Source organism: Mesorhizobium sp. M1322, from assembly GCF_040318085.1.
Lineage (GTDB): Bacteria > Pseudomonadota > Alphaproteobacteria > Rhizobiales > Rhizobiaceae > Mesorhizobium.
On record NZ_JAMYLP010000021.1, the window covers coordinates 1 to 55,752 of the forward strand.

At 61.9% G+C, this 55,752-nt stretch carries 57 protein-coding genes, 1 tRNA gene and 3 pseudogenes (1 of these 61 only partly in view); 31 read left to right on the top strand and 30 right to left on the bottom strand.

Annotated elements, in window-relative coordinates; genetic code table 11:
* Positions 1-213 precede the first annotated feature (213 nt).
* Positions 214-687, top strand: coding sequence for a L,D-transpeptidase (locus NKH12_RS10750; protein ID WP_352953086.1), 474 nt, complete (start codon positions 214-216; stop codon positions 685-687).
* A gap of 90 nt (positions 688-777) precedes the next feature.
* On the opposite strand, the gene NKH12_RS10755 is transcribed toward NKH12_RS10750, so the two are convergent.
* Positions 778-3,861: an efflux RND transporter permease subunit gene (locus NKH12_RS10755; RefSeq protein WP_352953087.1), complete on the bottom strand. Its 3,084-nt coding sequence runs from the start codon at positions 3,859-3,861 to the stop codon at positions 778-780.
* The gene (locus NKH12_RS10760) at positions 3,858-5,120 is read right to left on the bottom strand and encodes an efflux RND transporter periplasmic adaptor subunit (RefSeq protein WP_502910774.1); all 1,263 of its coding nucleotides are present in this window, start codon (positions 5,118-5,120) and stop codon (positions 3,858-3,860) included. The genes NKH12_RS10755 and NKH12_RS10760 overlap by 4 nt, the downstream gene beginning before the upstream one ends.
* A gap of 151 nt (positions 5,121-5,271) precedes the next feature.
* Between NKH12_RS10760 and NKH12_RS10765 the strand changes: the two genes are divergently transcribed.
* Positions 5,272-5,808: a TetR/AcrR family transcriptional regulator gene (locus tag NKH12_RS10765; protein ID WP_352953088.1), complete on the top strand. Its 537-nt coding sequence runs from the start codon at positions 5,272-5,274 to the stop codon at positions 5,806-5,808.
* Positions 5,809-6,022: 214 nt separating this feature from the next.
* Entirely contained in the window at positions 6,023-6,292 is a 270-nt protein-coding gene (locus NKH12_RS10770; protein ID WP_352953089.1) for a hypothetical protein, read from the top strand.
* A gap of 128 nt (positions 6,293-6,420) precedes the next feature.
* Here NKH12_RS10770 and NKH12_RS10775 read toward each other — a convergent pair whose 3' ends face one another.
* From NKH12_RS10775 to NKH12_RS10800, 6 genes and pseudogenes are all read right to left on the bottom strand, one after another.
* Positions 6,421-7,386, bottom strand: coding sequence for an ROK family protein (locus NKH12_RS10775; RefSeq protein ID WP_352953090.1), 966 nt, complete (start codon positions 7,384-7,386; stop codon positions 6,421-6,423).
* Positions 7,386-8,108, bottom strand: coding sequence for a ribulose-phosphate 3-epimerase (locus NKH12_RS10780; RefSeq protein WP_352953091.1), 723 nt, complete (start codon positions 8,106-8,108; stop codon positions 7,386-7,388). The genes NKH12_RS10775 and NKH12_RS10780 overlap by 1 nt, the downstream gene beginning before the upstream one ends.
* Positions 8,105-8,938, bottom strand: a complete 834-nt coding sequence (locus tag NKH12_RS10785) for an alpha/beta fold hydrolase (protein WP_352953092.1) — start codon at positions 8,936-8,938, stop codon at positions 8,105-8,107. The genes NKH12_RS10780 and NKH12_RS10785 overlap by 4 nt, the downstream gene beginning before the upstream one ends.
* Positions 8,938-9,756 carry a sugar phosphate isomerase/epimerase family protein gene (locus tag NKH12_RS10790; RefSeq protein ID WP_352953153.1) on the bottom strand — a complete coding sequence of 273 codons (819 nt, stop codon included), beginning with the start codon at positions 9,754-9,756 and terminating at the stop codon, positions 8,938-8,940. The genes NKH12_RS10785 and NKH12_RS10790 overlap by 1 nt, the downstream gene beginning before the upstream one ends.
* On the bottom strand, positions 9,756-10,832 hold the full coding sequence (locus NKH12_RS10795; RefSeq protein ID WP_352953093.1) for a Gfo/Idh/MocA family protein: 1,077 nt from the start codon (positions 10,830-10,832) through the stop codon (positions 9,756-9,758). Before NKH12_RS10795 ends, NKH12_RS10790 begins: the two co-directional genes overlap by 1 nt.
* A gap of 10 nt (positions 10,833-10,842) precedes the next feature.
* Positions 10,843-11,614 (bottom strand): annotated as a pseudogene (locus NKH12_RS10800) (sugar phosphate isomerase/epimerase family protein).
* Positions 11,615-11,922: 308 nt separating this feature from the next.
* On the opposite strand from NKH12_RS10800, the gene NKH12_RS10805 reads away from it, so the two are divergent.
* Both NKH12_RS10805 and NKH12_RS10810 read left to right on the top strand, forming a co-directional pair.
* Positions 11,923-13,071, top strand: coding sequence for a Gfo/Idh/MocA family protein (locus NKH12_RS10805; RefSeq protein ID WP_352953094.1), 1,149 nt, complete (start codon positions 11,923-11,925; stop codon positions 13,069-13,071).
* Between the two features lie 18 nt (positions 13,072-13,089).
* Positions 13,090-14,067 carry an alpha/beta hydrolase gene (locus NKH12_RS10810; protein ID WP_352953095.1) on the top strand — a complete coding sequence of 326 codons (978 nt, stop codon included), beginning with the start codon at positions 13,090-13,092 and terminating at the stop codon, positions 14,065-14,067.
* On the opposite strand, the gene NKH12_RS10815 is transcribed toward NKH12_RS10810, so the two are convergent.
* Positions 14,055-15,077: a LacI family DNA-binding transcriptional regulator gene (locus NKH12_RS10815; protein WP_502910775.1), complete on the bottom strand. Its 1,023-nt coding sequence runs from the start codon at positions 15,075-15,077 to the stop codon at positions 14,055-14,057. The genes NKH12_RS10810 and NKH12_RS10815 overlap by 13 nt on opposite strands.
* 244 nt (positions 15,078-15,321) lie before the next feature.
* Between NKH12_RS10815 and NKH12_RS10820 the strand changes: the two genes are divergently transcribed.
* The 8 genes from NKH12_RS10820 (at position 15,322) to NKH12_RS10855 (ending at position 23,558) form a co-directional block, all read left to right on the top strand.
* Positions 15,322-16,266, top strand: a complete 945-nt coding sequence (locus tag NKH12_RS10820; protein ID WP_352953097.1) for a sugar kinase — start codon at positions 15,322-15,324, stop codon at positions 16,264-16,266.
* Entirely contained in the window at positions 16,263-17,549 is a 1,287-nt protein-coding gene (locus tag NKH12_RS10825) for a D-tagatose-bisphosphate aldolase, class II, non-catalytic subunit (protein ID WP_352953098.1), read from the top strand. The genes NKH12_RS10820 and NKH12_RS10825 overlap by 4 nt, the downstream gene beginning before the upstream one ends.
* A 111-nt stretch (positions 17,550-17,660) precedes the next feature.
* A complete protein-coding gene (locus NKH12_RS10830; protein ID WP_352953099.1) occupies positions 17,661-18,545 on the top strand; it encodes a dihydrodipicolinate synthase family protein in 885 nt (294 codons plus the stop codon).
* Between the two features lie 22 nt (positions 18,546-18,567).
* Complete coding sequence (locus tag NKH12_RS10835; protein ID WP_352953100.1) at positions 18,568-19,227, top strand: GntR family transcriptional regulator; 660 nt, start codon at positions 18,568-18,570, stop codon at positions 19,225-19,227.
* Positions 19,228-19,291: 64 nt separating this feature from the next.
* Complete coding sequence (locus tag NKH12_RS10840) at positions 19,292-20,629, top strand: extracellular solute-binding protein (RefSeq protein ID WP_352953101.1); 1,338 nt, start codon at positions 19,292-19,294, stop codon at positions 20,627-20,629.
* Positions 20,629-21,633, top strand: a complete 1,005-nt coding sequence (locus NKH12_RS10845) for a carbohydrate ABC transporter permease (RefSeq protein WP_352953102.1) — start codon at positions 20,629-20,631, stop codon at positions 21,631-21,633. Before NKH12_RS10840 ends, NKH12_RS10845 begins: the two co-directional genes overlap by 1 nt.
* Positions 21,634-22,455 (top strand): carbohydrate ABC transporter permease, encoded by an 822-nt coding sequence (locus NKH12_RS10850; RefSeq protein ID WP_023797160.1) that lies wholly within the window; start codon positions 21,634-21,636, stop codon positions 22,453-22,455. It abuts the gene before it with no gap.
* A gap of 44 nt (positions 22,456-22,499) precedes the next feature.
* Positions 22,500-23,558: an ABC transporter ATP-binding protein gene (locus NKH12_RS10855; RefSeq protein WP_352953103.1), complete on the top strand. Its 1,059-nt coding sequence runs from the start codon at positions 22,500-22,502 to the stop codon at positions 23,556-23,558.
* A 318-nt stretch (positions 23,559-23,876) separates the two neighbouring features.
* Here the strand turns inward: NKH12_RS10855 and NKH12_RS10860 are convergent, their stop codons facing one another.
* Together NKH12_RS10860 and NKH12_RS10865 are read right to left on the bottom strand one after the other, a co-directional pair.
* Positions 23,877-24,515: a ribbon-helix-helix domain-containing protein gene (locus NKH12_RS10860; protein ID WP_352953104.1), complete on the bottom strand. Its 639-nt coding sequence runs from the start codon at positions 24,513-24,515 to the stop codon at positions 23,877-23,879.
* Positions 24,505-24,714, bottom strand: a pseudogene (locus NKH12_RS10865) (beta-barrel domain-containing protein); the annotation flags it as partial. The pseudogene NKH12_RS10865 and the gene NKH12_RS10860, both read right to left, overlap by 11 nt.
* Before the next feature lie 162 nt (positions 24,715-24,876).
* Here NKH12_RS10865 and NKH12_RS10870 point away from each other — a divergent pair.
* Complete coding sequence (locus tag NKH12_RS10870) at positions 24,877-25,596, top strand: hypothetical protein (RefSeq protein WP_352953105.1); 720 nt, start codon at positions 24,877-24,879, stop codon at positions 25,594-25,596.
* A 95-nt stretch (positions 25,597-25,691) separates the two neighbouring features.
* Here the strand turns inward: NKH12_RS10870 and NKH12_RS10875 are convergent, their stop codons facing one another.
* From NKH12_RS10875 to NKH12_RS10925, 11 genes are all read right to left on the bottom strand, one after another.
* On the bottom strand, positions 25,692-26,279 hold the full coding sequence (locus NKH12_RS10875) for a hypothetical protein (protein ID WP_352953106.1): 588 nt from the start codon (positions 26,277-26,279) through the stop codon (positions 25,692-25,694).
* Positions 26,276-26,866, bottom strand: a complete 591-nt coding sequence (locus NKH12_RS10880; RefSeq protein WP_352953107.1) for a L,D-transpeptidase — start codon at positions 26,864-26,866, stop codon at positions 26,276-26,278. Before NKH12_RS10880 ends, NKH12_RS10875 begins: the two co-directional genes overlap by 4 nt.
* Positions 26,850-28,013, bottom strand: a complete 1,164-nt coding sequence (locus tag NKH12_RS10885) for a CpaE/TadZ family protein (RefSeq protein WP_352953108.1) — start codon at positions 28,011-28,013, stop codon at positions 26,850-26,852. The genes NKH12_RS10880 and NKH12_RS10885 overlap by 17 nt, the downstream gene beginning before the upstream one ends.
* Positions 28,010-28,645 carry a TadE/TadG family type IV pilus assembly protein gene (locus NKH12_RS10890; protein ID WP_352953109.1) on the bottom strand — a complete coding sequence of 212 codons (636 nt, stop codon included), beginning with the start codon at positions 28,643-28,645 and terminating at the stop codon, positions 28,010-28,012. The genes NKH12_RS10885 and NKH12_RS10890 overlap by 4 nt, the downstream gene beginning before the upstream one ends.
* A 2-nt stretch (positions 28,646-28,647) precedes the next feature.
* On the bottom strand, positions 28,648-29,193 hold the full coding sequence (locus NKH12_RS10895) for a TadE/TadG family type IV pilus assembly protein (protein WP_352953110.1): 546 nt from the start codon (positions 29,191-29,193) through the stop codon (positions 28,648-28,650).
* Between the two features lie 5 nt (positions 29,194-29,198).
* The gene (locus NKH12_RS10900; RefSeq protein WP_352953111.1) at positions 29,199-30,749 is read right to left on the bottom strand and encodes a TadE/TadG family type IV pilus assembly protein; all 1,551 of its coding nucleotides are present in this window, start codon (positions 30,747-30,749) and stop codon (positions 29,199-29,201) included.
* A complete protein-coding gene (locus tag NKH12_RS10905) occupies positions 30,727-31,008 on the bottom strand; it encodes a hypothetical protein (RefSeq protein WP_352953112.1) in 282 nt (93 codons plus the stop codon). The genes NKH12_RS10900 and NKH12_RS10905 overlap by 23 nt, the downstream gene beginning before the upstream one ends.
* Complete coding sequence (locus NKH12_RS10910; protein ID WP_352953113.1) at positions 30,995-32,440, bottom strand: type II and III secretion system protein family protein; 1,446 nt, start codon at positions 32,438-32,440, stop codon at positions 30,995-30,997. The genes NKH12_RS10905 and NKH12_RS10910 overlap by 14 nt, the downstream gene beginning before the upstream one ends.
* Positions 32,441-32,484: 44 nt before the next feature.
* On the bottom strand, positions 32,485-33,525 hold the full coding sequence (cpaB, locus tag NKH12_RS10915; RefSeq protein ID WP_352953114.1) for a Flp pilus assembly protein CpaB: 1,041 nt from the start codon (positions 33,523-33,525) through the stop codon (positions 32,485-32,487).
* Between the two features lie 97 nt (positions 33,526-33,622).
* Complete coding sequence (locus NKH12_RS10920) at positions 33,623-33,796, bottom strand: Flp family type IVb pilin (RefSeq protein ID WP_352953115.1); 174 nt, start codon at positions 33,794-33,796, stop codon at positions 33,623-33,625.
* A gap of 141 nt (positions 33,797-33,937) precedes the next feature.
* Positions 33,938-34,111 carry a Flp family type IVb pilin gene (locus tag NKH12_RS10925; protein ID WP_352953116.1) on the bottom strand — a complete coding sequence of 58 codons (174 nt, stop codon included), beginning with the start codon at positions 34,109-34,111 and terminating at the stop codon, positions 33,938-33,940.
* Between the two features lie 531 nt (positions 34,112-34,642).
* Here NKH12_RS10925 and NKH12_RS10930 point away from each other — a divergent pair.
* From NKH12_RS10930 to NKH12_RS10965, 8 genes are all read left to right on the top strand, one after another.
* Positions 34,643-36,031, top strand: a complete 1,389-nt coding sequence (locus NKH12_RS10930) for a TadA family conjugal transfer-associated ATPase (protein WP_352953117.1) — start codon at positions 34,643-34,645, stop codon at positions 36,029-36,031.
* Positions 36,031-37,002, top strand: a complete 972-nt coding sequence (locus NKH12_RS10935; protein ID WP_352953118.1) for a type II secretion system F family protein — start codon at positions 36,031-36,033, stop codon at positions 37,000-37,002. Before NKH12_RS10930 ends, NKH12_RS10935 begins: the two co-directional genes overlap by 1 nt.
* A gap of 18 nt (positions 37,003-37,020) precedes the next feature.
* Positions 37,021-37,971: a type II secretion system F family protein gene (locus NKH12_RS10940; protein WP_352953154.1), complete on the top strand. Its 951-nt coding sequence runs from the start codon at positions 37,021-37,023 to the stop codon at positions 37,969-37,971.
* Positions 37,972-38,044: 73 nt separating this feature from the next.
* On the top strand, positions 38,045-38,590 hold the full coding sequence (locus NKH12_RS10945; RefSeq protein WP_502910776.1) for a tetratricopeptide repeat protein: 546 nt from the start codon (positions 38,045-38,047) through the stop codon (positions 38,588-38,590).
* Between the two features lie 8 nt (positions 38,591-38,598).
* Positions 38,599-39,123 (top strand): prepilin peptidase, encoded by a 525-nt coding sequence (locus NKH12_RS10950; RefSeq protein ID WP_352953120.1) that lies wholly within the window; start codon positions 38,599-38,601, stop codon positions 39,121-39,123.
* A 105-nt stretch (positions 39,124-39,228) separates the two neighbouring features.
* Positions 39,229-40,026 carry a sterol desaturase family protein gene (locus NKH12_RS10955; RefSeq protein ID WP_352953121.1) on the top strand — a complete coding sequence of 266 codons (798 nt, stop codon included), beginning with the start codon at positions 39,229-39,231 and terminating at the stop codon, positions 40,024-40,026.
* Between the two features lie 19 nt (positions 40,027-40,045).
* Complete coding sequence (locus tag NKH12_RS10960) at positions 40,046-40,687, top strand: methyltransferase family protein (protein WP_352953122.1); 642 nt, start codon at positions 40,046-40,048, stop codon at positions 40,685-40,687.
* 19 nt (positions 40,688-40,706) lie between these two features.
* A complete protein-coding gene (locus NKH12_RS10965; protein WP_352953123.1) occupies positions 40,707-41,738 on the top strand; it encodes a phosphatase PAP2 family protein in 1,032 nt (343 codons plus the stop codon).
* Between the two features lie 181 nt (positions 41,739-41,919).
* Here NKH12_RS10965 and NKH12_RS10970 read toward each other — a convergent pair.
* A tRNA-Arg gene (locus NKH12_RS10970) sits at positions 41,920-41,996 on the bottom strand.
* 150 nt (positions 41,997-42,146) lie between these two features.
* On the opposite strand from NKH12_RS10970, the gene NKH12_RS10975 reads away from it, so the two are divergent.
* Entirely contained in the window at positions 42,147-42,446 is a 300-nt protein-coding gene (locus NKH12_RS10975; protein WP_352953124.1) for a hypothetical protein, read from the top strand.
* Between the two features lie 149 nt (positions 42,447-42,595).
* Here the strand turns inward: NKH12_RS10975 and NKH12_RS10980 are convergent, their stop codons facing one another.
* Complete coding sequence (locus NKH12_RS10980) at positions 42,596-43,759, bottom strand: M20 aminoacylase family protein (RefSeq protein ID WP_352953125.1); 1,164 nt, start codon at positions 43,757-43,759, stop codon at positions 42,596-42,598.
* Between the two features lie 230 nt (positions 43,760-43,989).
* Here NKH12_RS10980 and NKH12_RS10985 point away from each other — a divergent pair, with 230 nt between their 5' ends.
* The gene (locus tag NKH12_RS10985) at positions 43,990-45,153 is read left to right on the top strand and encodes a D-alanyl-D-alanine carboxypeptidase family protein (RefSeq protein WP_352953126.1); all 1,164 of its coding nucleotides are present in this window, start codon (positions 43,990-43,992) and stop codon (positions 45,151-45,153) included.
* Between the two features lie 4 nt (positions 45,154-45,157).
* Complete coding sequence (locus NKH12_RS10990; protein ID WP_352953127.1) at positions 45,158-46,258, top strand: CobW family GTP-binding protein; 1,101 nt, start codon at positions 45,158-45,160, stop codon at positions 46,256-46,258.
* A 173-nt stretch (positions 46,259-46,431) separates the two neighbouring features.
* On the opposite strand, the gene NKH12_RS10995 is transcribed toward NKH12_RS10990, so the two are convergent.
* From NKH12_RS10995 to NKH12_RS11015, 5 genes are all read right to left on the bottom strand, one after another.
* Positions 46,432-46,713, bottom strand: coding sequence for a sulfurtransferase TusA family protein (locus tag NKH12_RS10995; RefSeq protein WP_352953128.1), 282 nt, complete (start codon positions 46,711-46,713; stop codon positions 46,432-46,434).
* Between the two features lie 5 nt (positions 46,714-46,718).
* Positions 46,719-48,011 (bottom strand): L,D-transpeptidase family protein, encoded by a 1,293-nt coding sequence (locus tag NKH12_RS11000; RefSeq protein WP_352953129.1) that lies wholly within the window; start codon positions 48,009-48,011, stop codon positions 46,719-46,721.
* A gap of 308 nt (positions 48,012-48,319) precedes the next feature.
* Positions 48,320-49,270, bottom strand: a complete 951-nt coding sequence (locus NKH12_RS11005) for an acetyl-CoA carboxylase carboxyltransferase subunit alpha (RefSeq protein WP_352953130.1) — start codon at positions 49,268-49,270, stop codon at positions 48,320-48,322.
* Positions 49,271-49,369: 99 nt separating this feature from the next.
* Complete coding sequence (locus tag NKH12_RS11010) at positions 49,370-50,287, bottom strand: site-specific tyrosine recombinase XerD (protein WP_352953131.1); 918 nt, start codon at positions 50,285-50,287, stop codon at positions 49,370-49,372.
* A 29-nt stretch (positions 50,288-50,316) separates the two neighbouring features.
* Positions 50,317-50,469 (bottom strand): histidine kinase, encoded by a 153-nt coding sequence (locus tag NKH12_RS11015; protein WP_095493454.1) that lies wholly within the window; start codon positions 50,467-50,469, stop codon positions 50,317-50,319.
* 275 nt (positions 50,470-50,744) lie between these two features.
* Here NKH12_RS11015 and NKH12_RS11020 point away from each other — a divergent pair, with 275 nt between their 5' ends.
* The 4 genes and pseudogenes from NKH12_RS11020 to NKH12_RS11035 form a co-directional block, all read left to right on the top strand.
* Complete coding sequence (locus tag NKH12_RS11020) at positions 50,745-51,350, top strand: shikimate kinase (protein ID WP_352953132.1); 606 nt, start codon at positions 50,745-50,747, stop codon at positions 51,348-51,350.
* Positions 51,347-52,567 (top strand): 3-dehydroquinate synthase, encoded by a 1,221-nt coding sequence (aroB, locus tag NKH12_RS11025; protein WP_352953133.1) that lies wholly within the window; start codon positions 51,347-51,349, stop codon positions 52,565-52,567. The genes NKH12_RS11020 and aroB overlap by 4 nt, the downstream gene beginning before the upstream one ends.
* On the top strand, positions 52,564-53,457 hold the full coding sequence (locus tag NKH12_RS11030) for an HlyC/CorC family transporter (RefSeq protein ID WP_352953134.1): 894 nt from the start codon (positions 52,564-52,566) through the stop codon (positions 53,455-53,457). The genes aroB and NKH12_RS11030 overlap by 4 nt, the downstream gene beginning before the upstream one ends.
* A gap of 372 nt (positions 53,458-53,829) precedes the next feature.
* A pseudogene (locus NKH12_RS11035) lies at positions 53,830-54,333 on the top strand (alpha/beta hydrolase); the annotation flags it as partial.
* A 147-nt stretch (positions 54,334-54,480) separates the two neighbouring features.
* Here NKH12_RS11035 and NKH12_RS11040 read toward each other — a convergent pair.
* A complete protein-coding gene (locus tag NKH12_RS11040) occupies positions 54,481-54,783 on the bottom strand; it encodes a BolA family protein (protein WP_287329165.1) in 303 nt (100 codons plus the stop codon).
* A 191-nt stretch (positions 54,784-54,974) separates the two neighbouring features.
* Here NKH12_RS11040 and NKH12_RS11045 point away from each other — a divergent pair, with 191 nt between their 5' ends.
* Together NKH12_RS11045 and cobS are read left to right on the top strand one after the other, a co-directional pair.
* Positions 54,975-55,604 (top strand): J domain-containing protein, encoded by a 630-nt coding sequence (locus NKH12_RS11045; protein ID WP_036262308.1) that lies wholly within the window; start codon positions 54,975-54,977, stop codon positions 55,602-55,604.
* A 122-nt stretch (positions 55,605-55,726) separates the two neighbouring features.
* Positions 55,727-55,752: the start of a cobaltochelatase subunit CobS gene (gene cobS, locus NKH12_RS11050; protein WP_352953135.1), read on the top strand. It continues 961 nt past the right edge of the window; 26 of the gene's 987 nt are visible here — the first part of the coding sequence; it begins with the start codon at positions 55,727-55,729; its stop codon lies off the right edge, out of view.

The window sequence follows — 55,752 nt, forward strand, 5'->3', positions numbered from 1 at the left end:
CAATCGGCGATATCTGCAATCTGTTCTCGCCAGTTGAATGCAGAAACTACTTCACAGCCGCAGGGTATGGACTCACTTGAACGTCCGATGCTCTAACCAGGGGAAACAGATTCGAAACAGAAACGTCTGCCACGCGAAATCAATTCGAAACGTGACCCAACGATAAGCCGGTCATCGAATTGGAGCCGGCCATGTCCGGCAGACGGGGACATCATGTACACTGCCATTTCTGCCAAGCTCATCAACATCGCTGCCGCCGCTCTCACGGGTGCGGTTCTTCTGTTCGGCGCCGGTAACGGCGTCGCCCATGCCGCCAATCGGGCCGCCAATCAGATCGTGGCGCGGATTTCGCTTTCGCAGCAGACGATGCAAGTCCTGGTCGACGGGCGGCCGACCTTCGCGTGGAAGGTCTCGACCGGCGGCAGGGGGCATGTCACCCCGACCGGCTCGTTCAAGCCGACCCGCATGCATCAAATGTGGTATTCGAGGAAATACGACAACGCGCCGATGCCGCATTCGGTCTTCTTCAAGGGTGGCTGCGCCGTTCATGCCACCAATTTCGTCAAGCGCCTCGGCCAGCCGGCCTCGCATGGCTGCGTGCGGCTGCATCCGGACAACGCCGCCGATTTCTACCAGCTTGTCGAGATTTTCGGTCCGGCCAACACCCGGATCGTCATCGTCAAATAGATAACCAAAGACGATCCGCTTGTATAAATACCTTGCGGTCGGACATCACTGCCCAAGAAAAAGGCCGGAAATTCCGGCCTTTTTTGTCAATCAATCAACCGGCACCGGCATCAGCTTTGGGTCCGGCTTCTCGGCGTGATGCGGCAGGTCCTTGCTGGCAATCAAGGTGTAGAACATCGGCACCACGAACAGGGTGAACATGGTTCCCACCAGAATGCCGGTGAAGATCACCAGGCCCATCGAATAGCGCGCTGCCGCACCCGCGCCGCTGGAGATGATCAGCGGCACCACGCCGAGCGCCATCGCCGCCGTCGTCATCAGGATCGGCCTTAGCCGCACCCTGGCCGAGGCGACGATCGCATCGCGCCGCCGCATCCCGTGGAGCTCGCGCTGCTGGTTGGCAAACTCGACCAGAAGAATGCCGTGCTTGGTGATCAGGCCGATCAGCGTGATCAGGCCGACCTGCGTGTAGATATTGAGCGTTCCCAGCCCCAGATTGAGCGGCACGATCGCGCCGAAGATCGACAGCGGCACCGACATCATGATGATTAGTGGATCGCGGAAGCTTTCGAATTGCGCCGCCAGCACCAGATAGATGACCAGAACGGCTGCCGCGAAGGCGATGATGATCGTGTAGCCCTGTTCCTTCTCCTGCCGCGACTGGCCGGTATAGTCGATGAAGAACGTATCGGGCAGGCTTTCCCTGGCGATGTCCTCGATGGTCTTCAGCCCGTCGCCGGTGGTTACGGTAGGCAATGGCAGTGCGGAAATCGTGGCGGAGTTCAATTGGTTGAACTGCTCGATCACGGCCGGCGAGGCATTGGTCGAGATCTTCACCACCGCCGAGAGCGGCACCATCTCGCCCGATGCGCTGCGCACGAAATACTCGGCCAGCTTTTCAGGGTTGTCGCGGAAGTTCTGCGGCACCTGCGGGATGATGTCGTAGCTGTTGGATTCGCGGTCGAATTGCGCCACTTCGGCGCCACCGACCAAGAGGGTCAGCGTCCGGCCGATGTCGGCGATCGGCAGGTTGAGCGCCGCGGCGCGGTCGCGGTCGATCGTCACCGTCACTTGCGGCGCGTCGAACGACATCGAATTCTGCACGGCGAGGAAGCGACCGGAGGCCTGCGCCTTGTTCTTGATGTCCTCGGCCGCCTCATACACCTGGGAGGCCTCTCCGGTCGAGCGCACCACCATCGTGATCGGCAGGCCGCCGCCGGAGCCGGGCAGCGTGGGCGGTGCGAAGACGAAAGCTTCGACGCCCGCAACCTTGCTGAGGCGACCCGTGATGTCTTCCTGGAGTTCCTTCGAGCTGCGCGTGCGGTCGGCCCAGTCCTTGAATGCGAAGCCGACGAAGGCGTTGTTCGTCGGGCCTTGGAACGCGACGGCGGAGAACCGCGCCCTGGTTTCGGGGATATCATTCACCAGCCCGAGAATCAGGTTCACATAGGTCTCGGTGTAGTCCGACGTCGCATAGCGCGGCGCGTTCACAATAGACAGCAAGAAGCCCTGGTCTTCTTCCGGCGCCAGTTCGCTGGCGGTCTTGGTGAACATGAAGCCGGTCGTGGCGACTAGTGCGATGACGATCATCAGCGTCACGGGGCGATATTTCAACGAGCCGCTGACCAGCCGTTCATAGATGTTTTCGACGCGCCCGAACGTGCTGTCGACAATACGCTGGAAGCGGCTGTGCGAGCCTGACCTCAGGATGCGTGCCGACATCATCGGCGTGACGGTGAGGGCAACGACACCCGAAAGCACCACCGAGCCGGCAAGCGTCACCGCGAATTCGCGAAACAGTGCGCCGGTCAGGCCGCCGGTGAAGGCCAGCGGCGCGAATACGGCGGCCAGCGTTATCGTCATGGCGATGACGGCGGACGAGATCTCCCGCATGCCGTTGAAGGCCGCCTGCATCGGCGACAAACCATCTTCCTCCATATGGCGGTGAATGTTTTCCACCACCACGATGGCATCGTCAACGACGAGGCCGATCGCCAGCACCATGGCCAGCAACGACAAAAGGTTGATCGAATAACCCAGCGAAAACAGCAGGAAGCAGACGCCGATCAGCGACAGCGGAATGGTCACGATCGGCATCAGCACCGAGCGGAACGAGCCGAGGAAGAGCAGGATGACGACGATGACGATGATGACCGCTTCGCCGATGGTCTTGAACACCTCCTCGATCGACGCGCTGATCTGCTCGGTCGAATCGTAGACGATCTCGATCGTCATGCCTTGCGGCAGCGTCTCCTGGATCGTCGGCACAATGTCGTGGATTGCCTCCGCTGTCGTCAGCGGATTGGCGGCCGGCGTTGGGAAGATGGCGAGAAAGATGCCGGGCTTGCCGTTGAAAGTGACCCTGGTGTCGGTGTTCGCCGCGGCGAGCTCTACGCGCGCCACGTCGCGCAGTCTCACCACATTGCCGTCTGTCGAACGAAGCGGAAGAGCGGCGAAAGCCTCCGGCGTCTGCAGCGTCGAGCGGACGGTGATCGAAGAGGCGACGTATTCGTTTTCGGTATTGCCCGGCGCGGAGAGGAAATTCGATGCATTGATGGCGGTCAGCACTTCCGCCGCCGTGACGCCGCGCGCCGCCAGTTTGATCGGGTCGATCCAGACGCGCATCGAATATTCGGCGGCGCCGAAGATCTGTACGTCGGCGACACCCTCGACCGTCGACATGCGCGGCCGCACGACGCGCTCAATGTACTCGGTGAGCTGTTCCGGCGTCATGTTCGGATTCTGCATCGAGATGTACATCATCGCGAACTGCTCGCCGGTACCCTTGACGATCACCGGGTCTTCGGCCTCGTCCGGCAGATCGCCGCGCACGCCTTGTACCTTCGACAGGACTTCGTTCAGCGCGACATCGGGGTTGGAGCCGAGTTTCATCTGCACCGTCACGGTGCTTAAGGACGGCCGGCTCGCCGACGTGACATAATCGATGTTTTCGGTCGAAGCGACGGCACGGGCGATCGGCGCGGAAATGAACCCCTGGATCAGGTCGGCGCTGGCGCCGGGATAGGCCGTAGTGATCGTGATGGCCGTTTCTTCAACCTCCGGATACTGCCGGATCGACAGGTTGAAGATGCCCTGGAATCCCAGAAGCAGGATCATCAAGGCGAGCACGGTCGAAAGCACCGGACGGCGAATGAAGATGTCGGAGAAGCTCATTTCTGGGCTGCCTGCTGGTTTGCCGGCTTGGTCGGGTCGATGGTGTTGTCGACGGCAACGGACATGCCGTTGGAAAGGCGGTTCTGGCCGGCGGTGACGACTTCGTCGCCGGGGGCGATACCTTCCAGGATCTCAACCAGGCCGGCATTGCGGCGGCCTGGCTTGACGAACACCTGGGCAAGCACGAGCTGCGGCTTCTGCTCTTGCGCCGTCGGCTCGGCCGGCGCAGCAGCCGGTTTTTCCTCGGGTTTTGCCGCGGGTGCTTCGGCTGAGGGCTTCGCAGTATCCGTGGCGGGCTTCTCTTCCGGCTTCGCCGCAGCAGGGGCGGCGCCGCCGTCGGCGGCGGGCTTTGCCGGACGCACCACGAAGACGAAGTCGCCGTAGAGGCTGGAGGTCAGCGCGGTCTGCGGCACCGTCAGCACGTTGTTTTCCTCGGGCAATTCGACGCGCACCTGCACGAACTGGCCAGGGGTCAGCTTGCCTTCGGGGTTGGCGACCTCCGCCCTGACCGTCACCAGCCGGCTGGTTGGATCGATCTTCGGGTCGATACCGCGGATGGTGCCGCCGAACGGCAGCTCGCCGTCACCAATGCCCAGCCGCACCTTCTGGCCGATCTTCAGCAGCGGAAGCTGCTGTTCGGGAACCGAGAAATCGGCCCGCATCGTCTCCAGGTCCTGCAGTGTCACTACGGCAGTGCCGGGTGAGAGATACTGGCCGAGATCGATCCTTGGGATACCCACTGTGCCGCCGAAGGGCGCTGTCAGCAGCTTCTGTTCGAGCACCGCCTGCAGCCTGTTGACCTGCGAAGCGGAAGCCGATGCGGTTGCCCGCGCCGTGTCGAGCGTCGATTCCGAGCCGACACCGCGCTTTTGCAATTCAAGGGCGCGTGTCAACGCCGTCTGGTCGAGCGCTGCTTGCGCCTTCGTTGCATCGAGATCGGCGCGCTCGGCGGCATCGTCGAGCCGAAGGAGAACCGCGTTGGCTTCAACCTTCTGATTGGCGTGAAACATGATGTCCTTGACGATACCGGCGGTTTCGACGCTCAGGTCGACGCCGCGGACCGCACTGACAGTACCGATCGCCTCGACGCCCGGCGTCCAGTCCGTCGGCTTGACGATTGTCGTCGACACGGTCGCGGCCGGCGGCTTCATCGTGGCGAAGAATTGCTGCATTGCGTTGTCGCGGAACAAATTGAAGCCGACGATGCCGCCGCACACCAGCACGAGCAGAATGAAGGCAATGATGAAACGCTTGATCACGAACAGTCCCCTTGGCCATGGCCCGGCATAACAGTCGGATGACCGACACACATACCTGTGACCGGTCCCGATTTCAAATGACGGCAACCTTACTGTACCGTCTGGACGGTCTTGTCAATTCCGCGTAAAGCTAATGTATGGGGAACGACTGATGAAGGCTCGAAGAACAAATTCGCGCGACAGGATACTCGCCGCCGCCGCCGATGTGGCACGCGAGACAGGGCCCGGCAGCCTGTCGCTGGACGCCGTCGCCAGCCGAGCCGGCGTGTCGAAAGGCGGCTTGCTGTACAATTTCCCGACCAAGGCGAAACTGCTGCAGGCGCTGGTGGAGGACTACCTGCGCGCCTTCGAGCAGGCGCTGGAGTCCGCCCGCACGGCCACCGTCAGCGGCGAAAGCCCGCTTGCGACCTACATCAAGCTTTCGGCCGAACATGCCGAGGAATCGAAACCGTCGGCTTCCTGGATATTTTCAGCGATCGCCGAGGATCCCGATTTCCTGACACCGATAAAATCGTTCAGGCGGCAGGTTTTCGAGCGGCTCAAGGGAGAGACGCCGGACCTCAAGGCGCTGCTGGTCTGCTACCTCGCCATCGAAGGACTTCGCAGCATGAACCTGTTCGATTCGGATGTTCTTTCGGTCGACGAACGCCGGTTGCTGGTATCGTCCTTGCTGGAGATCGCGGGATAGATTGCCGCGCAGGCCGGGCGAAGTTACCTTGGTGAGATCCTCCCCGCTCGCCGGCACGAGGGGCGCCTTGCTGTTGTAGACGATGCCGGTGGTGACCAGCTTGGTCGAGAAACAGGTTTGAGCTGGTTGGCCAGAGTGCCGTTCAGGGAACTTTTGCTCGGCTGGCGATTTTGGATGTATGGTGGGAACCCGAACGGCCAGAAGGGTGTTGCCGATGACGACAAAACGCTTTGCGATCCGCGCTATCGCTTTCGCAATGGGCTGCAGCATGTCCGCCGCGGCCTTCGCTGGAAGTCGCGACCAACGGGCTGACCCTGAACGCTACGTTCCCGCCGAAGGCGACATCATCGACATCCTGTTCGGCGGCCCGCGCTACTATGACCAGCAGTTGTTCACGACAGCCGCCGGAGCCTGCTCCTACCACAGGGTCGGGCCCGACGCGAATGCGTTGAACAAGATCAACGATCACCACTGCGGGAAGTAAGCGGCAGCTTGCGGCGCCCCCAGTCGGGCGATGCTGCGGCGCAGAATGAAGACTGTGGCGATCCTTCGCGCCCCCCTCTGTCCTGCCGGCATCTCAAGGCTTTGCACCGAAGCGCATTCGGCCGCTGGTCAGTTAGATACGCCTGGTTCGCCTTCCCACAGGATCAGGCTGGCCGCGCCGATCAGTCCTGCGCGGTCGCCAAGCTGCGCCGGCACGATCGGCACGTCGCGGTAGGCCGGCATCGCCCGCTGTTCGACGGTTGCCCTGATGGTCGGGGCCAACAGGTCGAAGCCATTGGCGAGGCCGCCGCCCATGACGATCAGGTCCGGCGAATAGAGGTGAAGCAGGTTGGTGAAGCCGATGCCGAGCCACCTGGCTTCCGCCTCGATCAATTCGAGCGCGCCGATATCGCCGGCACGTGCGGCCTCGACGACGTGCCTGGCTGAAACGTCGCCGTCAGCCGAAAGGCGCCTGAGAAGGGAGCCGTCGCCCGGCGCTGTCAACGCCGTAGCACGCCGCCCGAGCGCGGTTCCGGAGGCGACCGCCTCGAAGCAGCCGACGGCGCCGCAAAAACAGCGGTCGCCTTCACCGGTGATGGTCATATGGCCGATCTCGGCCGCCAGCCCGCGCCGGCCGTGATAGATGTGGCCGTCGGCAACCACGCCGCCGCCAATGCCGGTCGACACGGTGACGAACACCAGCGAGCCGCTGCCGCGGCCGGCGCCGAGGCGCCATTCGCCGACAGCCGCCGCATTGGCGTCGTTCTCCAGCCGCACCGGCAGACCGAATTGCCGGCCGAGAATGTCGATCAACGGCACGTCGTGCCAGCCGGCCAGGGTCGGCGGCCCGATGACGATTCCCGCTTTGGGATCGAGCGGACCCGGCGCGCCGATGCCGATGCCGACGACGTCCGCCTGTGGGCGCTGTGTCAGAAGAGCCCCGGCCAGTGCAATGATCTGACCGATCACCGCATTCGATCCCGCAATCGCCATCGTTGGAGCCGAAACCTGCGCGACAACGCGGCCGCCACTCTCGACCAGCGCGCCACGCAGCTCCGTGCCGCCGAGATCGAAGGCAAGCGCGAGCTTTGTCATCAGGCGGCGACCTTCAGCCCGTGCAGCCAGGCCATGCGCTGCGCAAGGTGGGGGTCGCCGAAAGCCAGCGAGCCCAGCACCACCGTGTCGGCGGCGGCGGCGCGCAGGCGCGGCACCGTGTCGTGGCGGATGCCGCCATCGGCAGCCAGGATAATGTCGGCTTCGCGGCCTGCCTTTTTCATCAGCGCGCGCGCTTCGATCAGGCGGTCGCAGGCCTGTTCGGACAGGCTCTGGCCCTTGACGCCGATGGAGGTGCCGAGCAGCGTCACGAAAGCCACTTGCGACAGGAAGGGGGTGACCGCCGCGACTTGCGTTTCTACCCTGAGCACGACGCCGGCTTCGGCGCCGAGCGCATGTGCCAGCCGCACGGCGCGCAGCCCGGCCTCGCCGTTTTCGGCGTGCACGCTGATCAGGTCGGCGCCGGCCTCGATGAACTGGCGCGTCTGTTCCTCAACGATCTCCGGCTCGACCATCAGGTGGACATGGATCGGCCTTGCCGTCAGCCCGGCGATCCGCGCCACCAGATCCGGGAAGAACAGGAAGCCGGGGGTGAAGCGGGCGTCCGCGACATCGATGTGGTGCAGGTCGACATGAGGTTCTATGCGCTTCAGGTCGCGCTCCATATTACCAAGGTCCGCCGACCACAGGGAAAACTCGCCGAGCAGCCGGTTGCGCGGCAGGGCGGCGATCGCGGCAGGGCCGGATAGGGATTTGGTCGTCATGAGGGAATAAGGCTCCGGAAATTGGCGTGGGCGTGAAGAAAGGCCGTGATCTCGGCCTGCAGCTCGGCGAAATGCCTGGCGCTGTCGAGCGCCTTGGGATGGATTTCGGCAAAGGTCGCGCCGGGAATGGTTGCGGCGAGCGTATGGGCGGCCGAGAGCGGATGCACCGCATCCATGGCGTTGCCGATGATGAGCGTGGCAATGCCAAGCGCAGCGGCGTCACTCGCCGAGACGCCCGGTCCGTCGGCGGCAATATCGGCGAGGACTTGCGCGAATGGCGCGGCGTCTGGCCGGTCGAAATAGCCGAACAGCGAGGCAAGGTTGTCGGGTGCTTCACGCTGCAGGCGCGCGGCGGTTTCCGATTGCACGAAAATCGTCCTGGCCTCGTCGGGGCCGGGGTCGAGGATCAGGCCGGCAACCTCGGCGATCGGCCGCAGGTTCACCGGCGCGCTGTCGAAAATCCAGGCCGGCCGCACAAGCAGCAGGCCCGCGACGCGGTCCGGATGACGGCAGGCCAGGCGCAAGGCGATCGCCGCGCCCATAGAAATGCCGCTGGCGATGAAACGGTCGAGGCCGGCCTGATCGGCGGCGGCCAGCACATCGTCGGCGAACATGCTCAGGGAAAACGGGCGGCGGCCGCCGAGCCCTGAGGCACCGTGCCCGCGGCATTCCAGTGTGAGGCGCCGTATGCCGGCGTCGGTTGGGAAAGCCTGGGCAGCCTGCGCCTCGCTACCACCCAACCCATGCTGGAACACGACCGCCAACCCGTCGCCCGCGTCGGAAACCCGCAGCGCAGCGTCGTCGCGAAGCAGGGTGGTCGGGCGGGCCATCAGGCCAACCCCGTCAGGAAACGGGCAACCCCGGGCGCTTCTTCGGCCGAAAGTCCGTGCGTCACCAGCGTCCCGTCAAAGCCTGATGCCTTCAGTCGGGCGACAAAATCCGGGAAATTGACGACACCTTGCCCGGCCGTAGCGAAGCGGCCGTCGGCGAAACGGTCCTTGGCATGGGCCATGGCGACATGGCCGGCTGTGTGCTCGACCGCAGCGGCCACGACGGCGCGTGCCTCCTCGGGGCTCGCCTGTTCGAACAGGTTGGCCGGATCGAGAACTATACGCAACCGTCTCGAGCCCATCTCGGCGATGAGGCGCATCGCGTCCGACGCCGAGGTGACGATGTTGGCCTGTTCGGGCTCGATGCCGAGATCGACGCCGTGACGCTCCGCGAGTTGCAGCGCCTTTTCCATCTCGCCCGCCATGTCCTCCCATGCCGAGGGGTCGGTATTGTCGGGATGATATGCCCACTGGTCCTCCGCATTGCGCGTTCCCGTGCACAGGGTGACCAGCGGAACGGAAAGGTCTGCCGCGGCCTTGATGACCACGCCAAGCCGGCGCAGGCCGTCGTCGCGCACCGTCTTGTCCGGATGGGCCATGTTGTAGGTGCCCGAGAGCGCCACCAGGGCGACACCGGAGGCATCGGACGCAGCTGCGATGACGTTGATGGCGTCGTCAGGGACCGCATCCGGCATCGACGGCAGGCCGGCGCAGGCCAGGTTGAACTGGGTGACGGAAAACCCCGCGTCGCGGACCGCCGCCAGCACGCCGGCCGGCTCGCTCCCCGGGAAGGTCTTGGCGAACACCCCGATCTGCATCATACCGCTCCCGTGACGGAAGCGATCTCGACGCGTTGCCCGGTTTCGACCGAGCGGGCGATCGCCACCATGGCGCGGATCGAGGCAAGGCCGTCCTCGACGTTGGCGCCGCGCATAGGCTTGCCGTCGAGCACCGTGTCGGCGAGGCCTTCGAGCTGGCGCCTGAAGAAATGCCCGTCGGCGCCGAGCGGCCTTCGCGATGTCGCATCCTTCTCGTGAAAGATGTCGACCTCGCTCGCCCGGAAATACCAGGGATTGAAGGTCTTGGCGATCACCGAGCCGTTCTCGCCATAGAGCTGGAAACCCTCGTGCCAGTCCATGCGGACAGCCACGGTGAGGTCGAGATGGCCAAGCGCGCCATTGGCGAACTCAGTTTCGATGAACCAGCAATAGGCGCCGAAACGCTCGTTGAGGCGGGCGCGCACGGCGACGATCTCGCCGCACATGAAGCGCGCCGTGTCCACGAGGTGGGAGCCGTGCGCGAGCATGAAATACTGCCTGAGGTCGGCCTTCGGATTGCCGCCCGGCTTGTGCGCCAGCTTGCTGGTGACGGGCAGCGGCTGGACCGCGTCGGTGTTGGTATAGCGGTGGGTAGAATCGCAATACCAGGCCTTTAGCGCCAGGATCTCGCCGATCTCGTCGCGGACGAAATCGCGCGCCGCTTCCAGCGCCGGGTCGAAGCGCTTCATGTGGCCAACCTGCAGCACCTTGCCGGAGCGTTTAACTGCATCGGCGAGCATCTCGCCCTCTTCGACCGAGACGCCGATCGGCTTTTCGCACAGCACGTGCTTGCCGGCCTCGAGGGCCTTGATCGACATCGGGACGTGATAGGCGTCAGAGGTCGCGACGATCACCGCCTCCAGTTGTGGATCGGCGAGCATCTCATCGTAATCGCCATACATTTTGTCGGGTTCATAGGTCGCGCCCATGCGCGCCAGAAGATCGGGGGCGGCATCGCAGATCGCATAGAGATCAGCATTGCCAGCCTTCACGCAGGATTCGAGATGGGCGAATTGCGCGATCGGCCCGCAGCCGAGCACGCCGACACGAAGGCGACGGTCTTGCTTCCGAATCATGGTCTCTTCCTCACACGCCGTAGCCGTGCATGGTCTGACGGTTGGTCTTGACCGCGGCGGCCGGATCGGCGGCGGCGGTCTCGGATTCCTCTTCCAATATCAGCCAACCGTTGAAACGAGGTGCGGCGGTAGCGATATCGATCACGGCTTGGGTATCGCAGACGCCCTTGCCGAGCATCGCCCAGGTGCCACCAGCATCGACATCCTTCAGATGCACGTAGCGGATGCGGTCGCGGTAGGTGGTGAGCGTATCTGCCATGTCTTCATGGCCGCGCAATATGTGGCCGGTGTCGGGCACCCAGCCGACGAGCGACATCGATCAGTTCGAAAATCCGGTCATAGTCGGCACGGTCGAACAGCAGTGTGTTGTGGTGGGAACTGGGATGGACAGCGATGTCGACGCCGGCCCTGCGTCCGAATTCGCCGGCCTTGTTGTAGAACTCCGCAGCGATGGCAAACTTGTCGTCACGCGGGCCGTCGGACACGACGGTGGCCGACCCCATGGAGACCAGCGCGCCGGAAAATGCGGCGGCGAAATCGATCCAGCGCTGCGCGGTTTCCAGGTCGGAACCGATCCTGTCCCGTAGCGTAAAGCCGCTCGTCGAGCCGAAGGCGAAAGAGACGAGGGTGAGACCGGCCGACTTCAGTGCCATGGCGAATTCCGCCGGCCTGTCGGCATAGTGGCCGATCATCGTGTCCGTGATCTCGATGCCGGCATAACCGCCGTCGGCGATTGCCTCCAGGAGATCGTCGGGGCGGCCGGCAAACCGGTCTCCGAGCATTTCCCAGGTAAAGGTCTGACAACCGACTTTCAGGTCTTTCACGTTCGTCCTTTCATTCCTTGATGCCGCTCTGCGTCAGCCTTCGATGATGTGCCGCGGAAGAATAGCACCAGCACGATCAAGGAGACCGGCTCCTTGGATGTCATCCATTTTCTCCTCCTGGCGGCCTCCCAGACAGCATTTCCGCATGTTCCATAAAAATTTTACGCCCGTCAATATTTAAAATACTGTAAAGCGGCTTTCGAATGTGATCCGTTGCTGGTGCAATAACTCAGCCAGGATATTCGGCGTTCGAGGTAAACTAGAATATGCTAGGAAAATCAGGATCTAAGGTCGGTATCGGCGTTGTCGGATGCGGCAACATTTCTATGACCTATTTGCGCAATGCGGCTCTGTTCGGTGAGGTGGAATTGCGCGCCTGTGCCGACATATCGCCCGATATGGCGGCCCTGCGTGCCAGCGAATACGGTATGCGGGCGGTCAGCGTCGAAGCGCTCCTGGCCGATCCCGAGATCGACCTCGTCCTCAACCTGACCGTCCCGGCGGCGCATTTCGACATTTCGTTTTCGGCGCTTTCGGCGGGAAAGCACGTCTTCACCGAAAAGCCGCTGGCAACCTCGGCAAGCGACGGCCGGCGGCTTGTCGCCGAGGCGGCGGAGCGCGGGCTGCTGCTGGGTTCGGCTCCGGATACTTTCCTCGGCGCCGCCGGACGGCGGGCACGCCGCCTCATGGATGAGGGCGCAATCGGCCGCGCGGTGACCGGCACCGCCTTCATGATGGGGCGCGGCATGGAGCACTGGCATCCCAATCCGCAATTCTACTATCAGCCGGGCGGCGGACCGGTCTTCGACATGGGGCCCTATTACCTGACGATGCTTGTTAATTTGCTGGGGCCGGTGGCCCGCGTGATGGCGATGGCGACGCGAGGCCAGGATGAGCGGCTGATTACTGCCGAAGGCCCCTATCGGAACACCAGCTTCAAGGTCGGCACACCGACCAACATCCTGTCGCTGCTGGAGTTCCATTCCGGTGCCACTGTCACCTTCGGTGCCTCCTGGGATGTCTTCAGGCACTCTAACCATCCGATCGAGCTGCATGGGACCGAAGGCTCGCTCAGGCTGCCCGATCCGGACACGTTCGGCGGCACCGTCTCGCTGTCGGAACGTGGGGCCGACTGGGCCGACTTTCCCAGCGAGAGCGAACTCTATGGCGCGCGCAATTGGCCCTTCGCCGCGCCCGACCGCGCCAATTATCGCATGCTCGGCGTCGCCGATCTTTCGCACGCTCTGATGTCAGGCAGAAGGCCGCGCGCGTCCGGCGACCTTGCGCTGCATGTGCTGGAGATCATGGAGGCGATTCTCACTTCGGGAGAGAGCCGTGAGTCCGTCGCCGTCAACACAAGGGTTGATCAGCCGCCGCTTCTTGGGGAAGACGAAGCGGCCAGCCTGCTTGCCTGATATCGGAGGGGACCTAACATGACGACATCGCTTTCGCCGTTGCTCGATCCGGAGGCCCGGCATGTGCTCGACCTCGACCGGCAAGCGGCAGCCCCGCCATTCGAAGCCGGCACGCCCGAAGAAGCGCGCCGCGCCTATGAGAAGGGCTTTCCGGCATTGCAAGGTGAGCGTGAGCCTGTGGCTTCGCTGACCGAGCGCATCATCGCCGGGCCAGGCGGCCGGTTGACGCTCAGGATCTATCGCGGACAGGGCTCGGTCGAGGCCGATGCCCCGGCGCTGCTCTATCTGCATGGCGGCGGCTGGGTGATCGGCAATCTCGAGTCGCATGACGAGATCTGCCGCTGGCTTGCCAATATGGCGGCCTGCGTCGTCGTCTCTCCCGACTACCGGTTGGCGCCGGAGCACAAATTTCCGGCGGCGATCGAAGATTGCCGTGCCGCACTTTCCTTCGTGCAGGACGGCGCGGGCGACCTCGGCATCGACGCGAGAAGAATCGCTGTCGCCGGCGACAGTGCCGGCGGCAATCTCGCTACCGTGCTTTGCCTGCTTGCGCGCGGCGACAAGAACCCGCCGACTGCGCAACTGCTGTTCTATCCGAACACGGACGCCTGGCAGGCGGCGGACAGCTATCGCCGCTTCGTCGACGGCTATGGCCTGACATCCGCGACCATGGCCTGGTTCCGCGACCACTATATCAGGGATGCCAAGGATATCGACGACTGGCGCGTGTCGCCACTCAAGGTTGCGAGCCTTGCCGGCGCAGCCCCGGCCTTTGTCGCCATCGCCGGTCACGACATCCTCGCTGATGAAGGCGAGGCTTATGCCAAGCGTCTGGAAGACGACAAGGTGCCGGTCGTCCTGCGGCGCTGGCCCGGCCAGATCCACGGCTTCGTCTCGATGGGCCGCTATGGTCCGGCGGCGCGGCAGGCGGTCGGCGCCGCGGTTACGGCATGGCGCGGCTTCGATCCTGTCTTTGGAAACGCTCAGGCCGACTGACGCATAACCAGCGTTGCGTCGAGACTGACCTTGGCGGCAACTGCCGCGTCGTCCTCGTCCAGCAAGGCCAGCAGCGTCTCAACGCTGCGTCCCGCCATGGAAGCGAAGTCCTGCGCCATGGTGGTGAGGGCAGGGCAGGTGTAGCGGCTCAGCGGATGGTCGTCATGGGCTGCGACCCGCAGCTCGCAATCGCCCTTGCGGCCGACCTTGCGGCCTTGCGAGTAGGCGGCGGCCATCACGCCGAAGGCGAGACGGTCGTTGGCGCACAGAATGGTCTTGCCCGGCAGGCCGCCACGGACGAGCATCGCTTCCATCTGCTCATAACCGATCCGTTCAAAATCCCAGGTGTAGTCATCGGTATTGCCGATGACCACCGGCTCATGGCCGAGCCGCTGCATGGCGCCGATATAGCTGTTCAGGCGTTCGCGCGAATTGTGGTTGACATGCGGGATGTCGAAATAGACCGGGGCATCGCCGGAACGGCAGAGATAATCGACGATGGTCGAGACGCTCTGGCTGTTGTTGTTGCCGACGAATGGCGTGTCGCCCTCCAGATAAGTGTCGAAATAGACGATCGGTATAGTCTGCGTCAGCTTCTCCAGCGTGCCGTGGTCCGAACGCAACCCAAGCGGCGCAATCAACGCGCCGGAAACTTTTAGCGAAAGAATGGTTCGCGTCGCTTCCACTTCGAGCTCGCGCGAGCCATGCGAGGAGATCACGATCGGCCAGTAGCCCTCGTCGCGCAGCCTGAGTTCGATTCGGCTGACCATCTCGGAATAGAAGGGATCGGCGACCGTCGGCACCACGATGCCGATGCTGCGGGTTCGCTTGCGGTTCAGGTTGCGCGCAAAGAGATTGGGCTGGTAGTCGGACGCGCGCAGCGCAACCTCGATCCGCTGCCGTGTCGCCGGCTTGACACTGGTCGGATCATCAAAAAATTTCGACAGCGTCGGCCTGGAGACGCCGCAAGAGCGGGCGAAATCCTCCATCGTCTTGTGGGTTATCGACATCAAATCCCTCGCGCCGTTCCTTAGCGCTACCCCGGCCCCTACATACGGCGCGCCAGCCTGCAACCGCAAGGCGAAACTTTACAGACAATTTCGATAGTTTTCATGCGTCAATTTATTAATTGACGCGAAAAAGCACAAGCCGTATTCACCTCCGTAGGCGTATTCGAAATTCGTATCCCCGGAAAATGCTCGCGAGGTTCATCCGAAGCGAGGCCGGGCGAAACGCACGGAGGGATTCCGCGAGATGAAGAAGCTGGTCAGTGCCGGCGAGATACTCGTCGAGATCATGGCCGTGCGGATCGGCCAGAGCTTTCTCGAGCCTGGTCCGCTGCTTGGACCCTACCCGTCCGGCGCGCCCGCCATCTTCATCGGCCAGGCGGCGGCGCTCGGCCAGCCGGCTGGCCTTGTCGGGGCCGTCGGCGACGACGATTTCGGCAGGCTCAACATCGAGCGGCTGCGGGCGCTGGGCGCCGATGTGTCGGCGATCGCGGTTCACAAGGGCCATGCAACGGGCACGGCCTTTGTCACCTACCGGACCGACGCCAGCCGGCATTTCGTCTTCAACATCCGCAACAGCGCCGCCGGCCTGATCGAGACAAGCGCGGCGGCGACAAAGCTGCTCGCCGGTGCCGATCACGTCCATATCATGGGCTCGTCGCTGTTTTCCGACCGCGCCATCGCGGTGGCGCTGTCGGCGATCGAGACTGTCAAGGCCGGGGGTGGAACCGTGTCCTTCGATCCGAACATCCGCCGCGAGATCATGCAGGCATCCGGCATGCGCGCAGCACTCGGCCAAGTGCTGGCGCGAGCCGACATCTTCCTGCCGAGCGGCGAGGAGCTCTTCCTGTTTTCATCCGCGAAGGACGAGAAGGGCGCGGTCGACGAATTGCTGGCCCGTGGCCTGTCCTGCATCGTCCTGAAGAAAGGCGCCGCCGGCGCCGTCTATCATGATCGCCACGGCGCGGTCGCCTCGTCAGGCTTTGCCGTCGACGAGGTCGATCCGACCGGTGCCGGCGACTGCTTCGGTGCTGCCTTCGTCTCGTTCTGGCTGCGCGGGGCGGCTCCTGCCGAAGCCCTGCGGATCGCCAACGCCTGCGGTGCGCTCGCCGTCACCCGCAAGGGGCCGATGGAAGGTATTTTCCCGCTTGAAGCGGTCGAGGCATTCATCGCCACGGGGAACACGCAGTGAGTGACGCGACGCGAAGGTTTGCGAACATTGCGGCCAAGCGCGCCGCAGGCGAGAGAAGTGGCATCGCCTCGGTCTGCTCGGCGCATCCGCTGGTTATCGAGGCCGCTCTGCGTCACGGCGTGGCGCGGCGCGCGGATGTGCTGATCGAGGCCACCTGCAACCAAGTCAACCACGAGGGCGGCTATACCGGGATGATGCCCGCCGGCTTCCGCAGCTTCGTCGAGGCGCGTGCGCAGAAAGCGGGTTTCCCAATTGATCGCCTGATCCTCGGCGGCGATCATCTCGGGCCGAATCCGTGGAAGCACATGGCAGCAGCTACCGCGATGAAGAAGGCGGGGGCGATGATCGATGCCTATGCGAGCGCCGGCTTCACCAAGATGCATCTGGATACGAGCATGGCCTGCGCCGACGATCCAGCCGTGCTTGCCGACGAGATCATCGCCGCACGCGCGGCTGAACTTGCGGCTATCGCTGAGGCGGCAGTCGAGTGCGCCGGCAGCGAAAGGCCCGTCTACGTCATCGGCACCGAAGTTCCGGTGCCGGGCGGTGCGCTGGAGGCGCTCGACCATCTGCATGTGACGGCGCCCGGAGATGCCTTGCGCACCGTAGAGATCCACGCCCGAGCGTTTTCCCGCGCCGGCCTCGAAGCCGCTTTTGCCCGTGCGGTCGGCGTCGTCGTCCAGCCCGGAGTCGAGTTCGGCAACACCGAGATCGTGCCCTATGCGCCGGCCAAGGCGACCGAACTGGTGGCTGCACTCGACCGCATGCCGCAATTTGTTTTTGAGGCGCATTCGACCGACTACCAGCCGGCGGAATCGCTTAACGCTCTCGTTCGCGACGGCTTCGCCATCCTCAAGGTCGGACCCTGGCTTACTTTCGCGCTTCGCGAAGCGCTTTATGGGCTCAGCCATATCGCCGATATCCTCGCGCCGGACCCTTCGCGCGAAAGCCTGCCTGCCGCGATGGAACGCATCATGCTGGCGTCGCCGGACAATTGGCAGAAATACTATCCGGGCACTCCGGAAGAGCAACGCGTGCAACGGCATTTTTCGTTCAGCGATCGCATCCGCTATCACTGGCCGACGCCGGCGGCGCAACGCACGACACAGACGCTGCTGGATGTATTGGGCGAGAAGGACATCCCCCGGCCTCTGATCAGCCAGTATCTGGGGCAGCTCGACGCCGAGGTTGCGGCAGGCCGGGTCAAGCCGCTCGCGCACGACCTTCTAATCGGCAGCATCACCCGTGTCCTCGATATCTACGCGGACGCGACGGGACAGTAGGGGTCGCGCTACCGATGTCGACGTCCTTGCGAAAAGGGCGCCGCCGCAATTTACAACTAACATGTTAGCGTGCTATGACTGCTTGCACATTGATGTCTGGAGAGAATAGCAGTGGCCTCGCGCTTTGGTCTTTCGGTTGCCCTCACCACGCCTTTCGAGCCGTCCGGGCAAATCGCCATCTCTCCCATGATCACGCAGGCCCGGGCTTGCCTTGGCGCCGGCTGCAGCAGCGCAACGCTCTTCGGCACCACCGGGGAAGGCGCCTCGGTGGGCACGGGAGAGCGGCGGATCGTTACCGAGGCCATGCTGGCCGCCGGCATTCCGGCACATCAGCTCGTCGCCAGCGTGCTGGTCGATGCGGCCGAAGACGCTGCCGAACAGGCGCGGCATGCCTTGCAATGCGGCGTCCGCAACATCCTGCTGGCTCCACCGAGCTACTTCAAGAATGTCGGCGAGGACGGGCTGTTCGGATGGTTTTCCGCCGTCTTCGCTGCGCTCGGCCCGTTGGCCCGCGGCGTCCTCCTCTACAACATCCCTTCTGTCACCATGGTGCCGCTTCCGCTTGCCCTGATCGGTCGGCTGCGTGCGGCTTTCCCCGGCGTGGTCGCCGGCGTCAAGGATTCGGGTGGCGACTGGAGCTACAGCGAGGCGCTGCTAAGAGCCCATGGCGACCTGGTGATCCTGATCGGCGACGAGCGGCACCTGGCCAGAAGTGTGCGCCAGGGCGGGCAGGGCGCCATTTCCGGCATGGCCAATTTCGTCATCGGCGAAATCCGCGCCATGGCCGAGGTTGGCCGCGACGATGCCCGCGTCGAGAGCTTTGTGCTCGAATTGCTCAAATATCCGGTCACCCCGGCGGTGAAGGTCATGGTGGCGCGCAAGACCGGCGACGAGCGCTGGCTGGCGGTCCGTCCGCCACTGGAGCCGATCACTTCGCAGGGGCGGCGACAGCTTGCTGCCGCCTATGACAGTCTGTTTGCGACAGAGCCGGCCTGACCGGTAAGGGAAGCGCGCTGAAATGGACGACAGCAGCGAACCGGCAACCCTCAGGGAAAGAGCTTATGCCAGCTTTACGCGGCATTTGCTGGCCCGCGATCTGCGGCCGGGACAATTCGTGTCGCAGCGCGAGCTGGTTGCCTTTACCGGGCTGCCGCTTGGCGCCATCCGCGAGATCGTGCCGCGTCTCGAGGCCGAGGGGCTTTTGACGACGATCCCGCAGCGCGGCATGCAGATCGCCCATATCGACGTCAACCTGATCCGCGAAGCCTTCCAGTTTCGCCTGTTCATGGAGCGCGAAGCGGTGGCGCTATTCACCGTCAACGCCTCTGACGCCGAGCTCGCCCGCCTGCGGCACGAGCATGAGGACATGCTGGCTCAAGCGCTGTCGCAGGCGCCGACGCCGGAAATGGAAGCCAGGGCCCAGAACATCGATTGGGCCATGCACGATACCTTCATCGATGCGCTGGGCAACGAGATCATCGCCAAGGCGTATCTGGTCAACTCGGTAAAGATCAGGCTAATCCACCAGGAGCGTTTCCGTATCGACGGGCGCGTCGTGCCGGTGATGCAGGAGCACCTGACGGTGATCGAAGCGCTCGAGAGCCGCGACCCGCAAAAGGCGGTCGAGGCGATCAGCCGGCATATCGACAATGCGCGCCGGTTGGCGCTCCAGATCTGAGGAACGTATGGTTCGCGGCTGCCGCGAAGCTATCCACAACGACAGCAACCCCAGGGAGGAAGAAATGTCGTCCAATCCGTTCAAGCCAACGAGAAGGCAAGTTCTTGCAGGAACCACGGCGCTCGCTGCCGCGGGCCTGGCGGGCATTCGCCCGAGCTTTTCCGCCAGCGTCGACTGGAAGCGCTTTGCCGGCACGACGCTCGACGTCAATCTGGTTAAAAGCCCGCGCAGCGACACCATCCTGAAATACATCGCCGAATTCGAGGAGCTGACCGGCATCAAGGTCAATGCCGAGGCGACGCCGGAACAACAGCAGCGGCAGAAGACGGTGATCGAGCTCAGTTCCGGCAAACCGAGCTTCGACGTCGTGCATCTCAGCTATCACGTGCAGAAGCGCCAGTTCGAAAAGGGTGGCTGGCTGGCCGACATCGCCGGCTATCTGGCCGATCCGACCCTGACAGATCCCGGCCTGGTCGAAAGCGATTTCGCCGAGGCCGGCATGCTTTTCGCCAAGGACAACCAGGGCGTGCTGCGTTCCCTGCCCTTCTCGGTGGACTACTGGATCGTCTACTGGAACAAGGAGCTGTTCGGGGCCAAGGGCCTCAAATACCCTGAATCGTTCGACCAGCTGGTGGCCGCCGCCGAAGCACTGACCGATCCATCGACCAACACGTTCGGTTTCGTCGCCCGCGGCCTCAAGAATGCCAACACGCCGGTGTGGACGTCGCTGATGCTCGGCTACGACATGACGCCGCTCGACGATAAGGGAAAGCTGCGCACCGAGGCTCCCGAGGCGATCGAGGCCGCCGCCCTTTACCAGAGGCTGATGACCAAGTCCGCCCCTCCGGGCGTCACCGGCTTCAATTGGGCTGAAGCGCAGTCCGCCTTCCTGCAAGGCAAGATCGGCATGTGGTTCGATGGCGTCGGTTTTGCCCCACCGATGGAAAATCCCGAAAAGTCGCGCGTGGTCGGCAAGGTCGGCTATGGCGTCATGCCCAAGGGGCCCAAGGCGCATGCCTCCGGGACGTTTGGCGACGGCCTCGGCGTGACCGCCTCCAGCGAAAAGAAGGAGGCCGCCTATCTCTTCTGTCAGTGGGCAGTTTCCCCGGCCATGGGCGCGCGCCTGCTCCAGGCCGGCGCCGGCGTGCCTTTCCGCAAGTCGGTGCTGGAAGACCCCAAGGTGCGGGAAGGCGTCACCATGCCGGCAAGCTGGCTCGATGCCGTGGTTCAGTCCGGCAACATCAGCAGGCTGGCGCTGCCGGTGATCATCCCGGTCACCGAGTTCCGCGACATCTATGGCGTGGCGCTGACAAACATGATTGCCGGCGCTGATCCTGCCGAAGAGCTGAAGAAGGCCACCGCGCAGTTCCAGCCGGTTCTCGACAGGAGCGAGCAGGGCTGATGTCCGCCATCGCCCCAGAACGCACCGGGGTGACGACCGATCGCACCGGGGTGACGACCGATCGCACCGGGGTGACGACGGATCGCACCGGGGTGACGACTGAACAAGCCATCGAAGGGAGCCAGACGATCCGGCTGACTCCCAACTACTGGCCCTTCGTCGTTCCGGCGCTCGTCGTCGTTAGCGCCGTGATCGTCTTTCCCTGGGCTTTCACGCTCTGGATGAGCGTCAACCGTTGGACGCTCGGCCAGTCGCGGAGCTTTGCCGGGATGGAAAATTATCTCCGGTTGGCGAGCGACCCGCGATTCTGGGAATCCCTTGTTCATACGTTGACCTACACCTCCCTCTCGGTGGCAGCGCCGATGTTCTTGGGCACTGTCGCCGCCCTGATCTTCGACGCCCGGTTTCCGCTGCGCGGCCTGCTGCGCGGCGTCTTCGTCATGCCGATGATGGCAACGCCTGTTGCCGTGGCGCTGGTCTGGACCATGATGTTCCATCCCCAGCTCGGCGTGCTCAACTACCTTCTATCGCTGGTCGGCATCCCGGCGCAGGAATGGATATTCAACGCCAAAACGGTCATCCCTTCGCTGGTCGCGGTCGAGACCTGGCAGTGGACGCCGCTGGTGATGCTGATCGTGCTGGGGGGGCTGGCCTCGGTACCGCGCGAGCCGTTCGAGAGCGCCGAGATCGACGGTGCCAATGCCTGGCAGCAATTCCGCTACCTCACCCTGCCGATGATCGCGCCCTTCCTGATGATCGCGTTGATCATCCGCACCATCGACGCGCTGAAGAGCTTCGACATCATCTATGCGATGACCCAGGGCGGACCGGGCACGGCGTCCGAAACCATCAACATCTATCTCTACAACACCGCCTTCTCCTATTACGACATCGGCTATGGCTCGGCCATGGCCGTGGTGTTCTTCATCGTCATCGTGGCGCTGTCATTCATCCTCCTGATGCTGCGCCAGCGCTCGCAGTGGAACGATGCGGAGGGCAAATAGATGAGCTCACGATTGCTCAACCAGATCGGCCTGTTTTTCGCGGCTCTGGTCATCGTCTCGCCGGCGATCCTGTTCTTCCTCTGGATGATCTCGCTGTCGCTGAAATTCGAGATCGACAACGGCGCCTATCCGCCGATCCTGATCCCCGAACGTTTCGCCTGGTCGAACTATGTAAAGGTGTTCGAGGAGAACAATTTCCTGCTCTATCTCTGGAATTCGGTTCTGGTGACCGGCACGGCGACACTGCTGGCGCTGCTGATCGGCGTACCGGCCGGCTATGGCATAGCGCGGCTCAAGGCCGAAAAATCGGCGGTCGTTATCATGATCGCCCGCATGACGCCGGGGCTGTCCTATCTCATCCCGCTGTTTTTGCTGTTCCAATGGATCGGGATCCTGGGCACGCTCTGGCCGCAGATCATCATCCACCTGGTGGTGACGGTGCCGATCGTGGTCTGGGTGATGATCGGCTATTTCGAGACCACGCCGATGGAGCTGGAAGAGGCGGCCAATATCGACGGCGCCAGCTCCTGGCAGGTGTTCCGGCTGGTCGCCCTGCCCATCGCCAAGCCGGGCATCGTTGTCGCCTTCATCCTCTCCGTCATCTTTTCGTGGAACAATTTCGTCTTCGGCGTGGTGCTCGCCAGCCGCGAGACGCGCACATTGCCGGTTGCCGTCTACAACATGCTCTCCTATGAGCAGGTGAGTTGGGGGCCGCTCGCCGCCGCAGCACTGGTGGTGACGCTGCCGGTGCTGGTCCTGACCATGTTCGCGCAAAAGCAGATCGTCGCCGGGCTGACCGCCGGAGCGGTCAAGGGCGGCTGAAGCCGCATTCTAGCTCGACATCACTCTTCTCCTGGAGAAATCCAATGGCATCGGTAACAATCAACAACGTGCAGAAGGCTTTCGGAGCCACCAAGATCATTCACGACGTCAGCGTCGACATCGCCGACGGCGAGTTCGTCATCCTGGTCGGCCCGTCGGGATGCGGAAAGTCGACGCTGCTGCGCATGATCGCCGGACTTGAAACGATCTCCGGCGGGAAGATCGCCATCGGCGATCGTATGGTCAACAATCTGCGGGCGCGAGACCGCAACATCGCCATGGTGTTCCAGAACTATGCGCTCTATCCGCATATGACGGTTGCCGACAATATGGGCTTTGCGCTCAAGATCAAGAAAGCCGATCCTGCCGATACCGCTGGCCGCGTCAGGAATGCCGCCAGCATCCTCGGCCTGGAAAAGCTGCTTGAGCGCTATCCGCGTCAGCTCTCCGGCGGCCAGCGCCAGCGCGTCGCCATGGGTCGCGCCATCGTGCGCGACCCCCAGGTCTTCCTGTTCGACGAGCCGCTTTCCAATCTCGACGCCAAGCTGCGCGTCCAGATGCGCGGCGAGATCAAGGCGCTGCACCAGCGGCTGGGCACCACAACCATATACGTCACGCATGACCAGATCGAAGCCATGACCATGGCCGACAAGATCGTCGTCCTGCATGATGGCCTGGTCGAGCAGATCGGCGCGCCGCTCGACCTCTACGACCAGCCGGCCAATCTCTTCGTTGCCGGCTTTATCGGCTCGCCTGCCATGAACTTCATTGCCGGCCGCATCGAGGAAGGCGTGTTCCGCAGCGCCGGCGGGCTGATCCTGCCGCTGCCGGAAGGTGCCCGCCCGACCGACGCTGCAGGACGCGAACTCGTCTACGGCATCCGTCCCGAGCACATCCGCGCAACCGCCCAGGGCATGCCAGGCACGGTGACGCTTCTGGAAGCCACGGGTTCGGAAATCTTTGCCAAGGTCGACTGCGCCGGCGAGGAAATTTCCTGCCTATTCCGCGAGCGGCTGCCGCTTAAGCAGGGCGCGCAGATACGGATCGAGGTAGACCGCGCCTGCGCCCACCTGTTCGACGCGAAAACCGGCCGGCGTATGTGATTGGCACAGACGCCTGGGTAATCAGCGTCAGCGAACCAACCCATTCGCCAGCAAGAAACATGTGATCGCTGATTGCGGACACTGGTCCCAGCAGGAGAAGCCTGAGGAGGTCACCGCCCTCATGCTCGACTGGCTGAAGCGGCGGTTCCCCGCGTAGCGATCGAGCGGCTGGCTGGCGACTGTGAGGATTTTGGCCGACATCAAGGGCGGCTTCGCAACGGTTGCTCCTGGCGAAGGTTCGGAGCGGATATGATCCCCGTGAAAATTACGCGAAGCGTCTTCGGCCAGGATTGACCGTTCAGTACCGCCGGAACCGGTCTAGCCGAAGACGAACGCCATCAGCAGCTCCGGCTCGATCACCGGAGCCCGCACGGCGCTCAACTGACCACGGTACTGGCGTTCGCCGGCGCCGATGACAAATCCGCTGGTGACCGGAGTGTCGCCGTCGAGGTCGAGGCGCGCAAAAATGTCGGCAACGTTGAGGTCCAGCGCCAGCTTGAGGTCGTGCCGCGCATCGTCGTTTGGTCCGGAAGGCAGTTGGCGCTTCACCAGTTGCTGGAACGGAACATTGAAAGTCAGGATCTTCTTCGATGACGTCAAGGCAAATGCAGGCGAGGGGCAGGCAACCAGTATGGCGTTGATTGTCCTTATTGACGCGAGCTTACTCAACGTCACGTTTTCCTCCGCCTGACCGCGTATGCAGGCTACCCGGATTGCCGATGTCAGGTTGCCGTTCTGTGCCTGAGTTCCGGCTATCTCATCGATCAGCATGCCGATCGTGCACTTCCGGCTCTCAGCCATCCGCTTCAGCGATATCCAAAAAGCCCGCTCCAGGCGGATCCCGCGACGCATTCCGCCACGCGCCACAACTCGAAATTCCAGTGCAAAATCCTCGTTGGCGAGCGGCAGGAGTAGCGGATCAGGATTGGTGGGGGGAGAGGTGGCGCTAGCGCTCACTCATAACCTCCTGACGCGCCTTGTTGATCGGCTTCAAAAGGTAACTCAGGATCGTCTTGCGTCCCGTCTTGATGTCGACTGAGCAGATCATGCCCGGGATGATGGAACACGCCTTGCCATCCCGTTCGAGCGTCGATTTGTCTGTCGCGACACGTACTTGGTAAAAGGGCCCACCCGTTTTTTGATCGACCAGGCTGTCGTATTCATTTCTACCCCACCCACGCTTCTGCCCTGTACGTTTTTATATGGCCAAGCCTTCTCACCGAGCTTTGACGGATTATCCGCCAAATTCTTGGAATATGTGAGGGTTTATTGATTCAGCGCCGGCTAAAAACAGGTAAGTTTCGGGAATGTAGCGAAAATGGCACATAGCGGCGGCTCGCTACGGTTGTGGCAGGCCGCCTGCGCCTATGATCAATGTTGCTTGCCGCGACTCCCCGGGGCCGTGGCTCAGAAGCGCCTCTATTCGGGAAGAGCGCGCCGTCCATTAAGCCTCGTGCAATCTTTGCAGCCTATTCTGCTTATCGATTGTCGAGGGAACATGACGCGCAAGCCGCTACTGCTCTTTGCCTTTCCAGCTCTCATCCTTCTGATTCTGGCAGGGGAGCGAGCAGCGACGTTCCTGCTGGGAACCTATCCGGCCAGCCCGGTCATGTGGCGGATCTGGCTTGAACTGCGCCCTTTGTCGACGATGTTCTGGCAGCAGGTCGACCTCTATCTGGGCGGCTCAATGGTCCTTGATGCCGCCATCGTGGCCGTCACGCCGATCGTCTGCTGGATGGCTTGCCGGACGAGAAAATCGGCCGCGTTCTTGTTCCTTGCCAACCACATCGCTCTGCTTTTCGCCGGATTGATGATCGCTTCCAGCAGCCATTCTGAGACAGCGAGCACGATTGCGGCATTCACCGCGCCCGGCGGCCATCCATTTTCGCTGATCCTCGATTTCACATGGCAGAACAGCCTGGTGCTGCTTCTGGGCACTGCAGCCTGCGCCTACTGTCATGTTGCGTTTCTCGGCGAAGCGCGACAGCGCTCCAAAGCGCTCGCCATACGGCTTATTGCTCTGCAGCGGGATCTCTAGACTCCGGCACGGCCATCCGCTCCCGATCGGCATTGCCAACCACGGCTGCTCGGTATGCAGCTGAACGCAAACCGCTCTCTCGATGTCAGTCGCTTCTAGTTGATTTTCTTGTAATGAACCTTGCCGTCCGGCTGCACTATGCGCTGGTAGGACGAGTTTGGGGGAGGGGGCGCCGCCGCGATCCTCTTTTTGGGCGGGCGCGGCGCTTCGGCGATACTGGGTTCGGTCGCTTCTTCGAGATCGGTGGCTGCTTCCGCCATGGCGCTGGTCGTGATCACGGAAGGCTCCGCTATGCTCGACATGTTGTCGTCACTGTCCAGGGGCAGTTCCTGTTCAAGCCGGGCAATGCTGCCTTTGACTTCGTTGAAGCTGCCCTGCAGTTGACTGTCCAGTTTTTCAAACCGGCTTTGAAAGCCATTGTTGACCGTATCAAGCCGGGCTGCGATCCGTTGCTCGAACGATCCGAGCTGTTCCAGCCGCCGTTCGACAAGGCGCAGATCGTTGATCCCGCGGTAGAAATAGACCGCGGCCGTTATGTTCACTGCCGTGATCAACAAGGCGCCGACGGCGACAACGCCGATCATCTTTGCATTGCTCGGTTTCCCCACTGCAGCTTGCTCTTCAGTGTGGGTTGCCGGCCCAATGTCGATTGCCGGCATATCCGGGTCGCTTATCATCGTCATTGGACCACCACCTTTGCGCCGACCGAGACGCGCTTGAAGAGATCGATCACATCAGTGTTGGTAAGACGGAAACATCCCGATGTTCCGTCGAAGCCGATGCCCTTGGGATCGTTGGTGCCGTGGATGCGGTAGAGCGTGTCGCGCCCGTCCCGCAGCAGATAGAGTGCCCTGGCGCCGAGCGGATTGTAGGGACCGGCGGGCACCATTTCCGGCAGCTCCGGCTGGCGGGCGCGCATTTCCCTGGGCGGGCGCCATTCCGGCCATGCCGTTTTCGCTCCCACCTTGACGATGCCGGTCCAGCCAAAGCCGTCGCGTCCGACGCTGATCTGGTAGCGCAGCGCATGGCCCTGCCGGGTTACCAGATAGAGCGCCTTCTCGTCCTTGCGGATGATGATCGTGCCGGGCTGTTCCACGGTTTGGAGAGCAACCGCCTTGCGCAGGCTGGGGCCCATTGCCGGCAGCGGCGGCCGATCCGACAACGCGGATCGGGCTTGGGCGAATTCTCCTGCCGGCATCCCCACGGCCAGTCCGATGATGCAGGCGCCGGCAAGCCTCGGGACGATGCGGTATCTACCGGGCTGCGACATCGAGCCGCTCTTTGAACATCCGCTTCAGGTCCTTGTTGAAGCGCGCCCGCCCGTCCACTTCGGAAGGCAGGATGGCCCGGTTCAGCGCGTCGGTCAGCAGCGCATTGTCCAGGCCGACCGACTTGATGTGCGGCGCCTTGAAGATCTTCTCGAGTTCGCTGCGCGAAAAGTGGTTGCCGAACCATTTGCGCTTATGCTTGTTGGCGACCAGGGTGATGCTCACCGAATTGCCGCGCAGTTCGCGGATCTTCGTGTAGAGCCGCTTGCCTTGCCGCAGCGAGGCAACGTTGAGCTCGAAGACGATGAAGATCTCGTCGCTCGTCGAAAGCACGGAATTCTGCCAGGGGGTTTCGATATTCGGCAGGTCGATGACGATGTCGTCGAACCGGTAGGCAACGAGGTCCAGCAGCCGGAACACGAAATCGGCGCCCTGCGGCTCAAACGGCAGCTGCGGCCTCTCGAATGAATAGAGGGTCAGGCCGGAGGGACGCGAAAGCCTGATGACGTCCATCAGTTCGACATCGAGCCTTTCCGGCTGGCCGATGATGCCGGCCAGGTCGAACTGGTTGAACAGGTTGAGATAGGCGCCGCAATTGGCGCTCTGGAAATCGAGGTCGACGAGACAGGTCGAAGCCGCCCGTTCGGTGGATTTCGAGGCCAGGAATTCCGCCGCCGACAGAGCGAGCGTCGTGGCGCCGGCGCCGCCGCTGGCGCTGATGAAAGTGATGATGCGGCTCTTGGTGCCCTGGTTGCCGGTGTCGTGGAAGGTGACCGCGTTCAGCAGCTCCTTGGCGTCGAGCGGCTTGTGAAGCCAGTCCGAGGCGTTCATGCGAACCAGGATGCGCGTCTTTTCGGAGGTCAACTCGTCGGAGACCGCGATCAGCGGCACGGTCGCCCACAAGGCGCGCGCCGCGACTATTCCCGCATTGTCGAGCAACTCGCCGTTGGCCAGGTCGAGGATGACGATGCCCGGGCGCGTCTCGGCGGGCGGGCCTTTCAGGAAGTCGGCCGTCTCGGACATCCTGACATCGTAGATGGCCAGCGCATCGAGGCGCGTCGCCACCTCGCGCTTGAAATGCGGATCCGACGAGAACAGCGCCACCTGCTTTCTCTTGGTCGGCAGAACCTTGGTGTTGATGGCGTTCATGACGCGGTACTCTTCAGGTCTTCGCCCGTAACCGTGCTGAGCATGGAGGGCATGGTGATGTTCGCAAACCCCATCAGTCCCTGCAGAAAGAAGAACTGGAAAGTCCGGTTCTGAAGGCTAACGGTGATTGTAGGCACTGGCCCGCCCAGCCGAGTCTGGTAGCCAAGGCCGGTGGCGGAATAGGTGATGACGACGTTGTCACGCCTGAGACTAGGAAAGAAATGGCACATACCCGGCCGCTGGTCGGTCGCCAGCGGGGGACAGGTGTCGTCGTTAGTGATTGCCGTGTCGCCACGAAAAATGCGGCTGAAATTAGCAGCATTGAATGTGCCGCCGTTGCTGCAAGCCCCTGTGCCGGCGGTATATGTGCAGGTGAATGGTCCGTAGGCCGCGGCAACGACCGGAGCGCCCGGTGTCGTCGTCGGTGCGGCTGTAGCTAGCGCGGTGGCAACCGGATCGGAAATAGAGGCCAGGCGCGCGCCTAACTGGACGGCCTTGGTGGCGGCGTTCCATTGATAGAAGGCATAGCCGAAATCGACGAAGCCGAGAACAAGGGCAAACAGCAGCGTCGCCACGATGGTCATTTCTACCATCGCCGCGCCGTCTTCCGATTTCGCAAAACGCTTGATCATGATCAGAATCGGATCAACCGCTCCTCGTGAGAGCCGGTCAGCGTGATCGGACCGATTCCGATGAACGACAGCATGCCGACGCCGGCATATGGATAGTTGCCGACCGCTCGGACGATACAGACTTGTGCCGTGGTGGAGCGATATTGGGTGACGCCGGCGACGACGGCGTCGCGACAGGAAGCGGGGGCGGCGATGGTCACCGTCGCATTGTTGGATGCCCCCCCCGATTTCTCCCAGTCGCTGATGCGCGGACTGCCTGTCATTGCCACATTGCCGAACACCGCGATGTTTGCTGCGATATCGGCGCAGTTGATCGCCGTGAACCCAGGGTAGCTAGTATATAGTTGGCTGTTGCAGCGCGCGGCAAAGCGTGCCGCGTCCGACAGGCCGGCCTCCATCAGCAGCTTTTTGTGGATCAGATTGCCGAACTCGAACACACCTGCCGACAAGATCAGCATCAGCGGCGTGATCAGCGTCATTTCGACGAGGACCGCACCACGGCTGTCGCGTCGAAATCTGTCGAGGTGGCGGCATAGCGTTCTGATCATCGCCATCACCGATAAAGCTGGGCTTCGTCGCGAAGGAAGTTGTCGAGTGTTCCCTGGCCGCCGCGACCGGTAATGTCGACAAGTTCAACCATGACGGATCCATCCTCCGACGGCGAGGCTACGGGCTCGGTGAGGAAGAAACTGGCGAATGCTTCGACTGGCAGACCGGTGCTGTGGCCAGAAAGATCGTTGGTATCGTTGAGCGCGTCGCAATTCAGGATCGCGCCATAGATCAGGCGACGGTCCACCGACGTGACAGGCGGTTGGCAAGCTGCTGGCGGCGTTCCGACCTCTCCACCGGTCGACGCGGTGCCCACCAACCCGGCCGATATCTCGTAACGGTAGACCTGATAGCGGGTCGGCTTGGTCGTATCCCATGCCGATGGATAGGTTGCTGAACCGAAGTTGGTTGTCCAATAGGCGGAGAAGTTCCAGTTTCCGTCGCCCATTCGCCCGCCCATGTATGGCGTTGCCGCATCGCGCGGAAGGCCCATCGTTCCAGGTTCGGTGAACGAAAGTCGGTTCATGGAAGGGCATTGATTGGCGCTGCCTGATGTCCGAATCGCCCCTTTTCGGACATTGGCGGCCGGGCCGTACTCGGGGCTGTCGAAGTGGTTGCCATTAGCTCCAATCCCAAAACGAACGTTGAAGGCGTCTTGCACCGGGCCGGCATTCTGACCGGTTTTTGTGTCAACGCTTGCGGAATTATAGCAGCCGATCGGCCTGGATGTGGCGATGGTCTGTGCAAGTGCCTGGGCTCCGTTGCCGACACCCTCCGGCGGCTCGAGAAAACCAAAGTTGCCTGGACCGGCGGCCGCACCGTTGCCGACCTTGCGCAGTTCGATTAGGCGGCGACGCAAGGCGACGCTGGCGGCTGCCTCTTCGAGGGTGTAGTCAGGATCGTTCTCGTACGGATTGCAGATGAAGACGGGCGTGAAGTCGCAGACGCCGGACGTAAACCCGGCGACAGCGACAGCGCCGACCGTGAACGAGTTGCTGGCGCCGGCCTGCAAGAACGAGGCCGGGAAGATCGCGGCAAATCCGACAGGGTTCACGCTGACTTCAACAAAACGGGCGAGTTGGGGGTCGTTCAGTTCGTCGGTGATCACATTGGCCGCCACAATCGGGAGATTGTCGGTGGCCGGCAATGAGCGAAGATAGCGGCGTGTTACTCCGGCGGCAGCTAGCGTTTGAGGGGGGCCGGAGGTCGAGAAGGTATATCGATTGCTTACCAGCGTAAGCAGCGCTCTATCGGCCCGGGTGATGCTGTCCGACTTGCCGTCAAGCTCGGCCGCCGCAGCGATCGAGAATGCGTCGGCACCCTTTTGCAGGTCATTGTGCAGGTTGTTCACCCTGCTCATGTCGATGGCGAGCAGCGAAAATCCGATGATCGCCGGCAGCATGATGCTGACCAGGATCAGCGCTATTCCCCGTTGATCGTGCCAGAACGAGCGAACAATCCGCAGCATGGTCTTACTCTTAGCTCCCCTGACGCCAGTCACTTTGCCTGACGCTGAACCCGCATCCTTCTGTTTAATCCCCGGTGTCGCCGACATTGACCGTTATGGCCGGCGGAGGCGGCGGTGGTGGTGGAAATTTGTAATTCTGGGCAACAGCGGCAGCGCGCGCGCCATCGCCCTCGATCGTTGTGTTCTTCGACGCGGGATTGAGCGGATCGACCGTCTGCAGCAGAGAATTGTATTTCTGCGTGTCGCCGGCAGCCAGTGTCACCGTTTCGTAGCGGTTAAGATAATCGGCGCAGCCAGTCAGCGGGGCGGCACACAGGAGGATGATCAACGCGCTATTTCTTGACATAGATCATCTTGTCCTTGGATTTCAGGTCGAGCATGTGGCCGTAGGGGCCGACCACGCCTTGACCTAGTTCATATTTGCGAACCATGTCCTTGGTCACTTCGAGCTGACCGAGGATGAAGAACTCCGGGTCGTTGGCGGGCCGCGTCTTGTCGAATGGCGTCGCCAGCTGCTCGCCAGGCTTTACCGGCCGCACGATACGCGGCGTCACGATCACGACCAGTTCCGTCTCTTCCTTCTGGTTGCTCGAATTCCGGAACAGCGTCCCGACGATCGGCACCTGGCCGAGCCACGGCACCTGCCTCTGGATCTTGGTGTTCTTGCTGGACAGAAGCCCGCCGACCGCGAAGCTTTGGCCGTCGCGCAACTCGACGACGGTAGACAGCTTGCGGTTGGTGAAGATCGGGTCGCCGGCGGTGGTGAAACCGGTGAGGTCGCTGACTTCCGGCGCCAGCCTGATGTTGATCTTGTCGTCTTCGAGCACGACCGGCGTGAACAGCAGATTGACGCCGAACTGCTTGTACTCGATGCTGATCTCGCCATCACCGTCGTCGACGCGGATAGGTACTTCGCCGCCGGCATTGAAGCTGGCAACCTCACCGGAAAGAGTGGTGAGGTTGGGTTCGGCAAGGGTGCGCACAACACCCTTGGCCTCGAGAGCCTCAATGATCAGGTCGACCTTGATGTTGCTGTCGATGACGCGGGTGATCAGCGCCGCGAACGGGCTGGTGTTCGAAAGAAGGCCGGTAAGCAGATTGCCCGGCCCCAGCACCACACCGTCTTCGTCGACGGCGGCTATGCCCGTTGCGGTGCGGGTCGTGCCGCTGCCGTTGGTGCTCCTGATCGAGACGCCAAGATCGCGGCCGGCATTGCGCTTGGCCTCCAGCACCCGCACTTCAAGGTTAACCTGCTGGCTGTCGTCGACCGTCACCGCGTTTATGATCGCGTCGGGGCCATATTGCTGGGCAACCTGCATGATCGCCGCCAGCGTGGCGCCGTCCTTGACGTGGCCGCCAAGCCTGACCTTGCCGTTGATCGAACCGATATCGATGCGCGACCTGGGCGCCACCTGCCGGATCGCCTGCGCCATGTCGCTCACGTCGACGCCGACCTCGATCTGGATCACGCCAAGCGAGCGCTTGTCTTCTGAAAAGAGGTTGACGGTGGTGGTGCCGGCGGTCTTGCCGATGACATAGAGCGTCCGGTCGGTCATTGGCTGGGCGTCGGCGATCTTCTCGTCGCCGACGACGATGTCACCGAGAGTGGCGTTCACCTGGATCGTCACCGACTGCGACATCGGCAGGAAAATACGGTGGACGCTGGGGTTCGACACATCGATCCTACGGTCGGCTGCATGAGCGGCAAGGTCGATCGCCAGTAACATGACCGAACAGGCCAACGCGGCAGCCGCCAGTGGTCCTCGGAACATACGCATCTAGACTACCCCCTCTTGCCGATTCGTTCGGCAATACCGTAACGCTATTTTTGTCGCGGCACGTCGTAAGATTCGAGCTTCACACCCCTGAAGACGCCGATCGTCGCACGCGCCGGCGGCTCCGGCTGCACATATTTGACGACTTCCTTAACCACTTCTTGCATCTGGGGTGCTGAGGCCACTGCCGGAGCAGGTTTTGCGCTGCTCAACAGGTCGAGCCTGCTTCCCACCCGTTCCACGGCCTGGGTCAGCCCATTGATCTTGTCGTCCGCGCGCTTGCGCTCGGCTGCTGCCTCAGCCTCGGCTGCTGCCTGCTTGGCGAGTTCGGCCTGCCTGGCTGCGACATCATCCGGCGTATCACCGGTCAAGTCTGAAAGCGTAATGCGTTCGGTCGTCTCGCCCTTGCTAGCGGCGGCTTGACGAAGCGCCAGCGACAGCTGGCCCGCGTCGGCAGCCAAGGTAAGCTTCTGAGCGTCTTTGGTGCTGACCTCGAGCGTGACCGCCTTCACGACCGTCGGGTTCTCGGAGCTTTCATCGGCGACCTGATCGACGGCGAGCACTTTCATGCTCTGCAAAAGCACGTCGACGAAACTTTGGTCCGCCCCCTGGGAGGTACGCACCTTGCGCGTCAGCAGCACATCGACCCGATCGCCCGGGAAAACGAACCCGGCAACGCCAAGCACGTCGTTGACCCTGATAGAAACAGCTTTCATGCCTTCGCCGAGCACTGCTGAAAGTGTGGCGCGTTGGCCGGGGCCAGTGATCTTGGTGGCGAGAACGGGCTCGTTGACACTGATCGCCTGCAGCGCCTGCTTCGTGCCTTCGCCCTCCAGCATTTCTTTCGTTGTCTTGAAAGCTCCGGTCGGGACGGCGCCTGAGGGCCAGGCGACTTCGCGCAGCTTGTCCGCCGACAGCGTGTCGCCGAACTTCAACGGCATTGCGGCCACCACGACCGTGTCGCGCTGGACATCATCCGTCCGCGCCATTGCACTGCGCTGGCTAGCCAGCCAAATATTGGCGAGCACCACCGCCACCACGCCGAACACGCCGGCGAGAACGATCATGATGACACTGTTTGCGCGCATTTCTTGCCCCACCCGACTGCGTTTGCACAGCTTGCTGTATTATTCTTGATCATCGACGCCGCGGATAGTCGCGGCGTCGATGATTAGCGTCACGATATCACGGCAACGCTCCCGACAGCGTCGTCCACTGGGTGCCGACCCATGCGCCGACGATTATGATCGATGCGATCACAGCTACGGTAATGATGCCGAGCAAGATGGTATATTCGACCATCGCAGCGCCGTTTTCGTCATCGCGGAACTGCCGGGTCCTCGTCATGAGCTTGTTCATGCCAATTCTCCCTTAGAGTCTGAACCCGACGAGACGAGCCAAGGATGAAATCCATACCGTAGCATCCCCCGTCATCTTTAATCGAAACCTTAGTCCATCGACGCCGCAGGTGTCTCCGGCGTCGATGACGGCGTCAAGATATCACGGCAACGCCGCCGACAGCGTTGTCCACCGAGTGCCGACCCAGGCGCCGACGACTATGATCGATGCAATCACAGCTACGGTGATGATGCCGAGCAAGATAGTGTATTCGACCATGGCAGCGCCGTTTTCGTCGTCGCGGAACTGCCGGGTCATCGTCATGAGCTTCTTCATGCCAATTTCTCCCTTTGGAGGTTTGAACCCGACGAGACGAGCCAAGGATGAAATCCATACCCAAGCATCCCCCGTCATCTCGATCTAAGTCCCGACGAAAATCAGAGTCAAATGGGATAAGGGTTTCTTAACTTTCCTATACATGATTTGGCAAGAATATTCCCGATCTCAGGCAGAACAAAACATTGATTCGGCTCGTTTTTCAACCCATCTTAACCATTCGTTCATAATTTGGCCGTGGGTACGGCAGAAGTGGGGCAGCATTAGTGGCAGTGCATATTCCTTTATATCTAAGGGCTTGCGAGGGGCTCCATGACGGCTTTGTGGCAAAAAAGGCACTGGCATTGAAAGGCGAGTACTCGTGTTCCATTAGGACAGCGCCGCTGACGAAATAAACGTCGCGTTTTCTGATGCTTGATCTTAACTATGTCTGAAGTATTAAATTGCATGGTGCGAAGCTGGCGCTTGTGCCCTGCGTGGTTAACGTTTAGTTTCCGTGGCGACGGATTCTACGGGGGAGTATAACGCGATATGTTGGGGCGGTTCACTAAAGGGCCAAGCGAGTTGCGAGTCGAGCCAAAGCTCGAGCCGATGGCGGTTTTGCCCGCCACCCCGACGCTTCCTCCTGTTGTCGACCTTCAACCGCATGGTGACGATTTCCTGTCGCTCAAGGTCGAGCTCCACCGCCACCTCATTGATCGCTTCAACCTGACCGCCCTTGAAAACGCGTCCAAGGATGAAATCCTGAATGAGATCCGGCCGATCGTGCGGGAATTTGTTCGCGCTCGCAACGTGCCGCTGAATGCTCGCGAGCTCGATCAATTGACCAGCGACACCGCCGACGAGATGCTCGGCCTCGGGCCGATCGAGCCGCTGCTGAAAGACGATTCAATTTCCGACATACTGATCAACACGCACAATCGCGTTTTCATAGAGCGGCGCGGCGTGATCGAGGAGACCTCGATCCGTTTTCGCGACGAGGCGCATCTGCTGCGTGTCATCAACAAGATCGTCTCGGCGATCGGCCGACGCGTCGACGAATCCGCGCCGATGGTGGATGCGCGGCTGGAAGACGGCTCGCGCGTCAACATCGCGGTGCGGCCGATCTCGGTGGATGGTCCGCTGGTGTCTATCCGCAAATTCTCCAAAAACCCCTATTCGCTCGAACGCCTGATGGCGTTCAATTCAATCCGCCAGCCGATGATCGACCTGCTTCGCATTGCCGTGCAGGCACGCAAGTCGATCCTGGTTTCAGGCGGCACCGGCAGTGGCAAGACGACCTTGCTCAACGCGCTGTCGAGCTACATCCCGGCCAGAGAGCGCCTGATCACCATCGAGGACGCGGCGGAACTGCAACTGCAGCAGCCGCATGTCGGCCGGCTGGAGACGCGTCCGCCCAATGTCGAGGGCAAGGGCGAGGTTCGTCAGCGCGAACTGCTCAAGAACGCTCTGCGCATGCGGCCGGACCGCATCATCGTCGGCGAGGTGCGCGGCGAGGAAGCCTTCGACATGCTGCAGGCGATGAACACCGGCCATGAAGGTTCGATGACCACGATTCATGCCAACACACCGCGAGATGCCATATCGCGGCTGGAACAGATGGTCGGCATGGCGGGCATGCCAATGAGCCATGATTCAATCCGGGCGCAAATCGCGTCGGCGATCGACATCATCGTGCAGACGCAGCGTCTTTCGGATGGGGGAAGGCGGGTTGTTTCCATATCGGAACTGACCGGAATGGAAGGCAATGTCGTCCAGCTTCAGGAACTTTACCATTTCGTTCGCCGCGATGTGAGTGCGGAGGGTCAGATCGTCGGTGAATTTCGCGCCACTGGCATCCGTCCGCGCTTTGCCCAGGAAGCGGCGACGCTCGGCCATCACTTTGCCAAGGATGCTTTCAACCCGCAGGTTCCGCTTTGATGCCGTCGGGCCAGACATTACTTTACCTCATTTATGTGCTGGCGGCGGCGTCGGTCATTCTTGGGGGCGAGACTCTGTACGTGACCTACTCCAAGCGCCGCTCAACGGTCACCACGATCAACCATCGGCTGAAGCGGCTCGTTGACGAGGTTCCGGCCGAACAGACCTTGCAGGGATTGTTGCGAGAACGTGGGCTGACCGGCTCGGGCGATTTTCTTTTCAATGCGGTCGGGCTGAACAGGCTATACACCCAATCCGGCATTACCGGGAATCCGCTGTCGTTTGTCGCGATATTTATTCTCGCTGGACTAGTACTGGCACTGGTATTTGCGTTCCTGCTGCACTTCTCCGCCGTGGTTTCGAGTATCATCTTTCTTGTCATCGGATTCGTCCTGCCGTTTCTGGTTCTCCGCCGCGCGCGCGCCAAGCGAATCCAGAAATTCGCGAAACAATTGCCGGATGCACTTGACATGATCGTGCGTTCGCTGCGCGCCGGTCATCCGACTTCCGTGGCGATAGGTCTTGTCGCCCGTGAAATGCCTGACCCGCTCGGCACCGAGTTCGGCATCGTTTCCGACGAAATCACCTTTGGCCTTAGCCTTGAAAACGCGGTGCGGAAACTCTCGCAACGCGTCGGCTTTGAGGGCCTTCAACTGCTATCTGTGTCGCTGTCGATTCAGGCCAAGACCGGTGGCAATTTGACCGAGATTCTGTCGAACCTCGCATCGGTGCTGCGCGAAAGGCAGAAACTCAGGTTGAAGATCAAGGCGCTCTCGGCCGAGGGGCGAATGTCCGCGTGGATCATTTCCCTGTTTCCGCTCTTGATGCTCGCCATTCTCACGGGCCTCGCCCCGAGCTACTATGGCGATGTCTGGGATAGCCCGCTGATCATGCCTGTGTTCCTGATATTCGGGTTATGGGCCCTGCTGGGCGACTTCATTATGTATCGCATGGTCAATTTCGATTTTTGACGGGAGCCAGCCATAAACCTGTTTTCGAATACCGGGGATTTGAGCCTTCTGGTCTCCATTGCGGTTTTCCTGGCGGCGGTGGCGCTGTTCCTGTTGGGCGCGCTTGTCATTATGCCGGCGCTGCAGACGCGGAAACTGGTTGCGCAGAGCCTGATGGCAGAGGGTATTCCCAATCGCCGCTCACTTGTAGGACAGGAAGAACTGGCCAGGATCTCGGCACAGCGGCCAGTCGAGGCGTATTTTCGATCGATCGAAAAGGAACGGGACGAGCCCAGCGCCCTGGACGCGAAACTCTTTCGCGCGGGCTTCTACCAGTCAGGCGCGCCGCTGATTTATACTCTGTCGCGGCTCGGCGCAGTCTGCGTCGGCTTTGTTGTGACCTATGCACTCTTGTCCAAGGTTTTGCCGCCCCAATTGCCCAGCCTTGTCGCCTTTGGAGGTTCAGCCTTGCTTGGGTTGGGATGTATCGTGATTCCAAGTATCGCGCTCGACCGGTTCGAGAATGGACAAAAGCAGATCTATCGTCGCGGCTTTCCGGATTTCATGGATATGATGATCACCTGCGCCGACGCGGGCATGAGCCTTGAGGCGGCCGTCGAGCGCGTCAGCAACGAACTGGCCGGCACCCATAAATGGCTCGGTATTCAGCTTTCGATCATGACTCTGCAGTTGCGCGCCGGCAAGCCGCTGCGCGAGGCGCTGCGCGAACTGTCTGATCGTATCGGGCTTGAGGAGGCGCGGGCGCTGGCGGTTCTGTTCCGGCAATCCGAGGAGCTCGGTACAAGTTTGACCGAAGCCCTGCGCGTCTACAGCGACGAGATGCGTGGACAGAGAATCCTTCGGGCCGAGGAACGCGCCAATGCTTTGCCGGTCAAGATGATGATCCCATTGGGGCTGTGCATCTTTCCAGTGGTGATGATGGTTGTCATGCTGCCTGTTATTATCCGAATGAAGGGCATTTTCTTCTAGGCAGGTATATGCTTTGGTCGAAATACAGAGTCGGAGGACTCTTTTGGGGGACGATAATGACAGGGCCGACGCAATGACAGGGCCAATGCGCCTCGCAGCCGTAGCCAGCCTGCTGCTTATGGTGCTTTCCGGCTGTCAGACGGCTGATACCAGCGGCGTCGTCCGCACCAACGAGCCCTCGAAAGGTGACGTGACAGCCTTTGGCGATGCCTTCGACGGGCTGAAGACCGTCAGCGACGTCGAATACTATGCCTCGGACCAGGCCGTCGCCGAAGCCAAGAACCAGTTCCGCGCGGAAAACTATGGCAATGCCGGCGCCCTGTTCTACAAGGCGACCCAACTGGCGCCCAATGATGGTGGTGCCTGGATGGGCCTGGCCGCCTCTAGCGATCGCATCCGCCGCTTCGACCTCTCCGACCTGGCCTATCGCCAAGCCTTCCGGCTGGTCGGCGGGACACCCGAATATTACAACAATGTCGGCTATTCCTACCTGCTGCGCGGCAAGCTGCAGGACGCGCGCAGCAATTTCCTCAAAGCTTATGAGCTGGCGCCCAACGATCCGACCGTGGCCAACAATCTGCAGCTCCTGTCGTCCAGCGTGAAGAATCTCGAGCGATAGGCGATAGCGTGTTGCTCGCCGCATCGCTGCTGCTGAAAGGGCTAGCCATTCCTTTGCTGGCAAGGATCGCCTGGCTCGACTTCGCCACCCAAAAGATATCCAACCAGAATGTGCTGCTGCTGCTTTGCCTGGGTTTGGGCTCGCTGCAGCTCCTGTCGGTGCAATCCGGGTCGTGGTGGGACATGGGCCTGAGCGCGCTTGCCGGCCTTTTGTTGTTTGTTGCGCTCTTTCCGTTCTGGGCCATGCGCAAGATCGGGGCCGGCGATGTCAAGCTGATGGCGGTCACGCCTTTCCTGATCGGCGGCAGCGGCCTAACCGTGTTTTCCGTGCTGCTGCTGGTTTTTGCGCTAGTCACGGCACTGCTTGTCAAGAATCCATTCCTGCTGCCGGCAGGCGCCTTTCGCGTTTACGTCCAGCATCTGGATAGGAAAGGCGTGGTGCCGTTTGGCGTGCCTATTTCAGCAGCGGCGATTTGCACGATAGCATTCCAGATCGCATACAGCCTCGACGCTCTCGGTGCGCCACCGCTTTAGCGCCGAAATCCGGGCTGCCAGAGCCGAGATTAACCTTCTGGAAACCATTAGCTTGCGCTAAAACCGATGAAGTGCTTGCATTGGGTCTTGTCGGCGGGGTGCCGTATGGACGTTTTAAATCTCAAAGCGCTATTGATTACGGCTCTGATCTTCGTGCCGATCGAACGCCTATTTGGCCTACGACCTAGCCAGAAGATTTTCAGGAAAGCCTTCTTCAACGACCTGATCTATGCCGTGTTCAATGGCGTACCGATAATGCTTGGCCTGATTGCGGCTGTTACACTGGCAACGAGCACGGTTGGGCGGCTGGTGCCGGACTATGTCGGCAGTGCAGTGTCATCGCAGCCGGTTTGGCTCCAGGTTACAGAAATCATAGTCATCGCGGACATTGGCTTTTACTTCGCGCACCGTGCCTTTCACGCTGTCCCGCTTCTGTGGCGCTTTCATGCAATCCATCACAGCATAGAAGAGCTTGATTGGTTGGCAGGGCACAGGATCCATCCTGTTGATCAAATTCTGACGAAGAGCGCTTCGTTTGTGCCTGTGTATTTGTTGGGCTTCAGCAGTCAGTCGATCGCCCTTTTCGCGTTCGTTTTTCACGCCCACGCGCTGTTGCTTCACGCCAACGTCAAGCTGAACATCGGGCCGCTTCGATGGCTGATCGCCTCACCTCAGTTCCATCACTGGCATCACGCTCATGAGCGCGCTGCATATGACAAGAATTTCGCTGGCCAACTTTCATTCATCGATGCGCTGTTTGGAACGATGCACCTGCCTGGCAAAGCTGTGCCGGAGCGCTATGGCGTCGATGATCCCATTCCACCAACTTACGTCGAGCAACTCGCCTATCCATTTATTCCGAAGGGCAAAATCCATGAAGCTCCCACCAGCAGCGACGCGTGATTTCATCGGGCGCGCAACCATGATACTCTACTTCACGGTCTGCGCGACTTTGAAGGCCGGAGCATTGGTTATAGCTCTTCGCGGCGCAGAATGGCCAATAGCGCGAATTATCGGGGTCGCAGCAGACGTTGCCGCTCTCGGCTTCCTCGTTCTCGTTGTTGCAACGACAGTGGCGCGTCTTCCGCCATTGAAGACAGCGCAGGGACTGGAACCCCGAATCTCGGCGCTGATCGGATGCTTTGCCACCGTAACTTTGATTGCTGTTCCTCGAGTCGAGATACTTCCGCAGATTGAGCTCACTGCCGATTTGATTACCATCATCGGCTTCGCGTTTTGCGTTTGGTGCCTATGGAGGCTCGGCAGATCGTTCAGCATCGCTGCTCAGGCCAGACGGCTGGTCACTGCAGGCCCCTATCAAATCGTGCGGCACCCGCTCTACGCCTGCGAAGCGATCGTCCTGCTCGGCATTCTTCTCGGCAATCCGACATGGGCAACGGTCGCAATCTGCGCGATCGCGCTCGCTTTCCAATACCGGAGGATAATCAACGAGGAGAGGGTCCTGCGAGCGACGTTTCCCGAATATCATGAATACGCACAACGCGTTCCGATGCTCTTGCCTCGTTTCGCTGGCGCATCTTTGCCGGCGCCTGACCCGCGATAGCTTTTGTTGCATGTCAAACATGCTCAAACTGGTAAATTCATCCAATACTGCGGTGAGGATTATGGGGGCAAGGAACTACCTTTACGCGACGTTGATCACTTCGGGCCTACTTGGGGCTGTTGACCTGCTGTGGCTGCCCTATTCGACCGTCCGCTTTTCGCCACTTAACTGGCATGACATTAGAGCAGTGGCATTATGCATCTGCTTGGCTGGTCTGGTTTCGTGGCTTGTCACACGGCGCCTACGGGACGATCGCTCGCGGGCAGGTCAATTTGTTCGCCGGGCATCCGATTTCCTTGGAAGCTTGGTGCTTGTCGCGGCAGCCTTTGTCCCACTGCTGATCTGCACGACTATTCTAATGCATGTGGCCAGCGCCACTGGGCGCCCGCTTGCCGACCCGGTGCTCGCCGCTATCGATGCGCGAATGGGCTTCGATTGGCTTTGGTTCCTCTCCGTCACAAATAACCAGCTGGTAGCTCCTGTGCTGATCTTTGCCTACCATGCGCTCGGACCACAGGTGCCGTTTGTCCTACTGTTGAATATAGCCACAAACAGAAATGACCGGAGCTTGCAGTTCATCGCGATGCTAGCCGTCTCATCGGTGCTCGCTGGAGCGATAATGACGCTCGTACCGGCTGAAGGCGCCTATGCGTACTTCAAGCCAACTGCAGAACAGTTCAACCATTTCACCGCCCAGGCAGGCATGTGGCATCACGAGACTTTGATGGCACTGCGATCCGGCGAACCGTTCGATCTGATAATGACCAGAAGCAACGGACTGGTTACCTTCCCGTCCTACCATACAGCTCTCGGTATAATAGTCGTCTATGCGCTTCGCGACTATCGCTGGCTGATGTGGCCGATAGCTGTTTTGAATGCTCTGATGATCATCGCCACCCTTCCCGAGGGCGGGCATCACCTGATTGATGTGCTTGCTGGCGCAATGGTTGGCGTGGCTTCGATCTTTGCAGTGAGACTGATTGGCGCTTATGAGCGCGGAAAGGCCGACAGCGTCGCGAGATCAGCGGTGGGATCAACAGCGGGCCGCTGAGTCGGAAAGTTCGCCGTGCATAAATCACAGAAAAAGTACGGCGGGGGCTGCCTAAGTGCCTGAAATATGGCGCTCCCGACAGGAAACGGGACGAAGGCGGGGATTTGTGTGACGTGCCCGATCGTGATGGCGTCGACAGGGACTGCCCGATCATGTTTTGGCGCTACTTTATTGAAAAGCGTGGTGATCCCGACAGGAATCGAACCTGTGACCTACAGATTAGGAATCTGCCGCTCTATCCTACTGAGCTACGGGACCACGCGGCCCGACACATAGCCGCTTCGGACCGTTTCGCCAAGAGGCAGGCTCGATGCAATCGGCCGGTTGCGAGGTGGATCGCAAAGATGAGCTGGGCATAGCGGAACTTCGGACCACCGCCGCGCTTTAGTGTGCCGAAGGAGATGCCGCATGAGTGCTACGAAAGAGTTCTTTGAAACCTGGCTCCAGGAGAACGTCGGTAACATGCCCGCTGAAAGCGAGGTGAGCGTGGCGGTCCTGGCTCAGCAATTCGAACAAGATGCCGACGCGGCCGGCTATGGTCACGAGGTGCGCGAAGACGAGATCGGCGACATTGAAGAGGCTATTGCGGAAGCCCTGAGCAAGGCCAGGGCAGGCAAAGAGCCGCAGGCTGCCGATCCGGTCGAAGAGAGTGATCTGGCGCCCGTCATGGAGGCGCTGAAGGTCGACGACCCGAAGAGCGGACCATAGCGGTCCAGGCGCCATCGATTGATTTCCGAATAGATTCCCACCGGGTGCGGCTCCCCTCCTACATGACCGCCCCTGATAGAAGCGTGGGTGTCGGCGTCGCGTTGGCTGCGTACCCTCGGGGGCAAGCCCGAGGATAGGCTTTGTACGCATTAGGCGGCCAGCGCCGTCTCCGCGAGCTTCACCCAATAGCTCATGCCGTGCGGGATGACCTCGTCGTTGAAGTCGTAGGCCGGATTATGGAGACCGGCGGTGTCGCCATTGCCGATGAAGATGAAGGCGCCCGGCCGCGCTTCCAGCATGTAGGAAAAATCCTCGCCGCCCATCACCGGCTGGATGGCGCGATGCACGTGCGCCTCGCCGGCGACATCAGCGGCGACGTCGCTGGCAAAGACCGTCTCTTCCGGATGGTTGAAGGTGACGGGATAATTGGCATTGTAATCCACCTCGATCGTTGCGCCGAAGGCCGCGCCCACGCCCTCGCAGATGGCGCGCACACGCTCCTCAGCCTTCCTGGCGACCTCCTTCTTCAGCGTGCGCACAGTGCCGGCTATCTCGGCGCTCTCGGGAATGACGTTGTAGGCGTCGCCGGCGTGGAATTTCGTCACCGACACCACGACAGCTTCGACCGGATCGGTGCTGCGCGAGGCGATCGTCTGCAGAGCGCCGACGAGCTGGCTGGTGATGACGATCGGGTCGATCGTGCCGTGCGGCATCGCCGCATGCCCGCCCCGGCCCTTGACGGTGATGGTGAATTCAGCGGTCGCCGCCATGATCGGGCCCGGCTTGATGGCGAATTGCCCGACCGGCAGGCCCGGCATGTTGTGCATGCCGAATACCTTGGAGATGCCGAAGCGCTCCATCATGCCGTCCTTGACCATCTCGTTGCCCCCGCCGCCGCCTTCTTCGGCCGGCTGGAAGATCACAGCAACGGAGCCGGCGAAATTGCGCGTCTCGGCAAGATATTTGGCAGCACCGAGCAGCATCGCGGTGTGGCCGTCGTGGCCGCAGGCGTGCATCTTGCCCGGAACGGTCGAGGCGTAGGGTTTTCCGGTGGTCTCATTGAGCGGCAGCGCGTCCATGTCGGCGCGCAGGCCGATGGTCGTGCCGTCGCCCAGGCGGCCGCGGATGATGCCGACGACACCGGTCTTGCCGAGCCCGGTCACCACGTCGTCGCAACCGAAGGCGTTCAGCTTGTCGGTGACGAAGGCGGCGGTCTTGAAGACGTCGAAATTCAGCTCTGGCGTCTGGTGCAGATGGCGGCGCCAGCCGGCGACCTCGTCTTGCATTTCGGCGGCGCGGTTCAGGATCGGCATGATGGTTCGATCTCGCTGTTGGAGCAGACGGGCTCTGCCTGCTGCTTTGCAAATTGTGCCTGCTGTTTTACAATTGTCATTCAGGCACTTTGCCATGTTGACGTCACATAGGCTAAATAGCACCGCAAGATTGCGATCCGGATAGGGACCGGATCACCATGCTGGCGATCGGGTAACAAATCTTACGGAGCCAGAGGCGACTGCGGCAAGAGGCGATTTCGGATTCCACCATGCGGTACAGGCATTTCTTCAAACTATTGCTGGCGAGCGCCGTGGCGCTTCCGGTGCTGGCCGGACCGGCTCTCGCCAATCCGACGATCGTGTTCGACCTCGGGAATGGCAAGATCCTCCAGCACCAGGAGGCTTTCAAGCGCTGGTATCCTGCCTCGCTGACCAAGCTGATGACCGCCTATGTGGCATTTCGTGCGATTGCCGCGGGCGAGGTCCAGCTCGATTCGCCGATCAAGGTCACGAAACGTTCCGCCGGCGAGCCGCCGAGCAAGATGGGCTTCAAGCCGGGTTCGGTCATGCGGCTCGACAACGCGCTGAAGATGATGCTGGTCAAGTCGGCCAACGACGTCGCCATGGCCGTCGGCGAAAACATCGGCGGTTCGCAGGCCGCTTTCGCCGAACGCATGAATACCGAGGCGCGCCGGCTCGGCATGACCGGAACGCATTTCGTCAACCCGAACGGGCTGTTTTCGCCGGACCAGTATACGACGGCGCGCGACCTCGGCTTGCTGGTGATGGCGATCCGCACGGAATTTCCGCAATATGCCCCATGGTTCTCGATCGAGGGCCTGGCCGTCGGCAAGAAGCAGATCGCGAACTACAATCTTCTGATCGGCCGCTATCCCGGCGCCGACGGCATGAAGACCGGTTTCGTCTGTCCCTCGGGCTTCAACATGATCGGCTCGGCAACACGCGACGGGCGCACGCTGGTGGCGGTGGTGCTTGGCGAGAAGTCGGCCGTCACCCGCGCCGAGACCGTCGCCAGGCTGCTCGACCACGGCTTTGCCACGCCGACACCGGGCTGGTTGACGGTGGCGGCGCTGCCTTCCTATGGCGACACCACATCGGTCAACGACCTGAATGACGAGATTTGCAAGAAGAAGCCGGCTAAGGAGCAGTCGGAAGCTGTCACTGTCGGCGATAAGAATGCGCCAAAATCTCCTTATCGGAAAAAGCTCGACCATGTGCCGACATTGGTCGCCGTCGGCCTTGGCGGCGCCACCGGGCCGAAGCCGAAGGCGATGCTCGATGCATCGGGCCGCGAATATGCAGACGTGCCGCTGCCGAGCTGGCGGCCCGACCTGCCGCCGCCGCCCGGCGCCGAGCCGGCAGTGATCGGTTCCGCCACCGCGGCCCAGGAGCCCGCCAAGGCCGTGAACTAGCCTGATGAGCAGCGGCTTTCCCATCGCCGTCTCGGTGCTGACCGGCTTTCTCGGCGCCGGCAAGACGACGCTGCTCAACCGGCTGCTCAGGGATCCCGCGCTTGCCGACACCGCGGTCATCATCAACGAGTTCGGCGAGGTGGCGATCGACCATCTCCTGGTCGAACAGGCCTCCGACGGCATCATCCAGCTTTCCGACGGCTGTCTCTGCTGCACGGTGCGCGGCGAACTGGTCGACACGCTGGCCGATCTCGTCGACCGGCTGCAGACCGGCCGCATCGCCCGGCTTGCCCGTGTCGTCATCGAAACCACCGGCCTCGCCGATCCGGCGCCGGTGCTGCAGTCGATCATGGCGCATCCGGCGCTGGTCCATGCCTTCCGGCTCGACGGCGTCATCACGCTGGTCGACGCGGTCAACGGCAATGCGACGCTCGACGCCCATGTCGAGGCGGTGAAGCAGGTGGCCGTCGCCGACCGAATCGTGCTGACGAAAGCCGATCTGGCCACCGATCCACGCGACGTCGAGGCCTTGCGGGCCCGGCTGCGGCAGATCAATCCGGGTGCCGAGCTGCTCGATGCGGGTGACAGAAGGACCGATGTAGCGGCGCTGTTCGATTGCGGCCTCTACAACCCGGCCACCAAGTCCGCCGACGTGCGGCGCTGGCTGGGCGAGGAAGCCGCCCATGATCACCATGGCGATCATGACCACGGCGACCATGACCACAATCATCGGCACGATTCCCGCGTACGCGCCTACTCGTTGGTTCATGACGGGCCGGTGCCGTTTTCGGCGATCGAGATGTTCCTCGACCTGTTGCGATCGGCGCATGGCGAGCGCCTGTTGCGCATGAAGGGCATCATCGAATTGCTGGAAGACCCATCGCGGCCGCTGGTCGTCCACGGCGTACAGAAGATCCTGCATCCGCCGGCGCGGCTGCCGTCCTGGCCGGACGGTCAACGCGGCACAAGGCTGGTGCTGATCACGCTCGACATGCCGGAAGATTATGTCCGCCGGCTGTTTGCCGCCTTCACCAACCGGCCATCGATCGACACACCGGACCGCGCAGCGCTGGAAAACAACCCGCTGGCCATCGCCGGGCGGTGAAGCGGCTGACCCCCCCGAGGGGGAGATGGCCGGCAGGCCAGAGGGGGTCGGCAGGCCAGAGGGGGGCGGCTCGGCTGGCGCGACGCCCCGTAGGACGAAAGAAAAGGTTGGCCCTTTACGCGCGGCGACCCCCTCTGTCGCCTTCGGCGACATCTCCCCCTCGAGGGGGGCGATTATCCCGCTCCGCCGCCGCGCTCGACGAGGAAGCGATGGCCGCCTGATATCGCTGCCGTCTCGATCAGATGATGGCCGCTCTCGGTGCAGAAGGCGGGAATGTCGATGACGGCGAGGGGGTCAGTGGTTTCGAGCCACAGGCGGCTGCCCGGCTGCATTGTGGCCAACCGCTTTTTTGCCTTGAGCACCGGCATCGGACAGTTCAGGCCTTTGAGGTCGTAGACGGCGGCGGGGCTGGTTGAGGGCCTGTCTTCCTGGCCCCCATCTTCTTGTTCAAGCATGAACCTCAGCCGCCGAACATGCCGAACAGCTTCTTCTTCAACCTTGTCGCCGTGCTTTCGGCGTCCGCAGCCTGCGTTTCGACTGCCGGGGCGGCCTCCGATGGCGCTACGGTGGCGGTGACGACAGGCGTTTCTGCGGCGGCCTTGGCAGCTTCCTTCTCGGCCAGAGCCTGAGCCTTGGCCGCCTCTTTCTCGGCCTTGGCTGCCTCTATCGCGGCAAGCCTTTGCTCCTCGGCCTTCTGCTTGGCGGCTTTCTCGGCGTCGAGCGCGGCCATTTTTCGGCCCGCCGGCGAATCGATGCGGCCCATGCGCGCCGTCTCGGTCACCGAGCCGTCGGCGTTAAACGACGGCGGATCGATCGGCACACGTTCGCCACGGGCGCGCTTCTTCGACCACTCGGAGACGATGCTGGCTTCCTTGATGCCGGCGATGGTCGGCTTGGGCGCCGGCACGCTGGCCTTGACCGCGCCGTTGAAAGCCGCTTCGTAGGTGCTCTGATAGGCATTGAAGGCGCTCTTCAGCGAATCCGGCTGCGTCGTCGTGGGGCAGGCGCCGGCCGGATCGAAGGTCGCGCCGTCAGCCGCGACCTGGTTGAAGACATAGCGCTTCTCGCAGACATCGACCTTCGGCGGCACTTTGGTGATCTCGAAATTGTCGTAGCCGACCTTCAGCATCTTCCAGAATTCGTAGTTCGGATCTTTGCGATAGCGCGCCATGTTGGCGGCGGTCATGCGGAACGGAAAGGCCTGGATCTGGAACTCGGTCTGCCCGCCCTGGAAGGCATCGCGGCCGAAGGCGTAGATCTGCTCGATTTGCGCGTCGGTCATCGAATAGCAACCCGACGACGAGCAGGCGCCATGGACCATCAAGTGGGAACCGGTGCGGCCATTGGCGCGGTCGTAGGCGTTGGGATAGCCGATGTTGAAGGCAAGGTGATAGCTCGACCGCGGATTCATCTGCGCCGGTCGGACCGTATAGAAGCCTTCCGGCGCCTGGCGGTCGCCTTCGGTGAATTTGGGGCCGAGCTTGCCCGACCATTTGCAGATGTCGTAGCTGGCGACCAAGTCGTAGCGGCCGTTGGTCTTGGCCTTCCAGATTTCGAGCTTGCCCTCTTCCTTGAAGATGCGGGCCATCACCGGCGAGGTGCGGGTCATGCCCTTGGCCTTCATGCTGGCCAGGATCTTGTCGGGCAGCGGCTTATTGGCGTGGGGGGCAAAATCCTTCATTGAAGAATCATTGCAGCCGGCGACGCCTATCGCGGCAATCAGAAGTCCGGTGCGGGCAAGCTTGGCAAACATGGATATGGCTATGTCTTTTCTTTCGGACCGCAGGCATCAGCGTCGTCAGGCCCAACCCTAAGCCCGTTAACCTTGAAAATTCCTTACCGCAAGCGCCGGACGCATCCCCTTACAGCAATTTGATTGAACCGAATGCCGCGGCATTTTTGTGGCGGAAGCGCTCAATCTTGCCACATTGCGGCGCGGACACCCATCTCGCGGTCCGTCCGATTGAATCGGACGGCCTGAATCTTCTTGTTTGACCATGACCTTTTCCGAAAACCGGCTCCCACGTTTTGCTACGCTGACCTTCGGTTCGGGGTCATGGTCTAGAGGTTTCGGCCCATGGCCAGGTATTTCTCGCGGCGCTGCTCGCGAAAATCGGTGTTGGCGCCGGAGAACTCCTTCATCGTTTTGGCGATGAGGTCGCCGGTGGCGGCAATCACCGTTTCTGGGCCACGATGGGCGCCGCCGAGCGGTTCGGGAATGATGGCGTCGATGATCTTCAGCTCCAGCAGATCCTGGGCGGTGATCTTCATATTGGTCGCCGCATCCTTCGAGCGGGTGGTGTCGCGCCACAGGATCGAGGCGGCGCCCTCCGGCGAGATCACCGAATAGATGGCGTGTTCGAGCATGTAGACGCGGTTGGCGGTGGCGATCGCGATGGCACCGCCTGAGCCGCCTTCGCCGATGACCACCGAGATCGACGGCACCTTCAGGCCGAGGCAGGCCGAGGTCGAGCGGGCGATGGCTTCCGCCTGGCCGCGCTCCTCGGCATTGACGCCGGGATAGGCGCCGGCCGTGTCGACTAGCGTCAGCAACGGGATATTGAAGCGGTCGGCGAGTTCCATCAGCCGCACCGCCTTGCGGTAGCCCTCCGGCCGCACCGAGCCGAAATTATGCTTCAGCCGGCTGGCCGTGTCCGAACCCTTTTCCTGGCCGATGATCGCGACCGGCTCGCCGCGGAAGCGGGCGAAGCCGCCGACGATCGCCTGGTCCTCGCCGAAATTGCGGTCACCGGCAAGAGGTGTGAAATCGTTGAACAGGCCCTTGATGTAGTCGACGCAATGCGGCCTGTCCGGATGGCGCGCCACCTGCACCTTCTGCCACGGGGCCAGCGCCCTATAAGTGTCGCGCAATGCGTCGCGCACGCGCTTCTCGAGACGGCTGATCTCATCGCCGACATCGACCGCCTCGCCATTCTCCGCGAGCTTCTTCAGCTCGAGGATCTTGCCTTCGAGATCGGCGACCGGCTTTTCGAAATCGAGGTAATTGTACATTCTTGAGCGGACCGATAAGCCGGGAGGCAATGACTGACGGAACCTGGGAAATAGAGGCTCCGGGCGGTGGAACGTCGTCCTCACATAGCGATATGACGTCTAGTCGGCAAGCGGGTGATGATCGTTGACCAACCGCACCAGCCGCTCCTCCAGCACATGCGTGTAAATCTGCGTCGTTGAAATATCGGCATGGCCAAGCAACTGCTGCACGGCCCTGAGATCGGCGCCGTTCTGCAGGAGATGGCTGGCGAAAGCATGGCGCAACACATGCGGCGAGATTTTCGCCGAAGCGATGCCGGCGCGCGCGGCAAGGCCCTTCAGGTCGCGGGCGAAGACCTGCCTGGAGAGATAGCCGCTGTCGCTTGCTGCCGGAAACAGGAATGGGCTATCTGCGAAAGCCGGCACCGTTGCCCGGGCAGCCAGCCAGACCCGCATCGCAGTGCGCGCCTTTGCCGACAGCGGAACCATACGTTCCTTGTCGCCCTTGCCGCGCACCATGAAGAAACGATCGTCGCGCAGCGCCACCGTCACCGGCAGGCCGACCAGTTCGGAAACACGCAGGCCGGTGGCGTAGAGCACCTCGACCAGCGCGTGCAGGCGCAGCGCCGCCAGGCTGTCGCCATCGTTCAGCGAGGCGTCAGCTGCCTCCTGCGCCGCACGGTCGATCAGACGGCCGGTGTCGGCCTCGCTCATCGTCTTCGGCAGCGGCCGGCCTTTCTTCGGACTGTCCAAGGTTCCGGTCGGGTCGTCGCCGCGCAGGCCTTCAGCATAGAGGAACTTGAAGAACTGGCGGATCGCCGACAGTTTGCGTGCCTGCGAGGTGGCAGCAAAGCCGCGCGCGGCGATATCGTCGAGATAGGCGCGAATATTGGCGGCGGCGGCACCTGCGAGCCCGCCGTCGATCTCGGCCGAAGCGTCTTCGAGGTCGCGGCGATAGCTGGAAAGCGTGTTTTCGGCAGCGCCGCGCTCGGCGCTCATCATTTCCAGAAAGGCTTCGATGCGGGCCGCGCTGTTCATTATCTCTTGGGTCAGTTTTTCTTGATTCTTCAGTTTTTCTGGGGATTCAGCTTTTCGGGTGGAATGCGCACGCTCATTTCGGCCTTTCTCGGCTCGACGAACATCGCCAGAGCGAACATCGCGCCATAGACAATGCCGGCCAGAATCGTGAGCGTCACGACAAAGCGGAACAGTGTCGGCATCAATTTTCGCCCGTCTTCTTGTTCTGCGTTTCCAAACCCTGTGCCCTTATGAGACGCCAATCCGGCCAATTCAAGGACTAAGCTCGGACGACGCGCGACCGCGCCACGCTTGACGCAATCAGGCTTTTGATGTCGATACGCCGGCAAAGAGGGCCTAAGCAGGCATTCGTGGGCTGGGCCCACGAATGCCTGCTTAGATTCTTTGGCTTGTCGCAGGTTCTGTCGCAAAACCGTGGGACACTTTTGCGGAACCTGCTTAGAAACATCATGGTGTCATGAACGCACTACCAGCAAATCCTCCCGATGAGAGCCATGCCGCGCTGCTCGGCCGGCTGGGCAGCCGTTCCATCGTCTTTGTCGGCCTTATGGGCGCTGGCAAGACGGCGATCGGCCGCAAGGTGGCGGGGATGCTGGGACTGCCTTTCATCGACAGTGATCAGGAGATCGAAAGCGTGTCGCGCATGAGCGTCCCGGAACTGTTCGAACGCTATGGCGAGCCCGAGTTCCGGGCGCTGGAGCAGCGCGTCATCCTGCGCGTGCTGGAACACGGCCCGCAGGTGCTGTCGACGGGCGGCGGCGCCTTCATGAGCACGCAGACGCGGGAGGCGATTGCCGGCCATGGCGTGTCGGTATGGCTGAAGGCCGAGATCGAGCTCTTGATGGACCGCGTTTCCAAAAAGCAAAACCGGCCGCTCCTGAAAAGCGCCGATCCCCGCGCCGTGATCGAGCGGTTGATGGCCGAGCGCTATCCGGTCTACGCAGCCGCCGATGTCACCGTGCCGACCCGCGACGATCGCAAGGAGGTCATCGCGGCCGAGGTGGTGAACGCGCTTTGCGGGTATTTCGGTGTCGCGTCCGCGACAGGCGAGGTGCGCTCGTGAGCATCAATGCGACAGTCACCGTCGAAGTCGGGCTCGGCGATCGTGCCTATGCGATATTGATCGGCTCCGGCCTGCTTTTGCGCGCTGGCAGCGAGATTTCGCGCCGCCTGCCCGGCACACGCGCCGCGGTGGTCACCGACGTCAATGTCGCCGCAGCACACCTCGATACGTTGAAGGCCGGCCTCGAAAAGGGCGGCATCCAGCCAGCCGTCATCACGCTGCCGGCTGGGGAAAAGACCAAGAGTTTCGCGCATCTCGAAGAGGTGGTGGACTGCGTGCTCGCAGCCAGGCTTGAGCGCGGCGATGTCGTCATCGCGCTCGGCGGCGGTGTCATCGGCGATCTGGCCGGATTTGCCGCCGGAATCGTGCGCCGCGGCATGAATTTCGTGCAGATCCCGACTTCGCTACTGGCGCAGGTCGATTCCTCGGTCGGCGGCAAGACCGGCATCAACAGTGCGCGCGGCAAGAACCTCGTCGGCGTCTTCCATCAGCCGAAACTGGTGCTGGCCGACACCGGAGTGCTCGACACGCTGCCGATCCGGGAATTCAGGGCGGGTTACGCCGAACTCGCCAAATACGGGCTCATCGACCGTCCCGACTTCTTCGCCTGGCTTGAGGAAAACTGGGGCCAAGTGTTCGCCGGCAGCCCGGAGCGGGCCGAGGCAATCGCCGAAGCCTGCCGCGCCAAGGCCGATGTCGTCGCCCGCGACGAATTCGAGACCGGCGACCGCGCGCTGCTCAATCTCGGCCACACGTTCGGCCATGCGCTCGAGGCCGCCACCCAATATGACGGCGCCCGGCTCGTACACGGCGAGGGGGTCGCCATCGGCATGGCGCTGGCCTATCGCTTCTCGTCACGCCTCAATCTGGCAAGTCCCGACGATGCGGCGCGCGTCGAGGCGCATCTTCGCGCCGTTGGCCTGCCCTGGCACATGGCCGACATTCCGGGTGAATTGCCTGATGCCGAGGCGCTGCTCGCCTTCATCACCCAGGACAAGAAGGTGTCGCGCGGCGCGCTGACCTTCATCCTGACGCGCGGCATCGGCCAGGCCTTCGTGGCCAGGGATGTGCCGGCGTCGGAAGTGCTGTCGTTCCTGAGGGAGAACCATCCGGGTCAGCAAAGCCGCCCGGGTCGGCAGGAAAGCCGCCCGGGTCAGCAAAGCCGCCCGGGTCAGCCGAAAGGCAGCCCGGGTCAGCCGAAGAGCCGACCGGGATGAACGAGGCCGGCTGGATCGTCGCTGCTGTCCTTGCCGGGCTCGGCCTGCTCGCGTTCGCCTTTCGGGTGCGCCTGCTCGCCGCCTTCGGCTATGAACTGCAGCGCAGCGGGCCGAAGCATTCGAATCACGATGAATCGCGCGGTGCCGTCGACGATTCTCGGCGCGACGGCCAGGTGGTGCCCGTGGATCGCGCCCGCATCGGCCGCCTGTCCGATCTCGACGAACTCGAAGTGTCCGACGTCATGGTCCACCGCACCAACATGCGCTCGGTCAATGCCGACAATCCGCCGGAAGCGGTGGTGCGCGAGATCCTGCAGAGCCCGCATACCCGCATGCCCCTGTGGAAGGGCTCGCTCGACAACATCGTCGGCGTGCTGCATGCCAAGGACCTGCTGCGCGCGCTGAACGATGTCGGCAACGACTTTTCCAAGATCGACGTGATGAAGATCGCTTCAAAACCGTGGTTCGTGCCTGATACCACGACGCTGCAGGAACAGCTCAACGCGTTCCTGCGCCGCAAGGCGCATTTCGCTGTCGTCGTCGACGAGTATGGCGAGGTCGAGGGGCTGGTGACGCTGGAGGACATCATCGAGGAGATCGTCGGCGAGATCGCCGACGAGCATGATATCGATATGCAGGGCGTCAAGCAGGAAGCCGACGGCTCCGTCGTCGTCGACGGCACCGTGTCGATCCGCGACCTGAACCGGGCGCTCGACTGGAACCTGCCGGACGAAGAAGCCACCACCATTGCCGGTCTCGTCATCCACGAGACACAATTGATCCCGGACGAGAAGCAGGCTTTCACCTTTCACGGCAAGCGCTTCGTCGTCATGAAGCGCGACAAGAACCGGATCGCAAGGCTGAGGATCAGACCGGCTGGCGACATTTAAAGCGCTGCGACTGAAAGATTCATGTAACGCGCTTTAAATTCTTGTTTTTTATGCATCTCGTTGTCCCAAAACCGGCGCAGCCTCGGGTCAGGCCCGAGGGCATGCTTTTGGGCGACATGCATTAGTTCTGGTAGGTTCTGTCGCGGCTAACCAATCCTTGACTGGACGCTCGCCGCGCCGGCATGCACTTTCGACTGGGCTGTCTGGAGATGACGGTGATCGATCGGCGAACCCTGCTTTTGATGTCGATGGCATTGTTGCCGGCCAGCGCTTCGGCGGCGTCGCGCCGGCTTTCGCCATCTCCGCAAAGCTTCGATTACGGACCCCGCCAGGCTCGACATCTACTTGCGCGATGGCGCAAGCTGCCTCCCTGTGGTCTTTTTCATCCATGGCGGTGCCTGGCGGGCCGGCAATCGCACCAACGTCGACGTCAAGCCGGGCTTCCTGCTCGACAATGGTTTCTGCTTCGTCTCGATCGACTACCGGATGCTGCCTAAGGCTGATGTCGCCACCCAGGCCGACGATGTCGAGCAGGCATATCGTTACGTGCGCGCCAACATCGCCAGATACGGCGGCGATCCGAACCGGATAGCGGTGATGGGCCATTCGGCCGGCAGCCATCTCGCCGCACTAACCGGGCTGCGCGGCGGTCTGCCCGGCGTCGCGGCGCTGGTTCTGAACGATACCAGGGCCTATGATCTGGAGGCGCTTGCGAGGAGCGGCGGCATGACACCGGCTTATGCCCGGGCCTTTCCCGACCCGGCGCAGTGGCGCGCGCTGTCGCCGGCCACCCATGTCGGGAGCCGCAAACATCCGCCGACCTTCATCGCCTATTCGCGTGCATCGGGTCGTGCGGCGGCCTCACGGGCCTTCGCCGAGCGCCTGCGGGCGACCGGAACGGAGGTGACAATGTTCGACGGCAGCGCTTATTCGCACATGTCGATCAACCGCGACTTCGGCGACGAAGGCGACGCCTTGACCCGTGCAGTGATGATTTTCCTGAAGACAGCGCTCGGCTGGGGCCTACCACCTGGTCTTTTCGTCCGGCGCGGCCGGCTCGATCGCCAGCGCGTGGACACCAGCCTTCAGCTCGTTGGCCAGCAACGCGTTGACCGCGCGATGGCGCTCGATGCGGCTCATGCCGGCAAAGGCTGAAGAGACGATGCGGACGCGGAAATGCGTCTCGCCGGTGCCGTCATAAGTGCCGTGATGATCGGAGTCCTGATGGTGATGGCCGGCATGCAGATGGCTTTCGTTGATGATGACCAGCCGCTCCGGCGAGAACGCCTTCTTCAACTTGCCTTCCATCGTTGACTGTATGGACATTCGTACTTCCCTTCACCACATATCGGGCGCATGGCCCCCGAAAATCGGCGCCCTTTGCGCGTCCGGAAGGACGCGCGGTGCCGTTGCCGCGACAAAATTCGCCGATCGCCCGCTTTATGCCGCGATTCAGCGGTTAGGGCGATCATTGCGAAAATGTCAATTCTTGTTTCGCACCAGCGAACAGCCCATAAATGGGTGAGATGAAACCGTACCCCAAATATTTCGAAAAAATTCGCATCCGCCCGGAGAAGGATGCGGAGCTGAAGTCGCGCTCGCCGATCTGCCAATGGGACGGTTGCAAGGAGGCCGGCACCCATCGCGCGCCGGTCGGGCGCATGAAGGAGGGCGAATATTTCCAGTTCTGCTTCGATCATGTGCGCGAGTACAATAAGGGCTTCAACTATTTCTCCGGTGTGCCCGATACCGAGATCGCCCGCTTCCAGAAGGAAGCGATGACCGGCCACCGGCCAACCTGGAAGATGGGCGTCAACGGCGCCTCGACGCGCTCCTCGCCCGATTTCGCCCAGCAGCGTTCCGGCCGCGCCGGCTACTACAACCGGATGCGCGATCCGTTCGACCTGTTCAAAGGCCCGAAGGATCCGCGCGAAGCGCGTGAGCGCAAGGCCAAGCCGCTTGAGGCCAAGGCGCTGGAAACGCTTGGCCTTGATACAAAGGCGACTGGCAAGGATATCAAGGCGCGTTATAAGGAACTGGTGAAACGCCACCATCCGGATGCGAATGGCGGCGACAGAGGTTCGGAAGACCGGTTCCGCGATGTGCTCCAGGCCTATCGCGTGCTCAAGCAGGCAGGATTGTGCTGAGCGACCATTCGGTTCGTGTCGTTTTCCAACTTTCATAAGGTTGGAAAAGGCTCTAAGACCGCCCCCGAACAAAATCGATTGCCGGCGAAACGCGGCGTTCGCCCGTGGAGACGTTGATAAAGATGAACAAGGTCGATCGCGACATCGC

Coding starts and splice junctions, on each gene's coding strand:
- NKH12_RS10890 (WP_352953109.1), bottom strand. CDS start 28,645: ATGATCAAGCGTTTTGCGAAATCGGAAGACGGCGCGGCGATGGTAGAA.
- NKH12_RS10985 (WP_352953126.1), top strand. CDS start 43,990: ATGCGGTACAGGCATTTCTTCAAACTATTGCTGGCGAGCGCCGTGGCG.
- NKH12_RS10990 (WP_352953127.1), top strand. CDS start 45,158: ATGAGCAGCGGCTTTCCCATCGCCGTCTCGGTGCTGACCGGCTTTCTC.
- NKH12_RS10845 (WP_352953102.1), top strand. CDS start 20,629: ATGTCCGCCATCGCCCCAGAACGCACCGGGGTGACGACCGATCGCACC.
- NKH12_RS10835 (WP_352953100.1), top strand. CDS start 18,568: ATGGACGACAGCAGCGAACCGGCAACCCTCAGGGAAAGAGCTTATGCC.
- NKH12_RS10965 (WP_352953123.1), top strand. CDS start 40,707: ATGCTCAAACTGGTAAATTCATCCAATACTGCGGTGAGGATTATGGGG.
- NKH12_RS10995 (WP_352953128.1), bottom strand. CDS start 46,713: ATGCTTGAACAAGAAGATGGGGGCCAGGAAGACAGGCCCTCAACCAGC.
- NKH12_RS10945 (WP_502910776.1), top strand. CDS start 38,045: ATGACAGGGCCAATGCGCCTCGCAGCCGTAGCCAGCCTGCTGCTTATG.
- NKH12_RS11045 (WP_036262308.1), top strand. CDS start 54,975: ATGGGTGAGATGAAACCGTACCCCAAATATTTCGAAAAAATTCGCATC.
- NKH12_RS11005 (WP_352953130.1), bottom strand. CDS start 49,270: ATGTACAATTACCTCGATTTCGAAAAGCCGGTCGCCGATCTCGAAGGC.
- NKH12_RS11010 (WP_352953131.1), bottom strand. CDS start 50,287: ATGAACAGCGCGGCCCGCATCGAAGCCTTTCTGGAAATGATGAGCGCC.
- NKH12_RS10955 (WP_352953121.1), top strand. CDS start 39,229: ATGGACGTTTTAAATCTCAAAGCGCTATTGATTACGGCTCTGATCTTC.
- NKH12_RS10850 (WP_023797160.1), top strand. CDS start 21,634: ATGAGCTCACGATTGCTCAACCAGATCGGCCTGTTTTTCGCGGCTCTG.
- NKH12_RS11030 (WP_352953134.1), top strand. CDS start 52,564: ATGAACGAGGCCGGCTGGATCGTCGCTGCTGTCCTTGCCGGGCTCGGC.
- NKH12_RS10885 (WP_352953108.1), bottom strand. CDS start 28,013: ATGAACGCCATCAACACCAAGGTTCTGCCGACCAAGAGAAAGCAGGTG.
- NKH12_RS10935 (WP_352953118.1), top strand. CDS start 36,031: ATGCCGTCGGGCCAGACATTACTTTACCTCATTTATGTGCTGGCGGCG.
- NKH12_RS10795 (WP_352953093.1), bottom strand. CDS start 10,832: ATGATTCGGAAGCAAGACCGTCGCCTTCGTGTCGGCGTGCTCGGCTGC.
- NKH12_RS10925 (WP_352953116.1), bottom strand. CDS start 34,111: ATGAAGAAGCTCATGACGATGACCCGGCAGTTCCGCGACGACGAAAAC.
- NKH12_RS10880 (WP_352953107.1), bottom strand. CDS start 26,866: ATGTCGCAGCCCGGTAGATACCGCATCGTCCCGAGGCTTGCCGGCGCC.
- NKH12_RS11000 (WP_352953129.1), bottom strand. CDS start 48,011: ATGTTTGCCAAGCTTGCCCGCACCGGACTTCTGATTGCCGCGATAGGC.
- NKH12_RS10980 (WP_352953125.1), bottom strand. CDS start 43,759: ATGCCGATCCTGAACCGCGCCGCCGAAATGCAAGACGAGGTCGCCGGC.
- NKH12_RS10755 (WP_352953087.1), bottom strand. CDS start 3,861: ATGAGCTTCTCCGACATCTTCATTCGCCGTCCGGTGCTTTCGACCGTG.
- NKH12_RS10775 (WP_352953090.1), bottom strand. CDS start 7,386: ATGACAAAGCTCGCGCTTGCCTTCGATCTCGGCGGCACGGAGCTGCGT.
- NKH12_RS10870 (WP_352953105.1), top strand. CDS start 24,877: ATGGCACATAGCGGCGGCTCGCTACGGTTGTGGCAGGCCGCCTGCGCC.
- NKH12_RS10820 (WP_352953097.1), top strand. CDS start 15,322: ATGAAGAAGCTGGTCAGTGCCGGCGAGATACTCGTCGAGATCATGGCC.
- NKH12_RS10790 (WP_352953153.1), bottom strand. CDS start 9,756: ATGCAGATCGGGGTGTTCGCCAAGACCTTCCCGGGGAGCGAGCCGGCC.
- NKH12_RS10815 (WP_502910775.1), bottom strand. CDS start 15,077: ATGTCGATAACCCACAAGACGATGGAGGATTTCGCCCGCTCTTGCGGC.
- NKH12_RS10905 (WP_352953112.1), bottom strand. CDS start 31,008: ATGTCAAGAAATAGCGCGTTGATCATCCTCCTGTGTGCCGCCCCGCTG.
- NKH12_RS10910 (WP_352953113.1), bottom strand. CDS start 32,440: ATGCGTATGTTCCGAGGACCACTGGCGGCTGCCGCGTTGGCCTGTTCG.
- NKH12_RS10770 (WP_352953089.1), top strand. CDS start 6,023: ATGACGACAAAACGCTTTGCGATCCGCGCTATCGCTTTCGCAATGGGC.
- NKH12_RS10840 (WP_352953101.1), top strand. CDS start 19,292: ATGTCGTCCAATCCGTTCAAGCCAACGAGAAGGCAAGTTCTTGCAGGA.
- NKH12_RS10780 (WP_352953091.1), bottom strand. CDS start 8,108: ATGACGACCAAATCCCTATCCGGCCCTGCCGCGATCGCCGCCCTGCCG.
- NKH12_RS10785 (WP_352953092.1), bottom strand. CDS start 8,938: ATGGCCCGCCCGACCACCCTGCTTCGCGACGACGCTGCGCTGCGGGTT.
- NKH12_RS11020 (WP_352953132.1), top strand. CDS start 50,745: ATGAACGCACTACCAGCAAATCCTCCCGATGAGAGCCATGCCGCGCTG.
- NKH12_RS10900 (WP_352953111.1), bottom strand. CDS start 30,749: ATGTCGGCGACACCGGGGATTAAACAGAAGGATGCGGGTTCAGCGTCA.
- NKH12_RS10920 (WP_352953115.1), bottom strand. CDS start 33,796: ATGAACAAGCTCATGACGAGGACCCGGCAGTTCCGCGATGACGAAAAC.
- cpaB (WP_352953114.1), bottom strand. CDS start 33,525: ATGCGCGCAAACAGTGTCATCATGATCGTTCTCGCCGGCGTGTTCGGC.
- NKH12_RS10805 (WP_352953094.1), top strand. CDS start 11,923: ATGCTAGGAAAATCAGGATCTAAGGTCGGTATCGGCGTTGTCGGATGC.
- NKH12_RS10875 (WP_352953106.1), bottom strand. CDS start 26,279: ATGACGATGATAAGCGACCCGGATATGCCGGCAATCGACATTGGGCCG.
- NKH12_RS10855 (WP_352953103.1), top strand. CDS start 22,500: ATGGCATCGGTAACAATCAACAACGTGCAGAAGGCTTTCGGAGCCACC.
- NKH12_RS10960 (WP_352953122.1), top strand. CDS start 40,046: ATGATACTCTACTTCACGGTCTGCGCGACTTTGAAGGCCGGAGCATTG.
- NKH12_RS11040 (WP_287329165.1), bottom strand. CDS start 54,783: ATGTCCATACAGTCAACGATGGAAGGCAAGTTGAAGAAGGCGTTCTCG.
- NKH12_RS10895 (WP_352953110.1), bottom strand. CDS start 29,193: ATGATCAGAACGCTATGCCGCCACCTCGACAGATTTCGACGCGACAGC.
- NKH12_RS10930 (WP_352953117.1), top strand. CDS start 34,643: ATGTTGGGGCGGTTCACTAAAGGGCCAAGCGAGTTGCGAGTCGAGCCA.
- NKH12_RS10765 (WP_352953088.1), top strand. CDS start 5,272: ATGAAGGCTCGAAGAACAAATTCGCGCGACAGGATACTCGCCGCCGCC.
- NKH12_RS10975 (WP_352953124.1), top strand. CDS start 42,147: ATGAGTGCTACGAAAGAGTTCTTTGAAACCTGGCTCCAGGAGAACGTC.
- NKH12_RS10810 (WP_352953095.1), top strand. CDS start 13,090: ATGACGACATCGCTTTCGCCGTTGCTCGATCCGGAGGCCCGGCATGTG.
- NKH12_RS10750 (WP_352953086.1), top strand. CDS start 214: ATGTACACTGCCATTTCTGCCAAGCTCATCAACATCGCTGCCGCCGCT.
- NKH12_RS11015 (WP_095493454.1), bottom strand. CDS start 50,469: ATGCCGACACTGTTCCGCTTTGTCGTGACGCTCACGATTCTGGCCGGC.